Origin of the sequence: uncultured Paraglaciecola sp., assembly GCF_913020055.1 — a bacterium.
Classification (GTDB): domain Bacteria; phylum Pseudomonadota; class Gammaproteobacteria; order Enterobacterales; family Alteromonadaceae; genus Paraglaciecola.
Genome location: NZ_CAJWCF010000001.1, coordinates 57,672 through 115,342 on the forward strand (window position 1 = coordinate 57,672; position 57,671 = coordinate 115,342).

At 40.0% G+C, this 57,671-nt stretch carries 57 protein-coding genes and 1 pseudogene (1 of these 58 only partly in view); 33 read left to right on the top strand and 25 right to left on the bottom strand.

The features are described 5' to 3' along the window. The 4 genes from QZ488_RS00245 to QZ488_RS00260 all read left to right on the top strand — a co-directional run bounded on the left by QZ488_RS00245 (window position 1) and on the right by QZ488_RS00260 (window position 3,161). A complete protein-coding gene (locus tag QZ488_RS00245; protein ID WP_293745611.1) occupies window positions 1–387 on the top strand; it encodes a hypothetical protein in 387 nt (128 codons plus the stop codon). 383 nt (window positions 388–770) lie between these two features. Next, window positions 771–1,736: an ABC transporter ATP-binding protein gene (locus QZ488_RS00250; protein ID WP_293745613.1), complete on the top strand. Its 966-nt coding sequence runs from the start codon at window positions 771–773 to the stop codon at window positions 1,734–1,736. Continuing rightward, window positions 1,729–2,499: an ABC transporter permease gene (locus QZ488_RS00255; protein WP_293745615.1), complete on the top strand. Its 771-nt coding sequence runs from the start codon at window positions 1,729–1,731 to the stop codon at window positions 2,497–2,499. Before QZ488_RS00250 ends, QZ488_RS00255 begins: the two co-directional genes overlap by 8 nt. 5 nt (window positions 2,500–2,504) lie before the next feature. Then, entirely contained in the window at window positions 2,505–3,161 is a 657-nt protein-coding gene (locus QZ488_RS00260; RefSeq protein WP_293745618.1) for an SAM-dependent methyltransferase, read from the top strand. A gap of 19 nt (window positions 3,162–3,180) precedes the next feature. Here QZ488_RS00260 and QZ488_RS00265 read toward each other — a convergent pair whose 3' ends face one another. Next, the gene (locus tag QZ488_RS00265; protein ID WP_293745620.1) at window positions 3,181–3,894 is read right to left on the bottom strand and encodes an EAL domain-containing protein; all 714 of its coding nucleotides are present in this window, start codon (window positions 3,892–3,894) and stop codon (window positions 3,181–3,183) included. A gap of 166 nt (window positions 3,895–4,060) precedes the next feature. On the opposite strand from QZ488_RS00265, the gene panP reads away from it, so the two are divergent. Next, window positions 4,061–5,680 carry a pyridoxal-dependent aspartate 1-decarboxylase PanP gene (panP, locus tag QZ488_RS00270; RefSeq protein WP_293745623.1) on the top strand — a complete coding sequence of 540 codons (1,620 nt, stop codon included), beginning with the start codon at window positions 4,061–4,063 and terminating at the stop codon, window positions 5,678–5,680. A gap of 30 nt (window positions 5,681–5,710) precedes the next feature. Here the strand turns inward: panP and panC are convergent, their stop codons facing one another. The 7 genes from panC to sfsA all read right to left on the bottom strand — a co-directional run bounded on the left by panC (window position 5,711) and on the right by sfsA (window position 11,785). Then, on the bottom strand, window positions 5,711–6,559 hold the full coding sequence (gene panC / locus QZ488_RS00275) for a pantoate--beta-alanine ligase (protein WP_293745625.1): 849 nt from the start codon (window positions 6,557–6,559) through the stop codon (window positions 5,711–5,713). Window positions 6,560–6,609: 50 nt separating this feature from the next. Continuing rightward, window positions 6,610–7,404, bottom strand: coding sequence for a 3-methyl-2-oxobutanoate hydroxymethyltransferase (gene panB / locus QZ488_RS00280; RefSeq protein ID WP_293745627.1), 795 nt, complete (start codon window positions 7,402–7,404; stop codon window positions 6,610–6,612). A 97-nt stretch (window positions 7,405–7,501) separates the two neighbouring features. Next, window positions 7,502–7,999 carry a 2-amino-4-hydroxy-6-hydroxymethyldihydropteridine diphosphokinase gene (gene folK, locus QZ488_RS00285; protein ID WP_293745628.1) on the bottom strand — a complete coding sequence of 166 codons (498 nt, stop codon included), beginning with the start codon at window positions 7,997–7,999 and terminating at the stop codon, window positions 7,502–7,504. Next, a complete protein-coding gene (gene pcnB, locus QZ488_RS00290) occupies window positions 7,996–9,291 on the bottom strand; it encodes a polynucleotide adenylyltransferase PcnB (protein ID WP_293745679.1) in 1,296 nt (431 codons plus the stop codon). The genes folK and pcnB overlap by 4 nt, the downstream gene beginning before the upstream one ends. 166 nt (window positions 9,292–9,457) lie before the next feature. After that, a complete protein-coding gene (gene gluQRS, locus QZ488_RS00295) occupies window positions 9,458–10,399 on the bottom strand; it encodes a tRNA glutamyl-Q(34) synthetase GluQRS (RefSeq protein ID WP_293745629.1) in 942 nt (313 codons plus the stop codon). 66 nt (window positions 10,400–10,465) lie between these two features. Further along, on the bottom strand, window positions 10,466–10,915 hold the full coding sequence (gene dksA, locus QZ488_RS00300; protein ID WP_293745630.1) for an RNA polymerase-binding protein DksA: 450 nt from the start codon (window positions 10,913–10,915) through the stop codon (window positions 10,466–10,468). A gap of 165 nt (window positions 10,916–11,080) precedes the next feature. Beyond that, window positions 11,081–11,785 (bottom strand): DNA/RNA nuclease SfsA, encoded by a 705-nt coding sequence (gene sfsA, locus QZ488_RS00305; RefSeq protein WP_293745631.1) that lies wholly within the window; start codon window positions 11,783–11,785, stop codon window positions 11,081–11,083. Window positions 11,786–11,858: 73 nt separating this feature from the next. On the opposite strand from sfsA, the gene pepB reads away from it, so the two are divergent. Next, complete coding sequence (pepB, locus tag QZ488_RS00310) at window positions 11,859–13,142, top strand: aminopeptidase PepB (protein WP_293745632.1); 1,284 nt, start codon at window positions 11,859–11,861, stop codon at window positions 13,140–13,142. Between the two features lie 56 nt (window positions 13,143–13,198). On the opposite strand, the gene QZ488_RS00315 is transcribed toward pepB, so the two are convergent. After that, window positions 13,199–13,381 carry a helix-turn-helix domain-containing protein gene (locus QZ488_RS00315; RefSeq protein ID WP_293745633.1) on the bottom strand — a complete coding sequence of 61 codons (183 nt, stop codon included), beginning with the start codon at window positions 13,379–13,381 and terminating at the stop codon, window positions 13,199–13,201. A gap of 238 nt (window positions 13,382–13,619) precedes the next feature. Here QZ488_RS00315 and QZ488_RS00320 point away from each other — a divergent pair, with 238 nt between their 5' ends. Beyond that, the gene (locus tag QZ488_RS00320; protein ID WP_293745634.1) at window positions 13,620–14,210 is read left to right on the top strand and encodes a YhgN family NAAT transporter; all 591 of its coding nucleotides are present in this window, start codon (window positions 13,620–13,622) and stop codon (window positions 14,208–14,210) included. Between the two features lie 59 nt (window positions 14,211–14,269). Next, window positions 14,270–14,851, top strand: a complete 582-nt coding sequence (locus QZ488_RS00325; protein WP_293745635.1) for a YjaG family protein — start codon at window positions 14,270–14,272, stop codon at window positions 14,849–14,851. Between the two features lie 3 nt (window positions 14,852–14,854). On the opposite strand, the gene rsmD is transcribed toward QZ488_RS00325, so the two are convergent. Continuing rightward, window positions 14,855–15,469 (bottom strand): 16S rRNA (guanine(966)-N(2))-methyltransferase RsmD, encoded by a 615-nt coding sequence (gene rsmD, locus QZ488_RS00330; RefSeq protein WP_293745636.1) that lies wholly within the window; start codon window positions 15,467–15,469, stop codon window positions 14,855–14,857. Window positions 15,470–15,540: 71 nt separating this feature from the next. Between rsmD and ftsY the strand changes: the two genes are divergently transcribed. The 3 genes from ftsY to ftsX are packed head-to-tail and all read left to right on the top strand — an operon-like array spanning window position 15,541 to window position 18,674. After that, on the top strand, window positions 15,541–16,941 hold the full coding sequence (gene ftsY, locus QZ488_RS00335; protein ID WP_293745637.1) for a signal recognition particle-docking protein FtsY: 1,401 nt from the start codon (window positions 15,541–15,543) through the stop codon (window positions 16,939–16,941). An 8-nt stretch (window positions 16,942–16,949) separates the two neighbouring features. Then, on the top strand, window positions 16,950–17,645 hold the full coding sequence (ftsE, locus tag QZ488_RS00340; protein WP_293745638.1) for a cell division ATP-binding protein FtsE: 696 nt from the start codon (window positions 16,950–16,952) through the stop codon (window positions 17,643–17,645). A gap of 48 nt (window positions 17,646–17,693) precedes the next feature. After that, complete coding sequence (gene ftsX / locus QZ488_RS00345; RefSeq protein ID WP_293745639.1) at window positions 17,694–18,674, top strand: permease-like cell division protein FtsX; 981 nt, start codon at window positions 17,694–17,696, stop codon at window positions 18,672–18,674. 54 nt (window positions 18,675–18,728) lie between these two features. Here ftsX and QZ488_RS00350 read toward each other — a convergent pair whose 3' ends face one another. After that, window positions 18,729–20,009, bottom strand: a complete 1,281-nt coding sequence (locus QZ488_RS00350) for an ectonucleotide pyrophosphatase/phosphodiesterase (protein WP_293745640.1) — start codon at window positions 20,007–20,009, stop codon at window positions 18,729–18,731. A 107-nt stretch (window positions 20,010–20,116) separates the two neighbouring features. Beyond that, window positions 20,117–22,441 carry a DNA topoisomerase IV subunit A gene (parC, locus tag QZ488_RS00355; RefSeq protein ID WP_293745641.1) on the bottom strand — a complete coding sequence of 775 codons (2,325 nt, stop codon included), beginning with the start codon at window positions 22,439–22,441 and terminating at the stop codon, window positions 20,117–20,119. A gap of 216 nt (window positions 22,442–22,657) precedes the next feature. Between parC and QZ488_RS00360 the strand changes: the two genes are divergently transcribed. Beyond that, a complete protein-coding gene (locus tag QZ488_RS00360) occupies window positions 22,658–25,777 on the top strand; it encodes a hybrid sensor histidine kinase/response regulator (RefSeq protein WP_293745642.1) in 3,120 nt (1,039 codons plus the stop codon). Here QZ488_RS00360 and QZ488_RS00365 read toward each other — a convergent pair. The 3 genes from QZ488_RS00365 to QZ488_RS00375 all read right to left on the bottom strand — a co-directional run bounded on the left by QZ488_RS00365 (window position 25,774) and on the right by QZ488_RS00375 (window position 30,812). After that, window positions 25,774–26,457 (bottom strand): DUF2982 domain-containing protein, encoded by a 684-nt coding sequence (locus QZ488_RS00365; protein WP_293745643.1) that lies wholly within the window; start codon window positions 26,455–26,457, stop codon window positions 25,774–25,776. The genes QZ488_RS00360 and QZ488_RS00365 overlap by 4 nt on opposite strands. A 286-nt stretch (window positions 26,458–26,743) precedes the next feature. Then, window positions 26,744–29,872 carry an efflux RND transporter permease subunit gene (locus QZ488_RS00370; RefSeq protein WP_293745644.1) on the bottom strand — a complete coding sequence of 1,043 codons (3,129 nt, stop codon included), beginning with the start codon at window positions 29,870–29,872 and terminating at the stop codon, window positions 26,744–26,746. A 70-nt stretch (window positions 29,873–29,942) separates the two neighbouring features. Next, window positions 29,943–30,812 (bottom strand): efflux RND transporter periplasmic adaptor subunit, encoded by an 870-nt coding sequence (locus QZ488_RS00375; RefSeq protein ID WP_293745645.1) that lies wholly within the window; start codon window positions 30,810–30,812, stop codon window positions 29,943–29,945. Between the two features lie 27 nt (window positions 30,813–30,839). Here QZ488_RS00375 and QZ488_RS00380 point away from each other — a divergent pair, with 27 nt between their 5' ends. Next, window positions 30,840–31,820: an Ig-like domain-containing protein gene (locus tag QZ488_RS00380; protein ID WP_293745646.1), complete on the top strand. Its 981-nt coding sequence runs from the start codon at window positions 30,840–30,842 to the stop codon at window positions 31,818–31,820. Next, window positions 31,813–32,247 carry a hypothetical protein gene (locus QZ488_RS00385; protein ID WP_293745647.1) on the top strand — a complete coding sequence of 145 codons (435 nt, stop codon included), beginning with the start codon at window positions 31,813–31,815 and terminating at the stop codon, window positions 32,245–32,247. Before QZ488_RS00380 ends, QZ488_RS00385 begins: the two co-directional genes overlap by 8 nt. Before the next feature lie 62 nt (window positions 32,248–32,309). Here the strand turns inward: QZ488_RS00385 and QZ488_RS00390 are convergent, their stop codons facing one another. Continuing rightward, window positions 32,310–32,627, bottom strand: coding sequence for a hypothetical protein (locus QZ488_RS00390; protein ID WP_293745648.1), 318 nt, complete (start codon window positions 32,625–32,627; stop codon window positions 32,310–32,312). Window positions 32,628–33,206: 579 nt separating this feature from the next. On the opposite strand from QZ488_RS00390, the gene QZ488_RS00395 reads away from it, so the two are divergent. Then, window positions 33,207–34,262 carry an agmatine deiminase family protein gene (locus QZ488_RS00395; protein ID WP_293745649.1) on the top strand — a complete coding sequence of 352 codons (1,056 nt, stop codon included), beginning with the start codon at window positions 33,207–33,209 and terminating at the stop codon, window positions 34,260–34,262. Then, window positions 34,255–35,148, top strand: coding sequence for a carbon-nitrogen hydrolase (locus QZ488_RS00400; RefSeq protein WP_293745650.1), 894 nt, complete (start codon window positions 34,255–34,257; stop codon window positions 35,146–35,148). Before QZ488_RS00395 ends, QZ488_RS00400 begins: the two co-directional genes overlap by 8 nt. A 113-nt stretch (window positions 35,149–35,261) precedes the next feature. On the opposite strand, the gene QZ488_RS00405 is transcribed toward QZ488_RS00400, so the two are convergent. Together QZ488_RS00405 and QZ488_RS00410 are read right to left on the bottom strand one after the other, a co-directional pair. Next, a complete protein-coding gene (locus tag QZ488_RS00405) occupies window positions 35,262–35,870 on the bottom strand; it encodes a glutathione S-transferase family protein (protein WP_293745651.1) in 609 nt (202 codons plus the stop codon). A 51-nt stretch (window positions 35,871–35,921) separates the two neighbouring features. Next, window positions 35,922–37,814: an extracellular solute-binding protein gene (locus QZ488_RS00410; protein WP_293745652.1), complete on the bottom strand. Its 1,893-nt coding sequence runs from the start codon at window positions 37,812–37,814 to the stop codon at window positions 35,922–35,924. A gap of 105 nt (window positions 37,815–37,919) precedes the next feature. Between QZ488_RS00410 and QZ488_RS00415 the strand changes: the two genes are divergently transcribed. Then, on the top strand, window positions 37,920–38,282 hold the full coding sequence (locus QZ488_RS00415; RefSeq protein ID WP_293745653.1) for a DUF2237 domain-containing protein: 363 nt from the start codon (window positions 37,920–37,922) through the stop codon (window positions 38,280–38,282). 10 nt (window positions 38,283–38,292) lie between these two features. Here QZ488_RS00415 and QZ488_RS00420 read toward each other — a convergent pair whose 3' ends face one another. The 3 genes from QZ488_RS00420 to hemH all read right to left on the bottom strand — a co-directional run bounded on the left by QZ488_RS00420 (window position 38,293) and on the right by hemH (window position 41,276). Beyond that, window positions 38,293–38,709, bottom strand: a complete 417-nt coding sequence (locus QZ488_RS00420) for a DUF4112 domain-containing protein (protein WP_293745654.1) — start codon at window positions 38,707–38,709, stop codon at window positions 38,293–38,295. 21 nt (window positions 38,710–38,730) lie between these two features. Beyond that, window positions 38,731–40,005 carry a DUF819 family protein gene (locus QZ488_RS00425; protein ID WP_293745655.1) on the bottom strand — a complete coding sequence of 425 codons (1,275 nt, stop codon included), beginning with the start codon at window positions 40,003–40,005 and terminating at the stop codon, window positions 38,731–38,733. A gap of 188 nt (window positions 40,006–40,193) precedes the next feature. Continuing rightward, a complete protein-coding gene (gene hemH / locus QZ488_RS00430) occupies window positions 40,194–41,276 on the bottom strand; it encodes a ferrochelatase (protein WP_293745656.1) in 1,083 nt (360 codons plus the stop codon). 529 nt (window positions 41,277–41,805) lie between these two features. On the opposite strand from hemH, the gene QZ488_RS00435 reads away from it, so the two are divergent. The 7 genes and pseudogenes from QZ488_RS00435 (at window position 41,806) to QZ488_RS00465 (ending at window position 46,828) form a co-directional block, all read left to right on the top strand. Continuing rightward, window positions 41,806–42,048, top strand: a complete 243-nt coding sequence (locus tag QZ488_RS00435) for a hypothetical protein (protein ID WP_293745657.1) — start codon at window positions 41,806–41,808, stop codon at window positions 42,046–42,048. Continuing rightward, window positions 42,024–42,359: a hypothetical protein gene (locus QZ488_RS00440; protein WP_293745658.1), complete on the top strand. Its 336-nt coding sequence runs from the start codon at window positions 42,024–42,026 to the stop codon at window positions 42,357–42,359. Before QZ488_RS00435 ends, QZ488_RS00440 begins: the two co-directional genes overlap by 25 nt. Window positions 42,360–42,367: 8 nt before the next feature. Then, window positions 42,368–42,748: a hypothetical protein gene (locus QZ488_RS00445; RefSeq protein WP_293745659.1), complete on the top strand. Its 381-nt coding sequence runs from the start codon at window positions 42,368–42,370 to the stop codon at window positions 42,746–42,748. Between the two features lie 111 nt (window positions 42,749–42,859). Beyond that, window positions 42,860–44,131: an OmpA family protein gene (locus tag QZ488_RS00450; RefSeq protein ID WP_293745660.1), complete on the top strand. Its 1,272-nt coding sequence runs from the start codon at window positions 42,860–42,862 to the stop codon at window positions 44,129–44,131. Window positions 44,132–44,179: 48 nt separating this feature from the next. Continuing rightward, a complete protein-coding gene (locus QZ488_RS00455; RefSeq protein WP_293745661.1) occupies window positions 44,180–44,671 on the top strand; it encodes a Rab family GTPase in 492 nt (163 codons plus the stop codon). A gap of 386 nt (window positions 44,672–45,057) precedes the next feature. Next, window positions 45,058–45,952, top strand: a pseudogene (locus QZ488_RS00460) (GGDEF domain-containing protein); the annotation flags it as partial. Beyond that, window positions 45,953–46,828: an EAL domain-containing protein gene (locus QZ488_RS00465; protein ID WP_366508962.1), complete on the top strand. Its 876-nt coding sequence runs from the start codon at window positions 45,953–45,955 to the stop codon at window positions 46,826–46,828. 22 nt (window positions 46,829–46,850) lie between these two features. On the opposite strand, the gene QZ488_RS00470 is transcribed toward QZ488_RS00465, so the two are convergent. Continuing rightward, window positions 46,851–47,657 (bottom strand): ion transporter, encoded by an 807-nt coding sequence (locus tag QZ488_RS00470; protein WP_293745662.1) that lies wholly within the window; start codon window positions 47,655–47,657, stop codon window positions 46,851–46,853. 201 nt (window positions 47,658–47,858) lie between these two features. Continuing rightward, entirely contained in the window at window positions 47,859–49,241 is a 1,383-nt protein-coding gene (gene tolC / locus QZ488_RS00475) for an outer membrane channel protein TolC (protein ID WP_293745663.1), read from the bottom strand. A 260-nt stretch (window positions 49,242–49,501) separates the two neighbouring features. Between tolC and nudF the strand changes: the two genes are divergently transcribed. The 6 genes from nudF to QZ488_RS00505 all read left to right on the top strand — a co-directional run bounded on the left by nudF (window position 49,502) and on the right by QZ488_RS00505 (window position 55,242). Continuing rightward, window positions 49,502–50,137 carry an ADP-ribose diphosphatase gene (nudF, locus tag QZ488_RS00480; RefSeq protein WP_293745664.1) on the top strand — a complete coding sequence of 212 codons (636 nt, stop codon included), beginning with the start codon at window positions 49,502–49,504 and terminating at the stop codon, window positions 50,135–50,137. Next, complete coding sequence (locus QZ488_RS00485; RefSeq protein WP_293745665.1) at window positions 50,130–50,573, top strand: DUF1249 domain-containing protein; 444 nt, start codon at window positions 50,130–50,132, stop codon at window positions 50,571–50,573. The genes nudF and QZ488_RS00485 overlap by 8 nt, the downstream gene beginning before the upstream one ends. Window positions 50,574–50,586: 13 nt before the next feature. Beyond that, entirely contained in the window at window positions 50,587–51,333 is a 747-nt protein-coding gene (locus QZ488_RS00490; protein ID WP_293745666.1) for a metallophosphoesterase, read from the top strand. A gap of 9 nt (window positions 51,334–51,342) precedes the next feature. Further along, the gene (locus tag QZ488_RS00495) at window positions 51,343–51,921 is read left to right on the top strand and encodes a YqiA/YcfP family alpha/beta fold hydrolase (protein WP_293745667.1); all 579 of its coding nucleotides are present in this window, start codon (window positions 51,343–51,345) and stop codon (window positions 51,919–51,921) included. A gap of 100 nt (window positions 51,922–52,021) precedes the next feature. Further along, window positions 52,022–53,911: a DNA topoisomerase IV subunit B gene (gene parE / locus QZ488_RS00500; protein WP_293745668.1), complete on the top strand. Its 1,890-nt coding sequence runs from the start codon at window positions 52,022–52,024 to the stop codon at window positions 53,909–53,911. 44 nt (window positions 53,912–53,955) lie between these two features. Then, window positions 53,956–55,242, top strand: coding sequence for a hypothetical protein (locus QZ488_RS00505; RefSeq protein WP_293745669.1), 1,287 nt, complete (start codon window positions 53,956–53,958; stop codon window positions 55,240–55,242). Window positions 55,243–55,245: 3 nt separating this feature from the next. Here QZ488_RS00505 and QZ488_RS00510 read toward each other — a convergent pair whose 3' ends face one another. After that, a complete protein-coding gene (locus QZ488_RS00510) occupies window positions 55,246–55,554 on the bottom strand; it encodes a hypothetical protein (RefSeq protein WP_293745670.1) in 309 nt (102 codons plus the stop codon). Window positions 55,555–55,646: 92 nt separating this feature from the next. On the opposite strand from QZ488_RS00510, the gene QZ488_RS00515 reads away from it, so the two are divergent. Further along, a complete protein-coding gene (locus tag QZ488_RS00515) occupies window positions 55,647–55,832 on the top strand; it encodes a hypothetical protein (RefSeq protein ID WP_293745671.1) in 186 nt (61 codons plus the stop codon). A 28-nt stretch (window positions 55,833–55,860) separates the two neighbouring features. Here the strand turns inward: QZ488_RS00515 and epmB are convergent, their stop codons facing one another. Continuing rightward, complete coding sequence (gene epmB / locus QZ488_RS00520) at window positions 55,861–56,886, bottom strand: EF-P beta-lysylation protein EpmB (RefSeq protein WP_293745672.1); 1,026 nt, start codon at window positions 56,884–56,886, stop codon at window positions 55,861–55,863. Between the two features lie 34 nt (window positions 56,887–56,920). Between epmB and efp the strand changes: the two genes are divergently transcribed. Together efp and epmA are read left to right on the top strand one after the other, a co-directional pair. Continuing rightward, window positions 56,921–57,490, top strand: coding sequence for an elongation factor P (gene efp / locus QZ488_RS00525; protein ID WP_293745673.1), 570 nt, complete (start codon window positions 56,921–56,923; stop codon window positions 57,488–57,490). 75 nt (window positions 57,491–57,565) lie between these two features. Next, a protein-coding gene (gene epmA, locus QZ488_RS00530) for an elongation factor P--(R)-beta-lysine ligase (protein WP_293745674.1) crosses the window boundary here: on the top strand, window positions 57,566–57,671 show its start. The gene runs 869 nt beyond the window's last position; only the first 106 of its 975 coding nucleotides appear in the window; it begins with the start codon at window positions 57,566–57,568; its stop codon lies off the right edge, out of view.

Below are 57,671 nucleotides of genomic sequence, written 5' to 3' on the forward strand. Positions count from 1 at the left end.
ATGACTTTATCAAAAACAACCCTCGCAATGGCTTTGGCCGCTTTAAGTTTAGGGCTAAGTGCTTGTACTGATACTAAAAAAGAATCAGCCGAAGGAGCAGAAACAGAAGCCACAGAAATGGTCAGCCAAGCGAAAGAAAAGTCAGCGGACTTATATGACAAAACCAAGGCTGGCGCATCAGAACTTGCAGATGATGCAGCGGATATGGCAGATGAAGTGAAAGAAAAAGCGAGCGATGCTTACGATGCCACAGCCGAAAAAGCATCTGATGCGATGGATAGCACAAAAGACAAAGCAGCAGAGTTAAAAACGGATGCAGCTAAAAAATTAAAAGAAGCATGTATCGCTACTAAAGAAAAATTAGGTCAAGATCCGGAAGACTGTTAATTCAGTAGTCTGTAATTAGAGACAAAAGGGTATTCTGCTCTTTTGTCTCACTCCCCCTCACCCGCTTCAATCGTTTTGACAGTGTTTTGTTTTTAAAAGAAATGATTAAGTACCTGTTGATTCTGACAACATATGCGCTAATCCATCGACGTTTTTTATATCCTCTACCTGAAGTATTTTCACTCTCAACTTTGCCCTTATATAGACTTGAATTAAGCGTAATTGATACAATATTATAGGCCTCTAGAAATTCATTTCTCTTCTCAATTTAAAATACACTTTATAACAAACACGTTTCGTTTAAAGTGGGAATATGAACTCACGCATTTCAAAATACCTAGATATTTTGCAAATTCGAATTAACACTTTAGCCGGCAGCCACTATGAACGCACTGAGTATCAAAGGATTAACCAAGACCTATAAAGATGGCACACAAGCCCTTAAAGGGATTGATCTAGTGGTAAAACAAGGCGATTTTTTTGCTTTACTTGGACCAAATGGTGCCGGTAAATCGACCACAATAGGGATCATCAGTTCCCTTGTGAATAAAACCCAAGGGGATGTGGATATATTTGAGTATTCATTAGCGACTCAACCCACCGAGGCAAAATCTTGTATTGGCTTGGTGCCACAAGAGTTCAATTTTAATCAATTCGAACCCTTAATACAGATCATGCTAAATCAAGCAGGCTATTATGGTGTGCCCAAAAGTGTGGCTAAACCAAGAGCTGAGAAATACCTAAAACAACTTGATCTATGGGACAAACGTAATTCTCCAGCTAGGCAACTTTCTGGTGGCATGAAAAGGCGACTCATGATCGCTAGAGCCCTAATGCATGAACCTAGAATGCTTATTCTCGACGAGCCAACTGCTGGTGTAGACATCGAAATACGTCGTTCTATGTGGTCATTTTTACAAGAAATCAATCAACAAGGTGTGACAATTATTCTGACCACTCATTACCTTGAAGAAGCGGAAATGTTATGTCGTAATATTGCGATTATTGATAAAGGTATCATCGTCAGAAATACCAGTATGAAGGCTTTACTTGCCACCCTGAACATTGAAACCTTTGTCTTAGATTTGTCTAAGAATATAAGTTCTTTAACTTTAGAAGGCTTTGATAGTCGTTTAATCGAAGAGCATACTTTAGAAGTTGATGTGCCCAAAGAGGCTGGTCTCAACTCGGTGTTTGAACAGTTAACTCAAAAAGGCATACAAGTGTTGAGCATGCGTAATAAATCAAATCGATTAGAAGAGTTATTCGTTAGGATGGTGGAGTCTGGCAGAACCTCATCAAACGATGACTCAACAGCAAAACAAGCGGTAGGAGACACTCATGAATAGTCTCAATATGGTGGCTCTTACAACAATGTGGCGCAAAGAGTGTTTACGTTTCTTAAGAATTTGGATCCAAACCTTGCTTCCCCCCGCCATTACTATGACATTGTATTTTGTGATTTTTGGTAATTTAATCGGCAGTAGAATTGGCAACATGGGCGGCTTCAGTTATATGGAGTTTATTGTGCCAGGCTTGATCATGATGGCTGTTATCACTAATGCTTACGCCAATGTATCCTCCTCCTTTTACAGCGCTAAATACCAACGAAATATTGAAGAGTTATTGGTAGCGCCAGTTTCTAACTGGATTATTATCGCTGGTTACGTAGGTGGAGGAGTGGCTAGAGGCATGTTAGTTGGCATCATTGTTACCGTTGTCTCGTTATTTTTTGTGGATATACATATTCACAACGTGCTGATTATCCTCTTAACACTGTTTTTAACTGCAGTATTATTTTCCACTGCTGGGCTGATTAATGGCATCCTCGCCAATTCTTTTGATGATGTCAGCATAGTACCTACATTCATTTTGACTCCGCTAACCTACTTAGGTGGCGTTTTTTATTCTTTAAGTTTATTGCCTGAATTTTGGCAATGGGTGAGTAAAATCAACCCTATTGTTTACATGGTAAGTGGCTTTAGATTTGGCTTTTTGGGTGTGTCAGATATTAGTTTCTACCTGTCTTTGAGCATACTAGTAGGGTTTAACGCGGTATTATTCGGTTGGGCTTATTCTCTTATCAATCGTGGCGTAGGAATTCGTAGCTAAGTATTATGCAGCAACAATCTCGGACCATTAGTACTAACCAAACAGGTATCCACCAAAACTTACACAAGGTGGTTACTCGACAACTTGCGAGTGTAAGTCAAAAACCACTTTCTGAACATACCGAACAAGCTTACCAAGAAGCGATCAATTGGCTTGGAGATTGGAAGGGTGAACTAATACTAGACTCTTGTTGTGGTGTCGGTGAAAGTACTGTGAATATTGCCCAAGCTCATCCAAATGCGCGAGTAATTGGTATTGATAAGTCAGCGTTACGCACAGACAAACACCAAGCTTACGCAAGTACTTTACAAAACTATCTTGTGTTGCGTGCAGATCTCAATGATTTTTTAAGATTACTTGTTCTCAATAAAAGAAAACTGACTAAACATTATTTGTTATACCCCAACCCCTACCCTAAATCGGCGCATTTGCAGCGCCGTTGGTACGCTACATCTGCGTTAAAAGACATGGTTAATTTAGGTGGCATTCTGGAAGTAAGAAGTAATTGGCAGCTGTACATACAAGAATTTTCTGCTGCTTTGGCGATTGCTAACATTAATAGTCAATGTGCTATATATGAGAATGACCAACCAATCACCCCTTTCGAACGAAAATACTGGCAAAGCGGGCAAAGTAGCTGGCAGTTATTGGCTAATTTATAACGTTCTAAAAACAGAATCACTAAGCTGTATTAGCTTTGGGTTGACTAAAGTAAAATCCTTGAGCGTATTTAATGCCCAGCTTGTTAACAACGTCTAGAGTCTTTTGCTGCTCAATTCGTTCAGCTATTACCACGATGTCATTGCTTGCAGCAGAACTAATGAGGCCTTTGATAAAGGCTTCTGTTGCTGAATCTGCCGCCACTTTGTCAAATAATGCAGCGGATACCTTTATCGCAGAGATGGGCAATGTAAGGATTGCTTGTAGGTCACACTCTTGCTGGTCAAAATTATCTATGACTATATTGACGCCCAATGTATGACACATTTCACAAAACTGACCAAATTTAGCACTTTCTGTTAATGCATTTTGTGCGGTAATTTCTATAGAAATCCGCTTGGGATTGGGATAATCCGCTAGTTGAGACTGCAGAAATTGTAGAGTGTCGGTATTAGTCATATCTGACAAGCTCAGATTAATATTCCAAGCCATATTGATATCTCTAAAATAGCTGGCGCTACGACTAAACACAGTTTGAGTCAACTGGGCGACTGATTGCTGCCTTTCCACCAAAAACAAAAATTCTGTTGGTAAATAAGTATTTTGATCAATAGTTAATAGACGGGCTAAACATTCATAACTCCATACCTCGTTATTTTTCAAAAAAATGATGGGTTGGAAAAAAGGTACTACATTATCTAGGTTAAAACTGTCAGTTACTTCGGTAACTTGCATACAAAGGCATACCTATTATGTCTAGTATTCAGGACAATATAACAACAATTTAGCAATTGCTAGATAATCCCTATTTCCGTTCTAGTTTGGGGGTGTGAGCTATTGGTCTCAAGCTAGAATTAAGGTAAAGTGCGCGACTTGAAAGTTTTCGAATAGGGTTACAACAGTGGGCGGAGCTGAGGTCAGTTTAGAGCATTTGTATAAGGTATTTACCATGCCTGAGGGCAAAGACTCTAAACTTGCACAGATAGAACAACACCTGTCTGATAATCTTTCTGATTTTCTGTCGCAACATGTTGTGACTAAGGTCAATTCTCTAGAGCAAATTGAAAAAAGTTTTGCTGAGTATTCAGTACCTGAATCTCCAGAGTTTGTATCAAAACATGCAGAAGATCTTCTGGAGAAGTTGGTCGCTAACTCTGTTAATACGTATTCCCCCAGCTTTATTGGTCATATGACCTCTGCATTGCCGTATTTCCACCTACCTTTGGCAAAACTGTTAGTAGGGCTAAACCAAAATTTAGTCAAAATCGAAACATCTAAAGCCTTCACCCCACTTGAACGTCAAATTCTAGGCATGATGCACGAGATGGTCTATAAACAATCGGGTGATTTCTACCATACTTATTTACATAGTGCGAACCACGCTTTAGGGGCATTTTGCTCCGGTGGGACTATCGCCAACATAACAGCTTTATGGGTAGCAAGAAATAAAGCGCTACCTGCTACAACCCAGTTTAAAGGTTTGGCACAGGAAGGCTTAGCAGCTGGAATGATGCATTATGGTTATAAAAAAATGGGTATTATCTCATCTAAACGTGGTCACTATTCGTTATCCAAAGCCGTCGATTTATTAGGTTTAGGCAGACAACAGATGATTACGATAGACTGTCCGTCGCAACGCTTGTCAGCTGAAAAAGCCTTAGCGGTGGGCAAACAATATCAACAAGACGGCAACAAGATATTGTCTATAGTAGGTATTGCTGGCACCACTGAAACGGGCCATATTGACCCATTAGATGAACTCGCTGATGTAGCAAAAGAGTTAGGTTGTCATTTCCACGTAGATGCCGCTTGGGGCGGTGCAACACTGTTTTCACACGAACATAGCCGTTTACTTAAAGGTATTGAGAAAGCCGATTCTGTGACCTTAGACGCTCACAAACAGATGTATGTGCCAATGGGCGCAGGCATGGTGTTGTTTAAAAATCCCAGTGACAGTAATGCTGTGCGCCATCATGCTCAATACATCTTGCGTGCAGGGTCTAAAGACTTAGGTGCCACAACCTTAGAAGGTTCGCGCAATGGCATGGCGATGATGGTATATGCCTCTTTGCATATATTTGGTCGTCAAGGTTATGAATTGCTTATTAACCAGAGTATTGAAAAAGCCAAAACTTATGCCCGCATGATCCAGTCACACCCAGACTTTGAGCTTGTCACACCTCCGACTTTGTCTCTGTTAACTTACAGAGTGAATCCAGAAGAAGTACAAGCAAAAATGAAAACCCAGCCTAAAATTGGTCATGCATTAAATATGGAACTGGATAAATTGACCGTAATCGTGCAGAAACAACAAAGAGAGGCAGGTAAATCATTTGTTTCACGTACTCGATTACGAACTGAAAAATACCCCGAACAAGCCATTACAGTATTTAGAGTTGTACTGGCTAATCCTCTAACGTCTGAAACAGATTTGCAAAATATATTGGATGAGCAAATTGCCATAGCTAGCAATACTAAGACTTGGAAAAAACTTTGTCTTAAACATAAAAAAGCTAGCTAGCTTGGCTTAATTACACTCATACTCGATTTGTTATAATCTCATCTGCAAATTATCAATCAAGCGGGTTTTTCCCAAAAATGCTGCTGCTAACAACACTAAATGTTGGTCTTCATGACCTGGTTGTAACAAGTTCTCAATGTTACGGATTTCCAAATAATCAGGATTAAAACCAAGCTCGGATAATTGCAATTTATAATCTTGAGTGAGTTTAGAGAAATCTCTACGGCCTGCTTTTATTTCGCCAGCTAACGCATGCATTTTTTGATAGAGAGTGGGCGCTAACTTACGCTCTGAATCCTTTAAATACTGATTTCTTGAACTCATTGCCAACCCGTCTTCTTCTCGAGTAGTGGCCACACCAAAGACCTTAAGGTTCATTGACAAGTCTGTCACCATGGCCTTAATCACTTGCAATTGTTGAAAATCCTTTTCACCAAAAAAAGCTAAATTAGGTTGCACCATATTAAATAATTTACACACAATTGTTGCTACGCCTCGGAAATGCCCTGGGCGGCTAGCACCACAAATCATATAAGACAATCCTGGTACTTCTACAAAAGTCTGTTGTTCCAACCCTCTGGCGTAAATGTCATTTGCAGTGGGCATGAAGAGTACATCTACTCCCAACTCCTCCAGCAAACGTTTATCACTTTGTAAGGTCCTAGGATAAGCCTCTAAATCTTCGTCGGGACCAAATTGCATAGGATTAACAAAAATAGATACCACAACAATATCTGCTTGTTTTTTGGCTTCACGCACAAGGTTTAAATGTCCTTGATGTAAATTCCCCATGGTAGGTACAAAGGCAATCACCTTGGCGCTGCTTTGCCATGTCCGTCTGATTTCACGTAGTTCTGAAATTTCACTGATAAGTTGCATAATCGTCAATTACTTTGATATGAGTTGCTAGTGCACACCCCAAGGGTGCACTAATTAAAACTGTGCTCATCAGAGGGAAAACTTCCCTCTTGCACTTCTTGAATATACTGGCTCACAGCCTCACGCATATTATTGGTTTGTTGCAAATAGTTTTTAGAAAACTTAGGCATGTAGTTGGCACTAATACCAAACATATCGTGCATTACTAATATTTGGCCGTCGGTTTGCGCACCCGCGCCAATGCCAATAACTGGAATACTGAGACTTTCAGATACCTTGTTAGCTAAATCCGAAGGAATACATTCTAGTACCAACAGTTGTATGCCAGCTTGTTCTAACTGTTTGGCTTGTTCGAGAATGTTTTCGGCCTGCAGATCATCTCGCCCCTGTACTTTAAATCCACCAAATACATGCACAGATTGAGGTGTTAGACCTAAATGCCCACACACTGGAACACTGCGTTCATTCAACCCTTTAATTGTCTCTAGCAACCAACTACCGCCCTCTAACTTGACCATACTTGCCCCTGCTCGCATTAACTCAGCAGCACTTAAATAGGTTTGTTCGGCAGTTGAATAGGACATAAAAGGCATATCCGCTACAACGAAGGCTCTTTCAACGCCCTTTTTCACAGAACGAGTGTGATAGACAATGTCTTCAAGAGTAACGCTTAACGTGTCGTCATCACCTTTGAGCACCATGCCAAGTGAGTCTCCAATCAACAATACGTCGATACCTTGTTCGTCAAACAATTTAGCAAAACTTGCATCGTAAGCGGTTAAAGCAGTGATTTTAGTATTCTCTTGCTTCATTTTTAGCAAGGTTGAAGTCGTTACTTTTTTCATTAGATATACTCCAATTTGGATGCCATAAAAAAATACTATTTACTGCATAAGCACAGTACGCACGGTAAGCGCACTATACTGGAATTTTATTAAATTTCTAGATTAGTGCCGTTGAAGTCATTTTATGTAAACCATTTATAGGACATGCCTGTACAAGATCGGATAATTTTTCACCACAAGGCAAGGTTAATTCGGGGGTTATTTCAAACAATGGGTAGAGTACAAACTCTCTTTGCTTCATGCCACTGTGAGGCACCGTTAAATGTTTGCTATCAATTTGTTGTGAACCGTATAGCAACACATCTAAATCTAGTGTCCGAGGCCCCCATCTATTGGCTTTTCGTATACGACCTTGTTGATGTTCTATTAATTGAGTGTTCTGTAACAAGTTATCTGGCGAAAGTCTTGTTTCAATCAATACAACTGCATTCACATAATCGGGCTGATCTTGAGGACCCATAGGTTGGCTTCGATACAAACTTGAACCCTTGATCAAATTCGTATCAGGTAATGCAGCTAAACTGGCATAAGCGGCTTGTATTTGTTTTTCAGGCTGAGCTAAATTACTGCCCAAACCAATATAAACTTCAATCATACTTTGGGTTTAGGCTTCTTACGTTTACGTCTTGGACGCCTTGCCGGGGCTCCTTCTTCATCACGCAATTCTTGCAGCATTACTTTACGTTGCTCTTCATCTGCTTCTTGGAAATCAGTCCACCATTGAGCTAGTTCAAACAAATCACCGCCTTCAATCTGGCCGCGTAAAAGCAAGAAATCATACGCAGCTCTAAATTTTGGATGCTCTAATAATTGATAAGCTCTGCGGCCATAACGTTTAGGTAGACGATTTTGTAACTGCCAGATTTCCCGAATAGGCGCACTAAAACGTTTGGGGATCATGATGCGCTGAATCTGGCGATGCATCACATCGTTTAAAGCAAGATTAAAAGCATCAAAGTGATTCAATCCTCCTTCAACCATTAATTGCTGACAACGTTCCTCTAATGGATACCACATAAAAGCAGCGAAAATAAAGGCAGGAGTAACTCTTTGACCTGTATTTATACGATTATCGGTGTTAGTAAGCACTTGCTCTACAAATTTATTCTCTCGACTTTCAGGTTGCAAAAGTAAAGGAGCCAATTGTGGAAATAGGGGCTCAAACAAATGATACTCTGAGAGTAATTTATAAGTGAGTAAGCCCTGCCCTGACAACAATAGTTTAAGCACTTCTTCAAATAATCTAGCAGGTGGAATGTTCGCCATTAACGGAGCCATGCGTTTAATAGGCTCACCACTTTCTTCGCTGATATGCATATCAAGCTTGGCGGCAAATCTTACCGCTCTGAGCATTCTGACTGGATCTTCTCGGTAGCGGGTCTCAGGATCACCTATAAGTGTAATTGTTTTATCTTTAATCGCTTGCATGCCACCAGCAAAGTCGCTGATCGAATAATCGGCAATATTGTAGTACATGGCATTGATGGTGAAATCTCTACGTTGCGCGTCTTCTTCGATACTGCCAAATACGTTGTCACGCAGCAATTGACCGTGATCGCTTTGTTTACTGACTTTTGACTCTCCTTCATCATTGTTTTCATGATGTCCTCGGAATGTAGCCACTTCGATAATTTCTCGGCCAAACACAATATGCGCTAACCTAAATCTGCGTCCAATCAATCTGCAATTGCGAAACAAACCTTTAATTTGCTCGGGTGTGGCATCTGTAGTGACGTCAAAATCTTTTGGTTCTTTGCCTAATAATACATCTCTCACACAACCACCGACTAAATACGCCTGATAACCGCTGTTGTGCAGGCGATAAAGCACTTTAAGTGCATTTTCACTCATTGAATCACGAGAAACGGAATGCTCTGCACGGGGAATGACAGTCGCAACAAGTGTAGCGGCCTTGTTTATTGGTTTAGTGCGCAAAGCGCTCCTGACTTTGTCAATTACGCGAGAAATAATATGCTGTGCTCCTTGTATGGACCTTTAGGACCTGTAGTGTTTGTAATACTCCGCTGCTTAGAGCGGAAAAATTCGGCGCTAATCATATACTGTCTGCCTGCCCAATTCTATTGTCAATACACTCTGTTATTGCTGGTACTTTTCTCAAATCCCATTCATCTATCGCCCAATTCACTATATTTTGCGAAGATTCTTGTTTGAGTTCTTTTGGAAGTGAGAATCCGAGAAATCCAAGGGCGTTGATAAGATTAGTACTGACATCGTTACTGTTAACTTCAGTAGCATGATTTTGCTTGCTAAGTTTTTTACCGGGTTGCGTCACCACAACTGGAAAATGTAAGAACTTTGGCGCTGGTTTATCAAATGCTTGGTATAAGGCAAGCTGAAATAATGTTGCATCTAACAAATCAGCTCCTCTCGCCACTTCAGTAATCCCTTGCTCAAGATCATCAACCACCACAGCCAATTGATAGGCAAATAAACCATCCTTACGCTTAATAGTAAAGTGTGCTGGCATGTCATGTTTGGAGAAATCAACGTCACCTAATAACTCATCATAGAAGCTTTGATAGGAATGATTGTGCCTGAATCTAATCGCACTATTGCTAGGTCTTATATTTTGATTTGCACAATGGCAAAGTTTCGAAGGTTGGAGGTTTGCTAGTTGGGCCCGAGTACAGGTACAACAATAGGTTAAACCAAGGTCTGATAAGCGCTGAATGTAATAGTTGTATAAGTCGCTTCGATTGCTTTGGTAAACAACGTCCCCATCCCAGAACAAATGGTGCGCTTCAAGACAGCGCATAATCGAATCGCTCGCTCCGGCGACTTCTCTTGGCGGGTCAATATCTTCGATTCGGAGTAGCCATTGCCCATCTTGACTTTTAGCTCGTAAAAAACTAGCTAGTGCAGTAACTAAAGAGCCAAAATGTAGGTGACCAGATGGTGAGGGTGCAAAACGACCAACGTAGCCGTTGCAGGGTGTAACAATCTTCATATGAGGATATTTGAGTGCATTGGCCATAAAACCAAAGTATCACCCCAAGCAGCGAATAAAGAACTAAATCGCCGCTTGGGATAGAAGGCAAACTTAGCCTTGAAGTTGTTTTTCTTTGATTTCAGCCATGGTTTTGCAATCAATACACATGTCAGCTGTCGGCCTTGCTTCCAAACGACGCACGCCAATTTCAATACCGCAAGCATCACAAAAACCAAAATCGTCCTCATCGATACGCTTGAGGGTCTTTTCAATTTTTTTGATTAATTTACGTTCTCTGTCGCGCGTACGTAACTCAAGACTAAACTCTTCTTCTTGAGCTGCACGGTCAACAGGATCAGGGAAATTAGCCGCTTCATCTTGCATGTGATGCACAGTACGGTCTACTTCTTGACGAAGTTGGTCGCGCCAAGCTTTCAATAATAAACGAAAATGCTCCATTTGCTTTTCGTTCATGTACTCTTCGCCTTTCTTCTCCTCGTAAGGAGTCAAACCGGCAAGGGCTAATAATCCAAGTGTTTTATTCGGTTGTGCTGTTGGCATTTGCCAAATCTCCTAAACTACGGCATGAGCTGTTTGTGCCGGCGGCTATGTATATCAGAAAGCCGTAACACTGGCAATTACTTGCTCTTAACATCTTCCGTTACAGTGAAAACAATTTTGTAGCAAGGCAATATGGAGGCCTTAGCGAAAAAATCAATGTCTATTTTAAGAAAAAAATGGCAATGATTGATTTATATAGATTTTTTCTGAACTAATTTCGCAGCTGTAACACAAAATTTGTACTCCGTTTAGCATAGCTTGTTCCAGTTCATTGGCGTAATCAAGGTCAATATGTTTCGCCACTTGTACCGATTGAATTCCTGAGTGTTGTACACAAAAAAGCAACACCGCTCGTTTTCCTTGTCTGGCGATTAAGCTTAACTCTCGGAGATGTTTTTGCCCACGTACGGTTTTTGCATCTGGGAAATACCCTTTACTATCATGTAATAAAGTGACCGATTTGACTTCTACATAACAGTCTGCTTTTTCAGGGTCGGTGAGTAAAAAATCAATTCGGCTATTTTCTTCACCAAACTTTACTTCAGCCTGCAAATTTTGATAACCAATCAACTCAGCGATTTTATTTTTTTGAATCGCTTCTTTGACCAATTTATTGGCTTTATGAGTGTTTATCCCAATCCAATGACGTTGACCTGTTAACACTACTTCCCAGGTATATAACAACTTACGTTTTGGATTATCACTTGGTGACAACCACACCTGCCACCCGGGCTCAGCACAGCCTGTCATTGCACCAGTATTAGGGCAATGTGCAATGACTATTGAACCGTCTGCTAACTGTACATCGGCCAAAAATCGTTTATAACGCTTAATCAATGTGCCTTGAATAAGAGGAGAAGAGAAGTCCATGATTACTACTTAAAATGCTGGTCAGTTAAAGTCGTCATGTTATTCTAACTTTCTTTTATTCGATGGAGTAGTCATGTCTCGTTTATCTGTATCAATTACCACACAGGCACCTGCCGATTATTATTCAGTTGGCACGGTTTTAACTGTAAACGGTCAAACTGCGCTTATTCACCTACTAGAACCGCTAGATAATTTAAGTGTTATAAAAAAAGCTGCCCGTAGTCTTGATGCTTTAGGCATATTGCAAGTCGAGTTAATTGGAAACTGGCAAATAGAGCAGCAATGGGCTTTCGCTCAAAGCTTTACCACCACTAAAAAACAACATCATATCAAATGGTGTGCCGATGATAATGCAAATGAATTATCGCATCGCTATCAAGCCATGGTCTTTACCCGCAATATTACTAATGCTACGCCTGAAGATATGTCACCTGAAATATTAGCTAATACTTGTGAAGACTGGCTTATCTCCATAAGTGATAAATATATCAGCAGCGAAAGATGGGTCGGTGAAGCACTTAAAGAACAAGGTTGGATGGGAATTTATCATGTGGGCCGAGGAAGCACTCGACCGCCCGTGTTAATTGAAATCGACTATAACCCTAGCGGAGACATTAACGCTCCTATTTCTGCCTGCTTAGTAGGTAAAGGCATTACATTTGATAGCGGTGGATACAGCATTAAAAGCAGCGAAGGCATGCTGAGTATGAAATGCGATATGGGTGGAGCAGCCACCGTTACTGGTGCACTCGGTTTAGCTATTCTGCGAGGCTTGGATAAGAGGGTTAAATTATTTTTATGTTGTGCTGAAAATCTTATTAGTGGCCACGCTTATAAATTAGGTGACGTTATCACTTACAAAAATGGCACAACTGTTGAGGTAGTCAATACTGATGCTGAAGGGAGATTGGTATTGGCTGACGGCCTAATGGCAGCCACCGAAACAGGTGCAAAAATGATTATTGATGCAGCTACATTAACAGGTGCAGCAATGGTAGCCTTAGGTGAAGAGTACAATGCATTTTTTGCATTAGACAAAGCACTACAACAAAGAGTTTTGGATTATTCAGAACAAGAATTTGAACCTTCATGGTGTTTGCCTTTAGAAAAATGGCATCAAAATAAATGTCCTTCAGCTTTTGCTGATACGGCCAATAGCAAAGCACAAAAAGGTGGTGGAGGCGGTGGTGCTTCTAATGCAGCTGGTTTCTTATCAAGGTTTGTTAATGACGATGGAAAAGGTTGGTTGCATATTGACTTAGCAGCTGCATACAACGCAAGTGGCACAGTGTATATGCCTATAGGCGCAACCGCCCAAGGAATTAGAACAATAGCTAGAGCATTACTAGAAGAGTAGCATACCATCAAAAGGGCGGTGATAACTTAAACCGCCTTTTCGACCTTATAGGTGGCTTACAAGCCTCCTAAACGCTCAGCAAGTATCTTATATTTTTCAACAGCATCTTTTTCAAAAAGAGGGCTTCCATCAGCATCTTTTTCTGCCGAAGGTAGCAGACTCTCTCTTTCTAGTCTCTCAACTCTTACAATCTGAACACCCAGAAACTCGGCTACTTGCTCGACAGTCATCAGACTCATTACACAATCCTCTTATTTTCTAATTATATTTTGATGACTTAATAGTAAAGCGCAAAGCCTGAGTTTTGCTAGTACAAATTGCCATCTATTTAAATAAGTACAAATGAAATGAATCTTTTTGCACTGGGTTATTAAATCATCAAGCCATTGAAATTAAAACTATTTTTAGGGCATAAGGGTGAGATGTTATAAACTAAGGGAAAAGCAACATACTGTTACAGTCAATCAGAGAAACTCTATGGACACTTGGTCAGCTGCTATCACCTTATTTTTGATTATGGATCCATTGGGTAATTTGCCAGTGTTTATGTCTGTGTTGAAGACGATTGAGCCTAAACGAAGAAGGTTAGTGTTAGCTCGAGAACTATTATTCTCATTGATAATCATGTTTACATTTTTGTTCAGTGGGCAAGTTGTATTAGATTTTTTAAATGTCCGCCAAGAAAGTGTCAGCATAGCTGGCGGTATTATTTTATTCTTAATAGGACTAAAAATGATATTTCCACAACCCGGTGGCGTTGCTGGATTAGCGCCTGGGGAAGAACCCTTTATTGTACCATTAGCCATACCTATGATAGCTGGCCCATCGGTATTGGCAGCGCTTATACTATTAGCCAACCAAGACCATAATCGTATGTTAGATTGGTCAATGGCGCTGGGAGCCGCATGGTTAGCATCAGCTACCATTCTTATGCTTTCAAGTACCTTCCATAGATTGTTGGGTGAAAGAGGATTAACTGCAATAGAAAGATTGATGGGCATGATCCTGATAATGATTTCTATCCAAATGTTACTGGACGGCATTGGAAAATATTATTCCTTAGGGTAATTTCACCGTTAAGAATTTTCACTTAAATTACTTGCTCGCAAAACATTAATGAGAACACTTTGAACAAAAAATTAAATATATTTCAACAGGTTAGAGAACTAGAAGGTTGGCATGCAGTGGCATTTTCAGCCACACTTTTAGAACGGATGTTACCAAATTATGTGCTTTTTTGTGAAGCCACAGAATTTGCTGACCCTGCGCAATATCGCAATACCTTAAATGCAATTTGGGAATGGTTAGCCGTGCCTAAAGCTAAGATAAATTTTGCGGCTCAGTTAGAGAAAATTGAAGAACTAGTGCCTGATGCTAGCGACTTTGACAATTACGGCGTTTACCCAGCAATAGATGTCGCGATGTCTATGTCTGCCACCATTTTATTGATCCAAGGTGAAGACCCTCAAGGTGCAGTTGTGGTCAGTAAATTGTCCCAAGGTGGCGTAGAAGCCTTTATCGAAGCTAGCGCAGAACAAGACATTTCAGACTTAGATATTAAACAGCATCCGTTGATGTTATGGGAAATCGAAACTCAAAAAGAATTATTAGTCTTGTTAAATAATAGTCCTAAAAATGCCGACACTTGCAAACAACTTAAACAATTAGCTACCAGTGAAGGAATGAGCAATATTGGTTTAGAAATATAAACGTTAACTGTTGCGTTGGTAGACTCTAGCCAAAATCTGCGCACTGCGTTTTTCTTTAATGAGTTGCCAGCTTTCAGGTACTGAATAACCTATTCCGCCCCCTTCACATTCGATGTAGATAACTCCATCTATGGCTAGTAGGGATTTTTCAACAATACGTTCGATCGTTAAAGGAAGAAGATTTTGATTAAAAGGCGGATCTAAAAAGATTAACTCATAGGGCTGATTTAAGTTGTTTAGCATTTCTAGAGTATTGCCTTGAATGATTTTCGCCTGCTGCCCAGACAAACCCAATAATTGAATATTATCTGCTACTTTTTTTGCCACGTTTTTATCTAAATCAATAAACGTGCAATTTTTCGCATAACGCGACAACGCTTCAAATCCCAAACCTCCACTACCGGCAAATGCATCTAAACAACTGGCCCCAGAGGTATATGCCATCAACCAGCTAAATAACATTTCTCTATTTTTATCTGTAGTTGGGCGTAAGCCCTGAACATCGAGAACAGGTAATTTACGCCCACGAAAACGCCCACTGATAATCCGAACTGTGCCACTAGGTTTTGAGCCATCTACTTTTCGGCTCTTTAACGAATGTTTTTCGCCTCGCTTCATTTGGTATAGAAATGCTATTATTAAGAAATGATTTAAATAGTTTACCCAATTACCTAGGATTTCTCAGCGGAATGTCAAAGTTTTTCAAATGGCTCAAAAAAGATAAGCAACAAGAAGAGTCTCCTGTCGTCAATGATGCCCCTCTTCAAAAGACAGACGATCAAGTAGATTCAAAACCAGAATCATTAAAGAATGATAGTTCTGCCAATATTGATTCAACTCCACTCATCGATGAAATCACTCAGCCTGAACAAGTTAAAATAGAAAAAGATTTAGAGAACAATATCCAGGTAGATATTGAGATAGAGGAAGATCCAAAAGAGTTAGAAAATAATCATTCTTATAATGAAATAGTCTCTGAGGATTTTTCGGTTAAGACCAAAACAGATGTCGAACCAGAACCTGAAACACTTGTCACTGAATCAACCATCGAAAGTTCGTCTTCAATAGAAGTCACCTTATTAGCGGATGATCAAGCAGCAAAACAAACTATAGGTCCTCCCAAAATCGAACAACAAGATTCTGAAGATACTGGTTTTTTCAGTAAATTAAAGCGAGGGCTGTCTCGCACCAAAGAAAGTATCGGTAGCGGTATTGTTAGTTTATTTCGTGGTAAAGCGATTGATGATGAATTATTTGAAGAATTAGAAACCCAATTGTTAGTTGCTGACGTGGGTATGAACACCACAGTCAAAATAATAAAACAGTTAACAGAAAGTTCAGACCGTAAACAACTGAAAGACGGAGACGCTTTATACCAGTTATTAAAAGAGCAAATGGCCGACATATTGAAAAAAGTAGAGTCGCCATTAACGCTAAAAGCTGAGTCCGGCCCATTCGTCATTTTAATGGTAGGTGTAAATGGCGTAGGTAAAACGACTACTATTGGGAAAATGGCCAAACAATTTCAGCAGCAAGGCAAGAAAGTCATGTTAGCCGCAGGAGATACATTTAGAGCAGCGGCTGTTGAACAACTGCAGGTTTGGGGTGAGCGAAATAATATACCAGTAGTGGCACAACAAACTGGATCTGACAGCGCATCGGTTATTTTTGACGCATTTCAGTCGGCCAAGGCAAAAAATATTGATGTATTGATTGCAGATACAGCCGGTCGCTTACAAAACAAAGAACATTTAATGGAAGAACTTAAAAAAGTAGTTCGAGTTATAAAGAAAATTGCGCCTCAAGCTCCTCACGAAATTATGCTTACCTTAGATGCTGGTACTGGGCAAAATGCTGTTAGCCAAACCAAATTATTCAACGAAGCAGTTGGCTTAACTGGAATAAGCTTAACTAAATTGGACGGTACCGCAAAAGGCGGAGTGATTTTTGCGATTGCTGACCAATTTGACATTCCTATTCGTTATGTTGGGATTGGCGAAGGCATCGATGATTTAAGACCATTTAATAGCCAAGATTTTGTAAATGCATTATTTACCGAGTCTGAGAATTCGCAAGAACAAACGAACTAAGCCACGTTATGATTAAGTTTGAACAAGTCAGCAAAACCTATCCAGGCGGTCAACAAGCACTGAGAAAGGTCGATTTTCACATTGAGCCAGGCGAGATGGCATTTTTGACTGGCCACTCAGGTGCCGGCAAAAGTACCCTGCTGAAATTGATATCCATTATGGAAAGACCTTCTGTGGGCAAGGTTTTGATCAATGGTCACGATTTAAGCAAAATTCAAAGAAAACAAATTGCCTACATACGCCGCGATATAGGTATGATTTTTCAAAGTCACCAGTTGTTAATGGACAAAAGTGTGTTTGACAATGTGGCGCTGCCGTTAATTATTGAAGGTTATTCTCATAAAGAAACAGCGAAACGGGTTCATGCCGCACTAGAAATGGTGGGTCTAAGTGACAAAGTCAAAAATCTGCCCATTATGTTGTCAGGTGGTGAACAACAAAGGGTGGGTATTGCCAGAGCTGTAGTCAACAAACCTCCCTTATTATTAGCAGATGAACCAACTGGTAATCTAGACCCTAAATTATCAATGGAAATTATTCGGCTATTTGAAGATTTTAATCAAGCTGGTGTATCTGTGTTTATTGCCACCCATGACCTTGGACTGATTGCGCGAATGAAATATCGGACTCTGACACTTAAAAAAGGCCAGATGATAACCGATGGTTTAACTGACGAATTTCAAAGTGACGATCTGTATGTGTAACTTATTGATTGGTAGTGTTTTTATTTGCTCTCAAGTGAGGGTAAACAAATGAGCATATTGTTTAAAGGTAGGGTGCAAGGCGCACAAATATCTCAAATCTCTTCTTACCAACGTTTTATCATGTTTTTTGTCAGTCATTTCAGGCAAGCACTGGGTAGCTTAGGTGAGTTATGGCGCTCAAAGGCTGCATCACTGATGACAATTGGTGTATTAGGATTAAGTATAACTTTGCCCAGTACACTTTATGTCATGGTGAAAAACGCTGAGAATGTTAGTTCTGGATGGGAACAAGCATCACAAATTTCTTTATTTTTAAAAGAGAATTCCAGTCAGGGGGACATTGAACAACTATTAAAACGGATTCAACTTTGGCCTGAAATTGATTCAATTGACTATATTTCAGCAGACCAAGCACTTGAAGAATTTAAGCAGTTATCCGGCTTTGGTGATGCCATATCTTACTTAGATCAAAATCCATTACCAAATGTAATATTAGTCACTCCGACTAGCCGTTACGCCAGTCCTACAGCCGCTCGCTTACTATTAAACAAGTTGAGAGAAGAAAGAGAAGTTGATATTGGTAAACTAGATATTGAGTGGCTTGAACGCCTACATGCTTTGCTTAACGTAGTTAAAGACCTAGTGACAGTCATTGCCCTTTTACTGTTTCTTGCTGTTGTACTGATTATTGGAAACACGATTAGACTAAATATTCTTAGTAAAAAAGACGAAATATTAGTCATGAAACTGGTCGGTGCTACAGATGCATTTATTCAGCGACCGTTTATGTATACAGGTTTTTGGTACGGGTTTTTAGGCGGATTATTAGCTTGGGTAGCAGTTGTTTTACTTTTGTGGTGGATGAGTAGCAGTATTAGTGTTGTCAGTGAATTATATCAAAAGAGTTTCAATTTAACTGGGGCTGACGCTTCTACTTTTTTATTGATGTTAGGTTTATCAGTTTTCCTTGGCCTAACGGGTTCGTTACTTTCGGTTAGACGACATGTTCGAGAGATAGAACCTAAGTAACCTGAATGATGGATACCTAACCTCAATTACATATACAGAAACACATATTCTTTTTCAATGGTCAGCTGATGGTCGACAATCTTTTGCCATGAAATATTGCACCCTTTCAACATTTCCATCTGTCTTGGCAGGTTTAATATTCAGCGCGCAGGCCAATAAACCGTAGACTTCTATGTTATCAAAAGGTTTGGCCATCATTTCTTTCTCAAATGCTGGACCGTTGGCAATGAAGGTTGCATGCATCAACGGATCTTGATTGTCATAGCCATGAGTAGCGATAGAACGACCTAATTGAAGCATTGGTTGCGGCCGGCTTTTATCTCGACTGGCATAAATACTCCAGCCAGAATCAGCAAGCAACATCAGATCAGGTTCCCTTTGTGGGTGGTCAAAATGATAATTAGTCGGAAAATCACCACGACGCAGAACCCGCATATTGGGGTGTGCCTTATATAATTTTTGATATGCTGCATCCACTACTTGAGGTTGCGCATACAAATTTAGGAATGGCGCGTGTACTGAGTTTTTTTCATCTGACCAATCGGGTATGACAAAAGCAGATAAATCTAGCCATGAGTCAATATTGATCACTCGTTGGTCAGATAAGTTAGCCATTCCATGATCTGCCACAACGACTATATTTGTTTGTTCGCTAAGTCCTAATTTGTTTAGCCCTGCCAGCAAATCACCTATGTGTTTATCAACCTTAGCCACGGCTGCTCGTTCCTGGGATGAACCTACACCATATGTGTGCGATGCTGTGTCAACCGCCGAAAAATATAGAGTGACTAATCTTGGACTCTGCTTTTCGGGAAGAGCAAGCCAGCCTAAAACTTCTTCAACACGTGCAGAATAGTCTTTATCTTGTTGATATGGTTTCCAAAATGATGGACGGACACCATCAATTTCAACTTCTGAGCCGACCCAAAAATAGGTGGCCGTTTTTATTCCTTGTTTTTCAGCCGTTATCCAAATAGGTTCTCCTCCCCACCACTTTGGATCACTAACGTCTGTTTGCCGATTAAATTTTCTGCTTAGCTGGCGATCATACGGGTAGTTAGAAATAAAACCATGGTGTTTTGGATGTAAACCCGTTGCTAATGAATAGAAATTAACAAAGGTTTTCGTAGGCATCGCAGGGATCATATTAGCCCTAACACCAGTGTTTGCTAGAGCCTGTAAACTAGGTGCGGGCATGCGTTCAAGGGTGTCTGCGCGCAATCCATCAACACCAATCATAATAACAATAGCGTCTTCATTAGCTGCTGCAAAACGAATACCAAGGAAACCTATAAAAACAAATGTTAATAAATACTTAAATAAAACGTTCAACATTTATATTTGACCTTATCCACCAAAGTAAAAAGGAGGGAGAGAATAGAGAAATTTAGTAAGATAAAGAAGTGGATGAATTAATTCCATCCACTTTAAGGTTAAATCTGTTACATAAGCGGTGAGTCTGAATCATTCCCATCTGCAGGCTCGATTTCATCTGTTTGCGTAGGGGCTGTACCAGCGTTTTCGACTTCTACTCCATCTACTCGCTGTAATCCTCTAGGCAGTTTATTTCCTCTTCTTCCACGTTCTCCTTGATAGTGGGCAAGGTCCGCTGCAGTTAAGGTCATGCCTCGTTTACCGGCTAGAATTTTAACATTAGCCCCTTGCGGAACTACAGCCAATACTCTGACATACTCTTCTCTGGATTGTACTTTTGCTGACGGAATACTCAGTAACTTGTTACCTTTACCTTTACCTAAACTGGGCAAATCTCGTAACGGGAACATTAACATTCTGCCTTCGTTCGAAATAGCCAAACACCAATCAGTTTTGAGATCAGACACAGGTTGCGGACCAATAATTTTGGCTGCGGTGGAAAGCGATAAATAGGCTTTACCAGCCTTATTCTTACTAACCATATCGCTAAATTTACCGACAAAACCATAACCCGCATCAGACGCCATTAAATACTGCTGATCATCATTGCCCATGACTATATGTTCAACATTCTCGCCGCTGACGATATTAAATCGACCGGTTAATGGCTCTCCTTGGCTACGAGCTGAAGGCAATCCATGGGCATCACAGGAAAATGCTCTTCCTGAGGAATCAAGAAACGCAACTTGTTGATTACTTCGCCCTTTTGCACTGGCCTGATAGCCATCTCCAGCTTTGTAACTTAAACCTTCCACGTCCACATCGTGGCCCTTGGCACATCGAGCCCAACCTTTCTCAGACAACACTACTGTCACGGCTTCTGAAGGAATTAACTCTTTCTCAGACAAGGCTTTAGATTCACCTCTTTGCACTATTGGTGACCGTCTATCATCACCATAAATCTCTGCTGCTTCTAATATTTCTTTTTTGATCAGAGTTTTTAAACGTTTGTCAGAACCTAATAATAATTGCAGCGCATCACGTTCTTTGGCTAGTTCTTCTTGCTCTCCTTGAATTTTGACTTCTTCCAATTTAGCAAGATGACGTAGTTTCAAATCAAGAATGGCTTCAGCTTGAATATCCGATAAATTAAACTGAGTCATCAATTGCTGTTTAGGCTTTTCTTCATATCGAATAATGCGAATAACTTCGTCAATATTCAAAAAAGCAATCATTAAAGCTTCAAGAATATGCAGTCTGGCAAGTACTTTATCTAACCTGAACTGCAATCGACGTACAACGGTGTCTTTTCTAAATCTTAACCACTCAGTTAATATCATCCTCAAGTCTTTAACTTGAGGTCGGCCATCTAAGCCAATCATGTTGATATTAACTCTATAACTTTTTTCTAAATCTGTGGTGGCAAACAAATGTTGCATCAGTTGCTCTACATCTACACGATTAGAGCGTGGGGTAATTAGCAAGCGGGTTGGATTTTCATGATCTGACTCGTCACGTAAGTCACTGACCATAGGCAATTTTTTAGCCTGCATTTGCGCCGCGATTTGTTCAAGGATTTTGCCACCAGAGGCTTGATGAGGCAAAGCAGTGATAATAATGTCACCGCTATCTTCTGAATATACTGCGCGCATTCTGATTGAACCACGACCAGTTTCGTAAATTTTGGTTATATCTGCTTTTGGCGTGATTATTTCTGCATCGGTTGGATAATCAGGTCCCTGAACAAATTCTAATAACTCGTGTAATTCGGCTTTACTATTGTCTAGTAAATGGGCGCAAGCATTAGCCACTTCACGCACATTATGCGGAGGGATATCAGTTGCCATCCCAACTGCAATGCCAGTAATGCCATTTAATAAAATATGCGGTAAACGAGCTGGCAACACTTTTGGCTCATCTAAGGTACCATCAAAGTTTGGCTGCCAATCAACTGTTCCTTGACCCAACTCCGTTAACAGGACTTCACTAAATTTAGATAATCGAGACTCGGTATAACGCATGGCAGCGAAAGACTTAGGATCATCCGGTGCGCCCCAGTTACCTTGTCCGTCAACGAGTGGATAACGATAAGAGAATGGCTGTGCCATCAGTACCATAGCCTCATAACATGCTGAGTCGCCATGAGGATGAAATTTACCTAATACATCACCAACAGTACGTGCCGATTTTTTGTATTTAGCTGCGTTATTCAATCCCAGCTCAGACATGGCATAGACTATTCGTCTTTGCACTGGCTTCAAGCCATCACCAATATGCGGCAATGCTCTATCCATAATGACGTACATGGAATAGTTTAAGTAAGATTCTTCAGTGAATCGACGCATCGTTAATTGTTCGATACCGTCTTTATTGATAATGGTTTCTTGACTCATGTTGGACTTTTTTACCACTTATTCTTGTTTTAAATTGCATGTTGAAAGTGAACAACGCTACCTACGACATTATTCTACCGAATAGATTAACCTATAAATGGCAACGATTACATCATCTAAGTTTATCTTTCCTGATCAAAATTGAGCTAAGGTTTGCCATAAGTATTAGTCGGATGGTTTAATGTTGTGTAATGTCTCCCACACTGACTAAACTTGATGTTGTTCAACTTTTGCAGATTTATACTTTTAACTTTGTTGTCGCTTCCTCTATTGGCTATTGCGCAAGGAGAAGTACAGCTAATATCCACCGATGAAGTTGTTAGGTTATCTCCCCAACTAAAGCTATTTCGAGAAACAGATAATCCACTAGGACTTTTCGACGTTAAACAAAAATTGGATGAATTTGTTTGGCAACCCGGTGACAACCCAAACTATGGTTTCTCCGACAAAGGAGTGTGGCTGCATACCACTATTAGCAATGTTACCGATAACAAACAATGGGTAATCGATGTGGCATTCACTCAGTTAGAAAAAGTGGATATCTACGTATTGTTAGGAGATGAAGTTTTAGGTCATGCTAGTCAAGGTAAAATCCGTTCCAATCCAAGATTTCGTTTTCCAACTTTAAAGCTAGAACTGCCCTATGCACAAACAATTGACTTGTATGTGCGCATCGAAAGTCAACGTTCAGCATTAGTAGCGCCCGTTAATATTCAAGCGAATGATTACCACGAACAAATAAATTTCTATGACAACCTTATATGGGGGCTGTTCTACGGTGGACTTATTATGCTAGCCCTCTACAACTTAATTCTCTACGTTGAATTAAGGGAAGAAAGTTTGCTAGCATACGTAGGTTATATTTTTTCTGTTTTACTATGGCAGTTTGTCTGGGGCGGGCATTTACACTTATTACTCCCCCCCTCAATTACCACATGGGTTAGCTCCCACCCAGATTTGATCTTTGTAATTATTGGGATTTTTTCTGGATTGTTTACAATTTCGTTTTTAGAAATGGCTAAATCGGCTCCTAATTCATTCATTTATATCAAATATTGCATCGGCCTTTTAGTCACCTTGGGCCTATTATCAATACTAAATATATTGCCTCCTGCCTGGCAAACTGGATTAGTATATTTTGCTATTGTAGTAGCGATTGTTTGCTTCACTTATGCTGGGTTTGAAAGTTATGGCAATAACTTTTTTGCCGCTCGATATTTTATTTTCGCATGGAGTATTTTGGCTGGTTTTGCACTTATTGGTATGACGAGTCTTACGACCGTTCTGCCTTCAAATTTTTTCACGGCTTATTGTTTTCAAGTAGGGGTTTTCATTGAAGCTTGTTTATTCTCACTAGCCTTAATGGATAAAAGCCGCCATCGGTTGGAACAAGAGGTAGAACAAACTACAGAAGACTTAAGAAACAACATAGAACTAGTAGAAGAACAAAACGTGCGTTTAGATATTGCTCGTAAAGATGCCATTGCAGCAAGTAACGTAAAGTCACAGTTCTTAGCCAACATGAGTCATGAAATACGCACGCCTTTGAATGCCATTTTAGGCTTTAGTAAAGAGTTACATTCGGATTCATTACCGCCAGAAAAACAAGAACAAGTTAGTATTATTAATGCTGCGGCAGATAACCTACTCACCATTGTGAATGATGTGCTGGATTTTTCCAAAATCGAAGCTGGCAAATTAAAAATCAACAACCACCCATTTTCACCTAATGAAATGTTAGAAGATATGGTCAGTGTTATGGCTAAATCCGCTCATCTGAAAAATTTGGAATTTGTATACAACTTAGAGCCATTGCCGGAAAAACTGATTGGTGACAGCTACCGAATCAAGCAAGTGTTGAACAATCTTCTGGGTAATGCTCTTAAATTTACCGATCAAGGTTTTGTGAGTCTTTCAGCTTTTGGAAAGGAGCGAGAGCATGGCATATACGAACTAGTACTCAAAATTGAAGATTCTGGAATAGGTATAAGCCGTGAAGACCAAAGAAAACTATTTGCCGCTTTCTCACAAGTAGATGATGCTTTGAGCCGGTCATATCAAGGCACGGGGTTAGGTCTGGTAATCTGTCAAGAATTAGTCAAACTAATGCGCGGTGAACTCAGCCTACAAAGCTCACCAAGCTCAGGCAGTATTTTTACCGTCACAATTCGAGCCAACCTGCTAAATACCAATCTTTCACTTAGTCACGATAGCGAATGGCTAAACAAAAAAATCATCTATTTTGACCCATTTCCACTGTCTCGCCAGTGTGGTGTGAAAATACTGACATATTTGGGCGCAAGTGTGACTGGAGCCGAGTCATTAACTTACCTAAGAACATTGAAAGAGCATTATGATTTAGTTTTTATATGTGTACCAAACAACAAAGGAAACCTCTTACCTAGTATTATGGAAGCTACACGACACTTAAATACAGACAGTACTGTATTGTTGTATTCTGGCATCGAGTCTTTATCAAACCGCAGCGATTTATCGCAATATTTTTCTCACAAAATGCGTTTGCCGTTGACTCTAGGTAAGTTAAACAGCTTATTACGTGCGCCAGAAGAAAGTCCAACTGACAAATTACAGCAACGCTTAGCAGCATTACCGAATGCAAAAGTGTTAGCAGTAGATGATATGGAAATCAATTTACGCCTACTGACTACATGGCTTAAGAACACTAATTTACAGCTAACCTTAGCTTATAGTGGGGCAGATGCAGTTGCACATTGCAAAGAACATGAGTTTGATTTGATCCTGATGGATGTACAAATGCCAAACATGGATGGGTTAGAAGCAACAAAACAAATCCGCCAAACAGCTCTCAATTTAGGCACACCTATTATTGCAGTCACAGCACATGCATTTAAAGAAGAGCAAGATAGATTGCTCGCTTCAGGGATGGATGATTATCTACCTAAACCTATTAATTTGTCAGATCTAATCGACTTGATAAAACGCTGGTGTCAGATATCGGATCCGATTAATAAAGAACAACCTAGCTTTGACTGGTCACTTGCACTTAAACGCGCGAACCAAAATGAAGATGCAGCTAAGGACATATTGCAACAATTTTTGCAGCAGTTACCAGGATTAGTCGAGTCTATTGAGAAAACCAATCTAGCCGAAAACCATGCGGAAATGCAGGCAAAAGTACATCAGTTGCATGGAGCATGCTGCTATACAGGCGTGCCAAAAATGCTGGCTATATGTAGTGATATGGAAGGTGCATTAAAAAGACAACAAATTGAAGTCGCGAAATTAAGGGTTAGCAAACTAAAGAGTGAATCGATAAAGCTATTATTCGCAGTTGAACAAGCGAAAATTATTTAAGCAGTGGTTAATACTCGTTGTTGGCATTGACGTAATAAATCAACAAATTCCTGCTCTGGTCGATCCAACTCTGAACCAGCTACGAAAATATCATAACCTAAACGCGCTCTTAATTTAGTCATGCGATTAGCAAACATCGCTTGAATTCCTTTGTACTCAAGGCCATTGCTATCCTTAAAATAATCATGTTCTAACATATCGTCACTATGACAGGCGCCGGAGGCACATTCTTTTGATGAGGGCATGTCATGAAATAATAATGGCCGTTGTTCCATTAGGATATTTGTCATTAGCCTTGGTGACACTTCTTTTAAAAAGACTGAATAGTCTTTAATTTTAATGGCCACCATATCGAGTGGTGTAGACTCTAATCCATGACTGACTTTAGGCACATCAACACGCTGAATATTTTCCCAATCTAGCTGCCAATGACCATGTCGGTGCTTGTAAAAAATAGATGTTCTAGAAAGAAGAAAGCTGAACTGCGGTTCCCTATATTTGAACCAACCTATCAACAATGCCACCAGAGATACACTGGTTAAAAATATTCCAATTAAATACAAAGACTTAGGTAGCGCTGAAAAGCTAATACTAGCCAAACATAAACCAACAAGCCCAAGCAAAACACTAACAATCACATTACGTTTAGCTTGGCTCTTTATCTCAATGACATCTTGCATAGTAGGGCCTAATTACCTGTTGAGTTGAGTTAGGTTCAATTAAATTCACCCCAAAAACCAGAGGTAAAGAATACAAGTGAGTATTGCCCAAATGACCAAGGCTCTGATCCGTTTGCATCTTAAACAGTTAATATGCCACCAGCTCATCAGCGTTTTTCTAGCAGGTTTCATCCAATATCCAACAGCTGCATTTGAAGTTTTATCCTAACCCGCTAGAGAGATATCAAGCAACAACAAGTGTATCTATTTTATTGGTAGATTCCTGTTACTTCCCATCGAACTCAATCTAAACACTGTGTGCTGATTTACTTAATCTCGACACAACTAAAGGTGTAAACACTAATGATAAAATAACTGAAAAGCCCACTCCTCCAGCTAAAACCACTGCAAGGGGCGGCCAGAAAGTCCCTTCGCTAAATAACAACATTGGAATAAATCCGCCTACAGTCGTAAAGGTAGTAGATAAAATGTGTCGACTACAGCCCATTGTTTCTTCAACTATTTGCTGAATATTGCCTGCCTTTGCTTGTGGATTTGCATTAATCGCTGCGATCACCACAATTGAACCATTGATAGCAACACCAATGAGTCCCGCACATCCCAGCAAGGGATTAAAACCAATAGGTAGTCCAGAAAGCCAAAGACTAAACATACCTAAACCAACGGACAAAACAGCCACAGACCCAATAACTAAAGCCAAGCGTAAACTTCGAAAAGACAATATCAAAGTGGTAATCATCAACACCAGTAAAACAGGGGCGTATGTCACTAATTGACCAAGGGCCTCTTGCTGTTCGTCAGCGTCGCCTGCCAATTTAAAGCGATACCCTTTGGGCATAGTAAAATTCATATTTTCTAGTTTTACTAATACCTGCTTACTCACATCTATAGCAGTGGCACCAGGCAGTAAAAATGCCTCAACGTTATTCACTCGTTCACCGTTTTCCCGAGTTATACCAGCGACCGTAGGTTTTAGTAGGAAATCTCCTAAAGCTGAAACGGGTATCCAAACACCTTGGCTAACCAGTTTTTCACTCAACAAGGGCAAATTTTGGATCTGTGCAAGCTCTCCCCTGAGGTCATCCCCCACTCTAATTCTGATAGGAATTTCTTCGGTTCCTTCCAATATGGAGCCTCCTACTTTACCGTCCAACGCGTGTTGTAACTGTTGTGCTATGACAACTAACGACATTCCTGCCATTTGACTTACATCTTGTGTAGCGTCAAGTACCCACTCGGGTTCACCAAAAGTAACAGAAGCAATAGAATGAGAGATGCCTGGAACTTGTGACATTGCTAGCCTAACTTGCTGGCCCAAGGAATTTAGAATATTAATATCTGGCCCAAGTATCTTCAATCCGACAGGAGCCGAGATTGGAGGACCTTGGCCAAATGCTCGCACTATAATTTTAGTTTGAGGGTAAGCCCGATCAAGCTCTATTTGTAATTGACCAATGAGTGCTTTGGCGGCAGAAATACTGTTTGCTTTAACGACAGCGTTTGCATAATGGGATGAATTATCTTTATTCATGACTTGGTTATAATACACAGATGGAAATGAACCACCCACTAACCAACTTAGTTGCTCCACTTGTGGCTTGTTGCGGATATGTTCATCCACACTTTTAACCACTAATTGCGTCTCTTTAATTGCAGTCCCCTCGGGCATCCACAAGTAAATTTCAAATTGATCTCTATCCGCATTTGGGAAAAACACATTACCTAACTGCCCTGCCAAAATAAAGCCAGAAGCTGAAATAGCAATACATGCAACGATCCCTAATAAAGGTTTTTTAAGTGCCTTTTCAAGGGCGGCTCGGTACCCCAAACTGATAGAAGGCGCTTGTATACCAATAAAATACCAAGCGGACGACGACTCTAACTTTCTGGGTAAAAATCGGGCGGCAAGTGCCGCTATTATTGTGAGTGAAATAAATAACGAGCCAATCAGCGCCATCACCACACTAATAGCGATAGGTCCGATAAAATCACCAATGTTACCTGGCAATAGAAAAATCGGCATAAAACCTAAAATAGTGGTCAAAGTAGATGCTAATAAAGGTACAAATAGATGTTGAATACTTTGGGTTAACGCATCGATACGGCTGATAGCAGGATTAACTAGTTTACTTCTAATTTCATCAGTAATAACGATAGCATTATCAATCAGCAAACCAATGGCGATGATGATGCCAAAAATTGACATTTGATGAATTTGTTCATCAAAAAAGCTCAGTGAGAAAATAGCAAACGCGGCACACAAAGGTAGCGACAAACCGACTATCCAAGATGCTCTTATGCCCATAAAAATGAACACCATAGCCATTACCACTAAGCAACCTAACATTAGGTTTATTGTTAAGTCAGATAAACGTGACTCTGTATAAATATTCTGTTCAAACACTATATCTGCTTGTACAGTTCCACCATATTGACGAGTAAATTTATCAACAATATCTTTTGCATTGTTTGTCCAAGTATCCACTCGTAGGGTGGTTTGCATCCTTGATGCTACAAAAATCACCTGCTGTCCATCGACCATACCAATGTCATTAACCGGCAGCCTGGCCCCTCTTTTTACTGTGGCTATGTCGCCTAAACGCAAATACCCACCTTGTTCAGATGTACGTAATGGCAAGTCTCTAATTGTAGATACACTGTCTAACTCCTGAGCCACCTGCATTCGCATATTTTGTTCATTCGAGTACATCATTCCAGCTGGAATTTTGGGGTCAGCACTTGTAATAAGATCACTCGCTTGGCTGATACTTAAACCCGAACTTGTCAGTTGCTGAGGGTCAATAGTGACTTGAATTTCCTCGTTCAATTCTCCGTAAACTCTGACTAACTCAGTCCCGGGTACATTTCGCAGTTGGTCTGATAAATGCTCTGCCATGCGACTAATCATCGACATAGGTGTCGCATACCCTGGTGCAGATTTAAGACCCACAATTAGGGTGAAAGCGGTCGCCCCTCTGCGCTCATCAAGAAAAGGGTCACCTGCACCTTGAGGAAACTTAAGTTTTGCGTTATTCAGTCCATCACGGATTTTCGAAAAAATTTGTTCGTTGCTGCTATTGTCGACCCAAGCTTGTAATTCAAGAGAAACAATAGACGTACCTGAACGTGACGTAGAGTTTATTTCCTTCACTTCGTGTAATTGTCTTATTTCATCTTCAATTACATCTGTGACCAATGCTTCAACTCGTTCGGAAGATGCACCTGGATAGGGTGTAATGACCAACACGTTTCGATTGTCGATTCTAGGATCTTCTAACCGTGGGATATTGTTAATTGCCGACACACCCGCCACCACCAGTACCATGATACTTAACACTAACAAGTGTCCATTCCGGAAAAATAGACTATACCAAGGGTATTGAGGTTGATTGTTTGGCTGTAGTGACTGTGACATTACAAAACACCTAACTGAATACTAGCCAGTGAGTTATCACCTACTATCACTTTTTCCCAGGTACTATGCGCTAAACACCTTCAACCACTACTGTTTCGCCATCATTTAGTGCTCCTCGTACAAAGGCTTTTTTATCATCTGCATGTACCATTTCTACGAGTTTGGCCACCAATCGGTGTTCACCATCTTTGAACTCAACTACAAACAGACTCCATAATCCTCTGACACCACTGACTAAGGCTTTTCTAGGCACCCAAAATCCCTGAGCCTGTATTTCGCTGCTGATATCTATATGTAATATGTCACCGGGAATAATTGCAAGGTTTTGCTCATTCAATCCAATGATGACATCAACGGTGCGCGTATCTAACCTTCGCTGCTGAGCGATTGATTTAACCTGTCCTAACACCTGATCTGAATGAGCCGCCAGAGAGAGTGTTTGGCCGACAACAAATTTATTCGCATGGTCTGCAAAAACAGCAAACCTAACCTCCAACTTTCCATTCTTCTGCAAACTAAATAAGGTTTGTCCCGCACCAACCACAGTGCCCTCATCAACTAAACGGCTAACGATATTGCCATCAAAAGGGGCCAATAATTTAGTTTTATCAATCTCAACTTGTAAACTTTTTTTACGGGCTAAAACCTCATTTACAAAAGCGTTAGCTGCATTAACCGATTCTGTTGATTCATCCAAAAGTTGCACGGACTCTAATTTTTTATCGACTAAATCAGTGACTCGTTTTAATGACAGTTCAGCCAAATTCTGTTCTGATTTGGCTCGATTCAAAATGGCTGACAATTCACTCATTTTAGCCACAAGTCTTTGGTCATCTACTTCAGCCAGTAATTGGCCTTGCTCCACCATTTGACCTTCATTAACCAAAATACTAACCACACTACCCGCTAAATCAAAACCTATAGCGGCGTAGCTAAACAAGACGTTACCGTTAATGTGGTAACGGGTTTGCAAAGTTTTAGTATTGACACGCCTACTCAGTGGCAGGGTTTGGCCAATCAAAACGTCACTTGGCAAGTAGCAGATAGTAACGATACACCTCTAAATTGTTCACATGTGGATATTCTTTTAGATAGCGATGGCCAACAACAATTTGATATAACCTTGGCATCACAAACCGTCAACGATGGTTCACATCAAATTATTGCGCCTAATGTGAATAGTGATAAAGCCCGCCTAATGCTTAAATGCAGCGACAATGTATTTTACAGTGTCACCAACCAAGCTTATTCCATCACTAAATCCGTTCCAATCAGTCCGGTAATAAACGGACAGAATATACTGAACATAGACGAAGACACCAATAAGACAATTGAGTTTACCGACTTGCAGGTAACTGACCCCGACTCTTCGTACCCTGAGGATTTTACTTTAAGCATACAAAATGGTGATAATTACAGTTTCGATAACCAGACATTAATACCTGATGCTAATTATCATGGCCTGGTAAACGTCAATGTAATAGTGAATGATGGTCAATTAGACAGTGATGTGTTTACCCTTGAAGTATCTGTCAATCCCATAAACGATGCGCCAATCGCAAATGATGACAGAGTGTCAATAATACAAGGCAGTGCAACACTCATCATAGATGTTTTGGCAAATGACACAGATCTAGATAATGACCAATTAGACATTGTGTCAATTAATTATAATGGACAAGGTGTCGTTAATTTATCTAGTGGACAGCTTACCTATACCCCTACTTCTAGTTTTACTGGCACTGAATCAGCTACTTATGTAATAACAGATGGTAACTTGTCTGCCCAAGGGATGATCAGTATACAGGTTAATGCCAGTTCAATAGTGCCACCGAATAACACCGGTGGTTCTGGTGGCGGTAGCATTTGGTTGTTATCTGTTTTGTCTTTTTTATGTTTTTCTGTAAAGCTTATAGTTCGTCAAAGAGTCAAGGGAACTTATGAATAAGCCTCTATCTAAGTGCATACTGTGGATTTTCAGCGTTACATTGGTGTTAGGTTGTAGTCAAACTAAATCTATTACTCAGCAAGAAACCAGTGACAACATGCAAAACAACTCTACAGATGAGTCACAAAACATGGTCAATTTGGATCCTAAATGGTTGGATTACTCCGATCCTAAAGCCGACGCTAACTTAGCCATTCAAAATAATCAGCTACAGCTGTTAATCTTTTCAGGTAGAGGTACTTCGTTTCCGGGACTTGAGAATCAACAAACTCAAACCCTTAAACAAACATGTGGCCAGCAATTTTTACCTGGCAGCTCAGATGTAGTAACCTCCGAAAATGAATTAGATCACAGAAAAAAACTGTATAAGTATGCCGCTACCTACAACCTGATAGTCGCAAAAGCTTGCAAGAAGGTTAGTGAGTAAATTGAGCCCATAATCTGCGATGCAAATTATGCACTCTCATTTTTTCTTACCGCGACTTCATTTCATTTTGCATCAGAAAGATATTCAGATACTTCCGATGCTTTTCGCTTCTCTGAAAATGAGACTAAATCGCTACCATTACAAGTCATCCCATCGGCTGCAATAAGTTTTTTCAAAACACCTTGAGGACTGTTGGCCACTTGACCAACTTTACTTCGCACACTGCGTTTAAGCAGATTGACATCGTCTTTAACTACCGCTTCGCAAAAATTACTGAATGCCAAATCCCCAGCATATTTCACCTTGCTATCGGACGTACCGAGCTTTGCACTGGCATGAAGTGCACAAAAAGCCATTGATAGTGCTATTAGTTTTTTCATAAGTGTTCTCCAGTTAATTCACAAATACGGCTACAAACCGTGATTAATTTATGACTTATCCGGCAAGAATGTTCTGTGGTTTTATTGTTGATAACTAGTAAAAGTGATGTAAAACAAATAGTTAACTTTATGTGACAACCATAACTAATTGAAAAACAGTGGCTTTTCGAAACCACTTATATTGAAAACAACTACAAAAATATATTTCCGATAAAATTCAGTCTAAAAAAATAATAAATAAGCACTTAAAAATCCTAGCAAATCTAGGGTTGTTACTCTCCGTTAACAAATTTCACGCCATCACATAAATTTTTAGGCCAATATCCATCATCAAGTTGAAGAACTGAGCCATTAGACGCTACCAGCTTTGTACTCGTTTCCTTTCACATGCAAAGATGACTGTTTCAAAATCAGTTGAAATAAATGTTGAAGCTTAGGGGCTGTTGATCTTTCATATGTACATATGAAAGATCAACAGCCCCTAATTAAGTTAATTTTTATCTACATACATAAAAGCAAAACAAGACGGCAAGTAATGTTGCTATTATAATCCTCAAAAATTTACAACGAACAAACTGCATGACTGAAAACTACCAACTGTTACCCGAATGGGCGCAACAAGACGCCGTGATGCTGGCATGGCCTGATAAAAGCACCGATTGGCAACCTTGGCTGAGCGAAGTAAAAAGCGTTTACCTGAAAATAATTGAAGCGCTCAATCAAGCAAATACTAATGTTGTGTTGTTGGTTCGTAGTAGCGAAATTAGTGATTGTTTGGATAGGCTTAAAAAATCTCAAAAAGTATTGATAGTAAGCGCTGACTATAATGATACTTGGATCAGAGATTACGGCTTTTTAAGCTGTGCCAATGAATCTGGTCTTCAACCTGTCGAGTTTATCTTTAATGGTTGGGGGCAAAAATTTGATGCCAGTAAAGACAATAAAATAAATCAGAATGTACTGAGTCGGCTTTGTCAGCAACCCATCAAATCCTTTGATTTAGTGGCTGAAGGAGGCGCCCTTGAAATTGACCAAAACGGTTTGCTGCTGTCTACCGAGCTTTGCCTAACTAACCCTAAACGAAATGGTGGAAAATCCATTGATTCATACCAGAAAGATTTTCAGCAATTTCTTGGGGCTAAGCAAAGTATTATTTTACAAAATGGTCATTTAGAAGGTGATGATACAGATGGGCATATTGATACCTTAGTTCGTTTTACCCCTAATAGCGGTCTAGTTATCCAGTCAGCCTTTAATCGTCCAGACGACAGTCATTTTCAAGGTTTAGCCGCCTTAGTTAAAGAATGTCAGCAACATATGCCCTCGCATGAAATCTTTGAGTTGCCTTTGCCGTACATTGTCAATCCACAAGGCGAAAGACTGCCCGCTTCTTACGCCAACTTCTTAATTTCCAACCAACATATTTTGTGCCCTATTTATCAACAACCAGAAGATAAATTGGCAATACAAATTATGCAAAATGCCTACCCAGAGTTTTCAATTGTGCCAATAAATTGTCTGCCTTTAGTCCAACAATTTGGTAGTTTGCATTGTATAAGCATGCAAATACCTTGTGGCATACTTAAACCAGAAGTATTACAGTCCTTTAACAATGGAGTCAGCGTATATGAATAAAAGCAGCTTAAAGGTTGGTGTGGTTCAACAAGCCGTTTCCAGTAATGACAAAGATGTGAACTGGGCGCGAAGTGCTAAGCAAGTTAGCACCTTAGCTGAACAAGGTTGCGAATTAGTGATGTTGCAAGAATTGCACAGTACATTGTATTTTTGTCAGCAAGAAAACACCGACTTATTCGATTTAGCAGAACCTATTCCTGGCGCTGCCACTGACTACTTTTCTGATCTTGCTGCCAAATTAGACATCGTTCTTATCACGTCATTATTTGAAAAACGTGGATCAGGCCTGTATCACAATACTGCTGTGGTATTTGATCGCCAACTCGGTTTAGTTGGCAAATATCGCAAAATGCATATCCCCGATGACCCCGGCTTTTACGAGAAATTTTATTTTGCGCCTGGTGATCTGGGGTTTGAACCTATTCAAACTAGTGTGGGCAAGCTTGGTGTATTGGTATGTTGGGATCAATGGTATCCAGAAGCCGCTAGATTAATGGCAATGGCAGGGGCAGATATGTTGTTTTACCCCACTGCGATAGGCTGGGATAAAAACGATACACCAGAAGAACAGACTCGCCAACATGATGCTTGGCAAACCATTCAACGTTCTCATGCAGTAGCCAATTCATTGCCCGTAGTAGTGGCAAACCGAACAGGATTTGAAGCCTCACCAGTTGCAGGCGATCCCGGTATTCAGTTTTGGGGACAAAGCTTTATTGCTGGCCCACAAGGTGAAATATTAGCACAAGCGAGTAGTGACAAAGAACAAAACTTACTAGTTGAAATCGATCTTAAGCGTACAGAACAAATCAAACGCATTTGGCCGTATTTTAGAGATCGCCGAATAGATGCTTATGCTGACTTAAGCAAAAGATGGCGCGATTAAGAGCCGATCTACTAATACAATCAAGCAGTTTTAGCATTGGCTAAAACTGCTTGATTCGGTGAAAAACAGGACAGAGTCTTGCTAAGAAAACTCAACAACAGTTTTGTCTAAACTTATGCTTTAGCACTTGGACGACTACTCACGGCAGCGTACCATCGTTGCAGATTGGGTTGGTTGTCAGCAATTTTAATATTCACTACTCGTGCAAAATCCACAGCACACATAGCAGTAATATCAGCTATGGTGAATCGGTCAGCTGCTATAAATTTTGATTCAGCTAAACGCTTTTCTAGGACCTTAAGAAAACCTGCAGCGTTTTTACCTGCCACTTCACCGTATTCTTTAACGGGTGTCATACGGTCTTTGAAGTAACCGGTTGTATGTTGGAAGCACATTCCCACTTGACCAAAAAAGTACAACTCAACTTGTCTATGCCACATGTCTATAGTTGCTTTTTCTAGAGCATCTTGTCCCAACAGATTGATTTCAGGGTGCAACTGTTCAAAGTACAAACATATCGATGCACCTTCACTAATACAAGTGCCATCATCAAGTTCAAGAATCGGTATTTTACCCACGGGATTTTTTGCGCGCATCTCGGGTGATATATTTTCACCACTTTGTAAATCCACTTGTACGTATTCCATTGGAATATTTTTTTCAGCTAAAAAAATTCGCACTCGTCTTGGTGATGGCGCAGTTTTGGTATCGTATATTTTCATATGTTTTATTCTTCGTTGTTGGACTCACAAAGGTTAAATCCAAAGTGAGTATTAATTTAACCAATAGCGTTTTCGAAAATTTTCATAGGCAGGTGTAAGTTTAAAATCTTTTAGCCCTTGGTTAACTTTATCAAGCAAACTTTTATGTTTTTTATGTATAAAGTGGTAAAACGGCATAGTTAAAATGCTCTGATAATGACTAGTACCCAACTGCTCCTTATAGTAGGAAGCATCTATCGCCGATAAGATCATATAGTCTAATTGTTCTGACGTGTATTCCTTCAGCATAGAGGTGGTTGTTAAGTAAACCTGCTTGGAAACCTTTTGTTCTTTCCACCAATCTTTAAGAACCAACGCGTCAATACTTATTCCAACCTTAGCATTAGGCTGCATTGAGCTTAAACAGCTCTCTTTCGAACGACACACCAAATAAAGCGATGTTTCGACTAATGGTTCGGGCACCTGTATCAAGTATTCAGACGTGCTATCAAAAACACCAGCTCGTACTAGCTCACCATCAGCCCCAAATCGAAAAGAGTTCAAGTTTTCTGCTAGATTTTTATAACGTGTAATTGAAACGTTGTAACCTAACTCATGATAAATTGCAGCCAGCACATTTGATGCGAAAAAAGTGCCACGAGAGCCAGTAAATGATGAAAATTCAAGTAACTTCTCTGGTACTCCGTAAACTACTTTTTGATTAGTCGAATGAACAAATTCTTGGCCTAACATCGCTCCTTCAAATGCTGATGACTCCCCATTCAAAATAGACTGTGCGATGCTGTTAGCTAGATTATCCGCATATTGTGATTCCGTATCACGGTCGAAAAACTGCACCAACTGAGAGCTTTTACGTAAACTTTGTAATCCGATTGAAGCTCGTTCACTCAAGCCTTGACCATCAAATTCAGGGTACACAGGTAAAAAACCTAAACCAGTGGCCAAAAATTTGTTTGTTACAGGTTGAACTAAAAAATTTAGCAGAGCAGGCAAATAGGTATGGTTCTTCGACGCCAAAGGAACAACAAACAAATCAATTGGGGCAACAGCTGGGTATTGAGTTTCAATTTGAGTATGAGGAAAAGGAAAGTACCCAATCTGAGAAGAGTGCTCAGGTTTAATTTCAGTCTCGGCAAATTGCCCCATCAAAGTCATAGCTACTTGTTGGCGTAATAACAATGTTATGGTTTGCTCCCATCGCCAACTATGGTCAGGCGCAAAAAAATAACCATAATCCAATAACGTTGAAAACTGATCAACAACACTTGCAACACTCTTGCGACTCACACTAGCGTATTCAGTTATTTCTTGACGGGTATTAATACCACCATTATCTAAAGCTAAAAAATCAATCCACGCTAAAAGCGGCCATCCTTCTTGATTTGCTTGAACCAGTGGTGCAACGCCTTGCTTTTTTAGTTTGCTACATATGGCTAAGAATTCAGCCCAGGACTTAGGTGGTAAAATTGCATGATTGGCAAAAACCTCTTTACTGTAATAAAACCCCCAAGGATAATAACCAAAAGGGATAGCTTGGTAGGAGCCGTTTATATTGACTGCTTCAAGCAATTGAGAGTTTATATTTTTTGTTAGCGTTTTTTTGTCAATTAATGAGTCAATAGGTAACAGCAACTCTTGTTCAACAATGTCGTCCAAGCGCTTCCCAGCTTGCCAATGAATTAGGTCGTATTCACCACTTTCCAACCAGCTTGAAAGCTTACTTTTAAGACCTTGGTCACTATAAAAATCCACATTGACTGTTAATTGTGATTGAGAGCGGTTAAAACGGCCAAATAGCTCATCATAAAGCGCAATTTGTTGTTTGTTTATCGCTAGCACAGCAACCGAAATTTGTTTCGATTTGGCATAAGATACTGAATGAGTTAACGTAATAAACCCTAACAATAAGCTAAGTGCAGATAGTGAAAATAATCTTTTATTCATATTCGATAATATAGCCTAATTAATTTAGCGAAATCAGTTATTAAGGAATATGGTTAAGACCAATTTAGCTAGTCATAATAAATAAAGTTTGAAATTAGGAAAATAATGCCAAATGAAAAAAATGTATTAGGGAAACCACTGAAACTTTGCTGTGGAAATACCGGTTTTACACGAGAAGGATTCTGTTACGTACCTTCCAGCGATCATGGCAACCACAGTGTGTGCGCTATTGTCACTCAAGATTTTCTAGAATTCTCAAAATCAAGGGGCAATGATTTGTCCACACCCATGCCACAATATCAGTTTGCAGGATTGAAAGTAGGAGATAAATGGTGTTTGTGCGCTGCCCGTTGGCAAGAAGCATTTAATGCCAACTGCGCACCACAAATAGTGCTCAGTGCCACCAATCAAGCTTGTTTACGCATTATCAAGTTAGAAGATTTAAAGTCGCATAGCATTCCTGAATAGACATGCCGTTTTAATTGTCTTGGGGAGGTTCCCACTCTTCCACTGCTTGTTGGCTTCTAGCTAGAATTTCTTGATGATTCTGGCTTACCCACCATCTTTCCATAATACGCACATTTTTTTGGTTTGATTTATAAAATAAATCAACCAAATCGCCAACAAAAGGAATTAACCCTAGCAAAAAATCAATCGCAATATTTTTTAGCATAGCTACACGCAACGCAGTAGGCACATCCATCTGTTTAGCCATACCAACAATAACAAGTGACACCCCCACCATTATAAGGTCTCCCACGACAGGGATAAGCCCCACCAAAAAGTCTAATCCCAGACGAATACCCAAAAAAGGTATACGGATCTTAGAGTCGGTTAAATCTGCCAACTTCTGAGCCTGCAAAAGGGTGTCTGGGGCTTGAAACGCGTCGTTCATTTTCGCTCTAACCTTAATAATCTAATTGATCACTTGTAAAATTTGACCACAGAACCAAGCCATATAAGTGCCCACTGTATATCCCAAGACAGCTAACATGACCGCAACAGGTGCCAATGAGGGATGAAATGCTGAAGCCACTACAGGTGCCGAAGCAGCGCCACCGACGTTAGCTTGGCTACCCACTGCCATATAAAATAATGGGGCTTTGATTAGTTTTGCCACTCCAAGCATAAGTGAAGCATGGATTAACATCCAAATAGCACCGATCACAAAAAATAATGGTTGGTCAGCAATCATAGTGACATCCATTTTCATGCCTATGGTCGCAATCAATATATACAAAAAAGCCGAACCTATTTTTGAAGCACCGGCACCTTCTAACTGACGCACTTTGGTGAAAGACAATGCCACACCCACAGAGCTAGCAAAAATAATCATCCAGAAAAATTTGCTGTGAAAACTGAATTTTCGTGACTCTGGGAAATTTTCTACAAAATACGGTTGAATGGTATCGGCAAACAAATGAGCAAAACCTGTCACGCCTAAGCCCACAGCCACAATTAACATAATGTCAGTTAGGCTTGGAATGCGTGAATGCTTAGCTTCAAAACTTTTAACTTTTTCTTTAAGTTCATCAATTGCGGAGGTATCGGCACCTGTTTTTGCATCAATGGATCTTGCATTCGCCGCCATGATTAGCAGCACAGCCATCCATAAGTTTGCGACTATAATATCAACCGTGACCATTGCGGAAAACATCTGGCCACCAGCTCCGTATATTTCTTTCATCGCAACTTGATTGGCACTGCCGCCAATCCAACTTCCTGCAACAGTTGTCATGCCTCGCCAAACTGCGTTTGGCCCATCAACGCCTAACAACTCAGGGAAAAAGGTAGCAACTACAAGGAGTGCAATCGGCCCGCCTATCACAATACCTAAAGTACCAGTGAAAAATAGAATAACGGCTTTACTGCCTAGCTTAGCAATCGCTTTTAAATCAACACTAATGGTCAATAACACTAAACATGCTGGCAGCAGGTAACGCGATGCTACGAAATAAAGCTGTGAGTTTTCACCATCGATTAAACCAAAAGTATTCAATAAAGAGGGCAAGAAATAACAAAGTAATACTGACGGAACAAACATATAAAATTTGCGCCAAAAAGAAACTTGGCTGTTAGCAGTGTAAAACACTAAACCCAGTAGAATCGCCAAAATACCCATAACAGTGGCATCATTGGTAAAAAGAGGAGTATGGACCAAAGCTTGATCAGTGAGATTTTGTGTCGACATGGAAGTTCCCGTTCTGAATCCGTCTTATTCACCCATAAAGGGATGTGAGCGGCATTTCTGATTATTATTTAATAGAATCTGATGATTTTTGTTTGCAGTGGCATTAGCAACATCACTATGTAAAATTTATGTTAACACATACTGACTATTTGGTCTTGTTAGGTATTGAAGGTCACTTCAATCAATATTCACTCTTGCGCGCCTATAGCTTTTGCCAGTTTACTTCGCTGCTCAGTACTTTCTGGCTTCATTACCCATCCTTGTAAGTGAGAATCGAGTAAATTTGTAAGCGCCATAATGTGCGATTCATCGGCATTGAGTGCTTCTATATATTCATAACGTTCACCACCGGCTTCCAGAAAGTAGTCTCGATTTTCTTCACCAATCTCTTCAATCGTTTCTAAACAATCTGCAGAAAAGCCCGGGCATACAACTTGTACAGACTTAACACCTTGCTCTGGAAACGCCTTAAGCGAATGATCAGTATAGGGTTTTAACCATTCTTCTCGACCAAACCGTGATTGGAAGCTGGTGAAGTGTTCTCTCTCACTTAAACCTAATTTCTCCGCGATTAGTCTCGACGTTTTGTGGCATTCGCAGTGATAGGGATCACCATTTAATAAGTAACGTTTTGGAATACCGTGATAACTAAATATTAATTTATCCGCTCGACCATGCTGTTCCCAGTGAGATTGAATTTTGTCTGCCACTGCGTTTATATATTCAATATTGTCATGATAATGGGTGACAAAACGCAGTTCGGGGATCCAGCGTCTCTTACTAAAACTTTGGGCTACTGCATCAAAAGTAGAACCAGTAGTTGAGGCGCAATATTGTGGATACAAAGGCAGTACTACGAGTTTTCGCACGCCCTGTTGTAACATTTTGTCTATTACCGAATCCACGGAAGGCGAGCCATAACGCATGGCAAAATCCACCTCTACAGAATCACCATATTGATCCTGCAACGTCTTTCGCAGCGCATTAGCTTGGTCTTGGGTATGATACATAAGTGGCGAGCCACGCTCAGTCCACACAGTTTCGTAGGCTTTGGCAGAACGCTTTGGGCGAATATTCAAAATGACGAAATTCAAAATCATCCACCACAGTATTCGTGGTACTTCCACAACTCTTGGGTCTGATAAAAATTCTTTTAAGTACCGTTTTAACTCGGCCTTCTTTGGCGCATCGGGTGTGCCCAAATTTGTAATTAACACACCCACTTTATCGGATTGGCTATGGGTAAAAGTAGGACTACCTTGGTATTTCATGAACAACTCTTGATGATATTAAATAAAAAAGACAAGCACTTAGTCGTAATGACAATTGATTACGACAAAAAAGCTATTTTGGACTAGTTTCTTTAAAAATCAATGAATTAGTCAGTTTACCTCAAGCGGCCGTTCTACCGTGCATATGGCAATCAATCTCTCAACCACAATGTGTGGGTTTTCCACTCTCCTTGGTCTGAGTCTTGGTCACAATTAAAATCACAAATAAACATTGTCTACCTTAGCGTCCACAGGGCTAAGTGAACTCATTCCGAAGTATTGTGGATTACCAAACACACACATATTTTCCATTTAGTTTTTAAAGCTAAATACTATGTTCAGATATTTACCAACAAAATCGCCTCAAGATTTATAACACTCTACCTACTAAGTTAAGTTATGAAAAGTGCATTTTTTATGCTAAACACTTGAAAACAGTTTAATTACCAAAAAAATCTGTGCATGATGATCCGATATCTAATGTCAAATTAATTTGTTGATCGAATTATTCGAGCAGAGGATTTGTAACATGGCTGATAAAAAAAGTGCCTACAACACTAAAAATCAAACCCCAACCGCCACCGAGACTGTCGAGATAAGCGAACTAGATAATTTAAGAAATATAGTTTTTGGAGCGGCCAAAAATGATATCGAACAACGTATTAACGCATTAGAGCAGCAAACCCAAGACAACTTCAAATCGATGCAGCTAACAATCGAAAAAACACTCAAAGTATACAAGCTGCCATGCGCGAGGGATTCAATCAACTAGATGATAAACTTGCCCTTGCCGATCAAGGTCAAGACGAAAAAGCGGCTGAGTTACATACTTATGCTGACAAAATATCTTCTGAACTTGAAATGGCTGAAGCAAACAGTAAACAAGAAAATGACGAATTACACGATCGTTTAGATAAAGAAATTAAATCATTAACAGTGAAATTCACAGATCAGCTTAACCAAGCCTTAGAAAAACTTACACAAATGTCCAGCGACCTCAATTCCACTAAAACTGATCGTAAAACCCTAGCTAAATTGCTGGCCACAGTGGCAAGTAACCTTGAAACAGACGAAGGTGAGTAGCCTGAAAAATGGCCAACCCTAACGAGCAGCAACCCAGCAAACCTGATGCCGAACAAATGCGCCAAATCCGTGAGTTGGTGCTAGGCAAAGACGGTCAACATATCAAACAAACGTTACAGGAAAACGCCCGAGAATTGGTCGGTGAAGTGTTTTCTGAAGCATTACATGGACGAGAAAAACATGACGGGTCGGTGAACAAAGTACTGTTACCACTGGTTGAAAAATCAATTGAACGATCAATAGATACTAATAGTGAAAAATTTATTGGTTATTTGTTTCCGCTGATAGGTAGTCTTGTTAGAAAATCTGTGACTGCATTTATTACAGAACTTTTAGAAAAAACCAACACCCTAATCGAAAACAGTCTTACCATTAAAGGTCTCAGTTGACGATTTAAAGCCTGGCAGTCTGGGGTAAGTTTTTCCCAATATGCGGCTAGCCAAACATTTGCTTTTCGAGTTGAACAGGTTTTTTTGATCCATCGTGAAACAGGACTTTTGTTGAATTCAGTTTCCTTGGGTTTAGAACTTGAAGCAGATGCAGACATGGTATCGTCTATGCTGACTGCCATTAATGACTTTGTGACTGACTCGTTCACCACCAATGCTGGGAAAGCCGAGCAAAACCTTGATGTTGTGCGTACGGATGATTTTACTTTATTATTAAAAAAAGGACCTAAAGCCTCAGTCGTGGCTGCGATAACTGGCAATATGCCACAAGACGTGGCAAATCAACTGCAAAAAACATTAGAAGAAATTCATAGTCTTTACGATAAAGAGCTAGATGATTTTGATGGTGATTCAATCCAATTTGAGAACAGTGAGCATCAGCTAAGAGACTGCCTGATGACGGTATTGAAACCAGACAAAGTCAGTAGAAATCGACCTTGGATGGCATGGACATTAGTTTTAATAGTACTAATAGGTAGCGGTTTTTTACTGTTTAAACGCTGGCAGTCACAAGAGCTAATAGAACATGTGAGTTTAATTGATAAAACCCCCGTTATTCTACTCACTAATATAGATACCCTAGGTTTAGAAAAAATACAGCTCGAAGTGATGCGTGACCCTGCGGCCCAATCAGTAATTGAGTGGCTTGAACAACAATCAATTAATTCCAGCCGAGTAATAGTCAAAGAAAGAGCTTATTTATCCCTTGACCCTTTACTCATAAAGCATAAAGTTGAGCAAGTTGTAGCACGTCATCCAAGTGTCACTGCCAACTGGATTGATAATCGACCAGAATTTAACGGTACGTCAACCAACCTTAACAAGCTGCTTTTACAAAACGAATTAGCAAACCTGATCGGATTAAATTTTCAACCTACGTGGTTAGACAATTTAGTGATTGAAGGTACAGAAAATAAAGCCGCGAATGATCCTGAGTTGATTAGAGCTATTTTAGATTTGAACATTGCTAAGATCGATCGTGTGTCTATTGCTTTTGAACCCGGACAAAGTGAACTATCTGAACAAGCGATTGAAAAATTAATTGAAATTGAGCAACAATTTAGTAATTTGGTTGAAGTAGCTGAACAGCAAGAGTTGTCAATGGGCTTAATTATTATGGGTGCAAGCGACACGGTTGGCACTGCATCTTTCAATAAAATATTGAGTCAGAAACGAGCTGATAATGTGAAATTAAAAATGCAAGAGCTAGGCATTGCGGCTAGCCGATTGAATGCCATAGGGTTGGGTGTTATAGAATTAAAAACAACTAAAGAGGGTGCGCGGAAAGTGTTGTTTAACGTGATATATTTTGACGGTGTTTAGGGCAAAGGATCTAAAAGAGCATAGAATAATGAAAAAAGTAGAAAAATCATGATCCAAAAGAAAATATGCCTGTTAGGTGCTAGTGCAGTCGGTAAAACAAGCTTAATTAGACAATATGTTGAAGGTATCTTTTCGAAAAAATATTTGACCTCGATTGGCGTAAAGATTGACAAGAAACAAGTTAAAACTGACAAACAAATTGTACAATTGATGATTTGGGATATTGAGGGCATTGACCGTTATTGCGGATTTCAGGCCAAATATTTGCGAGGCGCTTCCGCATTTATCATTGTAACTGATCAAACACGTTCACAGTCATTAGTAGAAGGGTTCGATATATTAAAAATGGTTCAAGAAGTCGCTGATATTCCCGGATTTTTGGCTATCAACAAATCAGATCTCCCCGCTAGTTGGCACTGGAGTGAAACTGAACTCGAAGAACTAAAACAAAGCTTTAATCAATTTTTTGACACTAGTGCAAAAACTGGTGATGGTGTCGAAAACATGTTCTCACATATTGCCAAAGTGCAAACTGAGTAACTAATTCTATGGATGCTTCACTTCTAACAGCTTTAGGTTTATTAGACTGCGTAGTTTTTAAACGCGTAGCAGCTGTAAAGTTTTAAGTGATCTATAAATCTGGGAATTGGCTCGATGAATTACTGTCTGAAACGGTAGGTAAAAAAGTCTGTGTTATTGAACAAAACTCAGCCTACCTAGAAGATTTTTTAATTGACGCCGAACACCTTTGGCAAACCAACAAAGATGGAAGAATTGAATCTGGTATATGGACAGAACAATTATCCACTCAGTTGATTCGGTTGGAGGCATCAGCAGTTCAAGCTGACCACCAAAGTTATTTAGTCGTCAATAAACTAGAAGATAAATATAACCAAAAACAGCAAACTCTGCAGATTGCCCGTGAGATGTTATTGTCGACTGACAAAATATCTGAGCAACATGACTATCTACATGCTCGTTTGGAAGAGTTACTTAGTGAGCCCAATGGTTCACTTGCAGCACAACAACCCGTTGCCCAAGCTTTGTCGCAAACTGATTTGGGTGTGGCTATCCTAGATGCTGAATTACGCTTATTGAATTGTAATCCAGCCTTGCGCGCGCTATTTGATGATTCACAAGTAGAATTGGATCTCCCTCCAGACAAACTGATACTAGAGCTTTTCAGAGCACAATATCCTGAGTGTGAACGTATATTTTCCACAGCAAGTTCGTGGACAGGTGAGATTTATTGGTTAAACCCACCACAACAAGGTAAGTGGCTTAAGTTATCTATACATCCTATAAAAAGCGAAACACAAAGAGTACAGAACTGGTTATTTAGTGTGAGCGATGTCACTCAAATAAAATACTTACTTAGACGCAATGAGAAGTTAACTCACTTCGATGCACTCACAGACTTACCCAACAGACAGTATTTTTGGCAAAATTTAGAAAACAAAATAAAACAAAATCGCCCATTTTATCTATTGTACATCGACATTAAACAGTTCAAACGAATTACATGGTCATTTGGTAGGCGATGAAGTCATAAAAGATTTGTCAAAACGACTCAATTCCATTACCCATGCTGATGACATGATAGCTAAGATTGGCGGGACAGAGTTTGCCATAATCATGGGACTCAACCATTTACATACTCAAATTTCGTCACAAGACCAAACTCAGTGTGTGAAATTTGCCAAAGAATTGATTAGTGCTAGTTGTTTACCATTCTATTTAAGCTCTGGGCAGAAATGCGAAATTGGTTTAAATGTTGGCGCAGCAGCATTCCCACAAGATGCTAATAGTGCAGAAGAATTAATGAAGTATGCCGATTTGGCCGTTTATTCTGCCAAGAAAAAAACAAAGAGTAGTATTGAGTTTTACTCAAAAAAACTAGTCGACGCATCACTTAAGCGTATTGAGATGGAAGATGCTCTTCGTAACGCCATAGAAAAACAAAAATTTGAGTTATATTTACAACCTATGTTGGACTTGGACTGTGGCAAAATAGTTAAAGCAGAAGCCTTAATCAGATGGAATCATCCAAATGGTCATGTGGTTTCACCAGACGAGTTTATTCCATTGGCTGAACAAACAGGGTTAATCATTCCTATGGGTAAATGGGTGATAAAGGAAGCCTGTTCAATCCTGCAACAATTAAGTGCAAAAGGCGAAGAGATTAAACTCTCGATCAATCTATCTCCTCGTCAGGTAAGCGATCGCCAATTATTCGAATTTATTAAAAATAGTGTAGAAAAGGCTCAAATTGATCCACAACGATTAGAGTTAGAACTTACCGAAGGTGTGTTAATAGACAATTATGACAAAGTAAATTATCTACTTGATGAAGTACGAAAATTAGGCATAACAGTCTCAATCGATGACTTTGGCACTGGTTATAGTTCACTGGCTTATTTGCAAAAACTACCCATTGACCGGCTCAAAATAGACAAGTCATTTGTCAAAGAACTCATCGAAAATAGCAATGACAGTCATGGTGCAATCATACTTGCGGTAATCGCCATAGCCCGCAGCCTAAGATTAGAAGTCATAGCAGAGGGTGTGGAAACTACCTTACAAAAAGATTTCCTCAAACTAAATAATTGCAACATAGTTCAAGGTTACTTGTTTAGCCGACCTGTACCTTACGACGATTTTTGTATTTTACTCGAAGAACAAAAAAATACGCATTAAGCCAAAATAGCACTCATACCCTTTATTTTTTATTCATCGACAATATCTGTATCTGCAATTTTGCTATTTGCTCAGAGATGTCTTTTAGACTTGGCTCTCCCTCTTCTTCCAAAGCTTCAGCGCGAGCATTAGCATTTTCCTGCTCCATGACATTTACCACAATACCAATCACCATATTTAAAAATGCAAAAGCAGTAAAGAAAATAAAGCTTAGATAAAATAGCCAACTCATTGGATACACTTCCATTGTTTCATACATCACGTCTGTCCAATCTTCAAAAGTCATCACCCTAAATAGGGTCAGCAATGAAATAGTGATGTCACCCCATAAAACAGGGTTAATTGTTTCGAACAAGGTGCTTCCAACGGCGGCATAAATATAGAAGATGATAAACATCAGCAACATCACATAACCAAGCTGCGGGAGTGCCTTGATTAAAGAAACCAATAAAATTCTAAGTTCAGGAATGATTGAAATCATTCTGAGCACTCTAAATACCCGAACTAGTCTTGCAACCAACGCCAACTCGGTATCGTCTGCTGGTATCAAGCTAACGATAACGATCAAGGTATCGAAGATATTCCAGAAGCTTTTAAAAAAGTCCCGCTTTCGATGCTCTGCCAAAAATCTGATTGTGATTTCTGTCAGAAAAAAAGCACTGATAAACCAATCTAGGAACTTAGCAATACTGTGCATAGTAGCCGACATTTCATAGGTTTTGGCACCAACCAAAAGGGCAGAAAATACGATAACCGTCACTACGAAAATTTCGAATAATTTGTTTGAACGAATTTGAATGAATTTGGCTTTTAGAGTAGAAACTTGCATCTTGGGAAATGGTTCTCAGAAAATAGTAAAATCGGCGTTAGAGTATTCATTTGATCTAGACTGTCAATCAATTATCGACAACCCCAGAAGATTTTATTCATTGGGCGGAAACATTCTCTTATAGTTTTTGGCTGACGTACCTTCCCATTCTAACCATAAAAAAGGGCAGCTAAAGCCACCCTAAATATTAACTTGCTTTTGTTAGCTGGCTTTAGCAGACATCAATCCACGGTTGATATCGACCAAGTCTTGCTCGGTTAAGTTCCCCGACGCACGCTTCAAATCCAATATCGCACTAATGAAATCATAACGAGCACTGGCTAGTCTTTGCCTAGCATCAAACTGATTTCTGGTACTGTTAAGCACATCAACAATAGTCCTAGTACCTACATCAAAACCAGCTTCAGTGGCTTTTAATGCACTATCAGCCGAAACCACTGCTTGTTGTAAAGCACGGATTGTCGAAGTCGCCGCAATGACATCATTGTAGGCTGAACGCACGGAACGCACTGTCGAACGGTAAGCCAACTCTAAATCTTCACTGGCTGCCACAAAGCGATATCTAGCTTGTGCTGTTTGTGCGTTTACTGCACCACCTGAGTAAATCGGTACATTTAATGTAATACCGATAGAATTCGAGTCTGTAGCTGGAAAATTAATACCATTGGTATCTGAATCATTTCTTCCATAGCTACCTGATAACGACAAGGTTGGGAGGTGTCCAGCCCTTGCTGATGAGATGTCTTCCTTTGCAATTTCCTTTGCAATGTTACGTACCATTAGATCGAGATTCATTTCTTCGGCTATTTTGAGCCAGTTATCAACACCAACAGGTGATGGACGTGTTGCACTAAAACTTTCGGTATTCAATACCGAAATATTGCCGTGATATTTACCCGTGATTTCACGCATCTGCTCTAAACGCAATTCAACCACATTTTCAGTAATAATTTCTTGAGCAACGGTATTATCAAAATTAGCCTGAGCTTCATGTACGTCTGTAATTGCCGTTAAACCCACATTAAAGCGCTGCTTGGTTTGTTCTAGCTGTCGCTCAATGGCTCGTTTTTCCGCCTGAACAAAAGTTAAACTATCTTTTGCCCGAAGAATTGCCAAGTATGCACCGGTTGTTCTAACAATCAGGTCTTGCTTGGACAAAGCGTAATTGGTATCACTTTGTTGAGCCACCTTTTCAGCCCTATCCAATGCAATCCAGTTTTGATAGTCGTACAATGACATTCTTAACTCTAGACCCATATTGAGAGTTTTAGAGTCCTGTTGGGTAACGTTACCAAACTCCAGTGGGGCATCTGGATTATCTTCACTTGGACCCGACAATAGTGGAATAGATTCTCTACTTCCATCGGTATAACCGATAGAACCAGATATTTGAGGTAATAAACTTGCTCGACTTAATGATATACCTTCAAAGGCAGCGTCTCTGTCAGCTTTAGCACGGTTGACAGTAGGGTCTTTCTCAATAGCCATTTGATAGACTTGATAGAGATCATCTGCAAACACAGACGTAGAGAGCCCCATGCTGATCCCTATGCAGATAAACGACGACAAAAATGTTTTTTTCATTGGAAGTCCTATGTGGTTCCTAATCCGACCCTAGTTTTGTATGCCACACGGCTACGTCTAGTCGAATACTTTTTATGTGATAGTAAAGTCTAAGCAAAACAAGTGTTAAGTAACAATGCTTTGTGGTAACACCAAGGGCTCAAGTGTAACAGAATATTATAAATTAATAGACCCTAGGCACGCCAGCATATGAAACTTCCTTATGCTAGGCTTAAGTTTCTAGGGTCAGTTGGTACAAAGTTAATCGTTACGGAGACAATTTGAAAGAAAATCAACAAAAGCCTCAACAATTTTCAAGTGAAGATGTACAAATATTGAGCAAGAAAACCCTATATCAAGGTTTTTTTAAGATGAGTAAATACGCGTTTAAACATAAATTGTTTGAAGGTGGATGGAGTGACGTGGTCGAACGAGAGGTTTTTGAACGAGGCCACGCCATAGCTGTTTTGCCATACGACCCTGTACTAGATGAATTTGTGATGATTGAACAAGTTCGAATTGGGGCACTCCCAACCTCCACTTCCCCTTGGTTACTAGAAGTAGTGGCTGGAATTATTGATGAAGGCGAAACACCTGAAGATGTATGCTGCAGAGAAGCCAAGGAAGAAGCCGGCTTAGAGATTAAAAAATTACACAAAGCGCTTAGTTATTTATCTAGCCCAGGTGGCACAACAGAACGCTTACATATCTATGTGGGTTTGGTAGATGCCAGTAACGCTAAAGGTGTACACGGGTTAGAATATGAAAGTGAAGACATTTTGGTACATAGAGTCTCCACTTCTGAGGCACTCGACTGGATTAACCAAGGAAAAATCGATAATGCTGCCACGCTTATTGCCTTACAATGGTTTGCTATGAATAAACAACAAATTTTGGAAAAATGGTCACATGACTAAAGAAATGGGTCGTAAATATGTGCCAAAATTAGCCAACATGCATAAGGTGTGTGAGGTCAACTATGGACGTTTGTTAAGGCTTCTTCCAGATTGTGATACACAAGATTTACAGTATCAATTTGAAGTAAATGTGAGTTTGATTTACACCATTAAAATTATCGACTGTAGCCGCTACACCAGTACCTTAGAAATGTCACAAAAAAGCCAGATGGGATTTGAGTTTCTGCGTCCTGTGGTGCAAGTAAGATTGTACCATGATGCCAAAATGGCAGAGGTGATCAGCGCACAGAACATAGGCTCATTAAAGCCAAGCTATCAATACCCTAATATTAAAATGTATCAAAAAAACGAAAAAGAAATGGTAAATCTATTTTTGGCTGAGTGGGTACAGTTTTGTTTAACTCAAAGTGATCAACTACATTCATCTGAAGCCTAAGCTATTCCAAAATATGAAAATTGTACAAATATCAGATTGTCATTTGTTTGCTGATAGCAGCAAAATCGGATACAACAACATTAATCCTTTTCTAAGCCTAGAACGAGTTTTAGCGGAAGTAAAAATACAAAGTCCAGATGTGTTACTAGTCACGGGTGATATTAGTGGTGATGGTTCTGGGCAAAGTTATCAACATTTTTCTCATTTAATCCAAGGGGCACAAATAGGCTGCCGAATTGGCATTATCCCAGGTAATCATGACAATCAACAACAACTAGCAGCAAATATTGTAGAACAATACCTGTGGTTACATCATCCAAGAATGGTTTTGCCTAACCAATGGCATATTCATTTATTAGACACCCAGTATCACCAAACAATTGGCCAAATATCAGAAAATCACCTCACGTCTTTAACTGAATACGTACAACAACATTCAAATGAATATCACCTGCTAGCCGCCCATCACCACCCAATTCCTTGTGGAGGTTGGATGGATAAACACGAATGGACAAACCGGCAAAAATTTAATGCTGTTGTAGCTAATCATCAATCAATCAAAGGCGTGATCTATGGGCATATACACACCGCAATCGACCAGCAAGTAGACCAATGTTTATATATGGCATGCCCGGCTACTTGTTGGCAGTTTGCAAACCAAGAGTCTTTTGCTACAACCGATATAAAGCCGGGATTTAGAGTGATTAATCTTCTAGAAAATGGTCAAATAACAACATCTATTCATCGGCTTATCGAGTAACCCTTCACAGTGCAATATGTTGTTATTTATTTACATGGATTTCTTAGTTCTCCAGAGTCACAAAAAGCCACTCAAACACTTAATTTTGTAAAAACTTACTTTCCAAATTTAACAATAGAAATACCGCAGCTTTCTAATTATCCAAATGACGCGGTGACAATTATCGAACAATGTATTACTAAACATAAAGATAAAAAATTACGTTTTATTGGTAGCTCGTTAGGTGGTTTTTTATCCACATTCATGGTGGAAAAATATTCTGGGAAAGCGGTGTTAATTAACCCTGCGGTGCGCCCTTTTGAATTGTTAGGTGATTTTTTGGGTGAACATATTAATCCGTATACCCAACAAAAATTTTTACTGGAAAATAAACATATTGATGAACTTCGTGAATTGGATACGCCTACTTTAAAGCCAACATCTGATTATTGGGTGTTATTACAAACGGCAGACGAAACCCTAGACTACCGTCAAGCAGAATCCAAATATCAAGAATATAAGTTGAGCATAGAACAAGGTGGCGATCATAGTTTTCAAGATTTCCAGAGATTCTTACCAGATATTTTTAGGTTTCTACTGCAAGACTAATTGAAGCTTGGTATAACATGTTTCTTGATAATAGATTTAGCACCTTGTGGGTATTCCCACACAACCACCAATCGAATAATAAGAGCTCTGATTAAGAACTATGTCAAACGAATATAACGCAGATGCCATTGAAGTATTGAACGGCCTTGAGCCTGTTCAACGTCGCCCAGGTATGTATACCGATACCACCCGCCCCAACCACCTGAGTCAAGAAGTGATTGATAACAGTGTGGATGAAGCCTTAGGTGGGTTTGCCACCTCAATTCGAGTGGTGTTACACCCAGATCAATCACTTGAAGTGACAGATGACGGTCGTGGTATGCCAGTGGACATTCATCCTGAAGAAAAAATATCAGGTGTCGAGTTGATCATGACCAAGCTCCATGCTGGCGGCAAGTTCTCAAATAAAAACTACCAGTTTTCAGGTGGTTTGCATGGCGTAGGCATTTCAGTGGTTAATGCCTTATCCAAAAGAGTAGAAGTGAATATTCGCCGTGATGGCAACGTGCATCAAATTGCCTTTGAAAACGGCGACAAAGTGCAAGAGTTAGAAATTGTAGATACTTGCGGCAAACGCAACACCGGCACCAAAGTGCATTTTTGGCCTGATCCAAAATATTTTGATTCTTCTAAATTTTCAGTCTCTAAACTTTTACATGTATTACGCGCCAAGGCTGTGTTGTGTCCGGGTTTACGCATTCGATTTGATGATAAAATCAGCAACGAAACCACAGAGTGGTACTTCGAAGATGGCTTACGTGACTACTTGTACCAATCGGTAAAAGAATATGTGACCTTGCCAGCCGACAGCCCCTTTGTAGGTGCTATTTCAGGTAACACCGAAGCCGCTGATTGGGCAGTGATGTGGTTACCCGAAGGTGGTGAAATGATCACCGAAAGTTATGTCAACCTTATCCCAACAGCGCAAGGCGGGACACACGTTAATGGTTTACGTCAGGGCTTGTTAGAGTCGATGCGTGAATTTTGTGAATTTAGAAACTTATTGCCGCGAGGTGTAAAACTCACTCCTGAAGATATCTGGGATCGTTGTAGCTATGTTTTGTCTACCAAAATGCAAGATCCACAATTTGCTGGGCAAATAAAAGAACGTTTATCCTCACGCCAAGCGGCCGCTTTTGTATCAGGAGTAGTCAAAGATGCCTTTAGCTTATGGCTTAATCAACATACCGATGTGGCAGAGTTATTGGCTGATATGTGTATTAACAATGCACAAACCCGTTTACGCCAAAGTAAAAAAGTGGCCCGTAAAAAGGTCACTCAAGGTCCTGCATTGCCCGGTAAACTCACTGATTGTTCGACTCAAGATACCAGCCGTTCAGAATTATTTTTAGTAGAAGGAGATTCAGCTGGCGGCTCGGCAAAACAGGCCAGAGATCGTGAATTTCAAGCAATTATGCCGCTACGTGGGAAGATCCTAAATAGCTGGGAAGTCGACTCATCTCAAGTATTAGCCTCACAAGAAATTCATGATATTTCTGTGGCCCTAGGTATCGATCCAGATTCCGAGGATTTGAGTGGATTACGTTATGACAAAATCTGTATTTTGGCCGATGCTGACTCAGATGGTCTTCATATTGCCACCTTGTTATGTGCCCTATTCGTTAAACATTTTAGAACCCTAGTCAATACTGGGCATGTGTATGTGGCTATGCCTCCGCTGTTTAGAATTGATATAGGCAAAGACGTGTATTACGCCTTAGATGAGGGTGAAAAAGAAGGCATTTTGGACCGTATAGTCGCCGAGAAAAAACGCGGCAAAGTCAACGTGCAACGTTTCAAAGGACTGGGTGAAATGAACCCATTACAATTGCGCGAAACCACCATGGACCCTAATACTCGTAGGTTGGTTCAGCTTATGGTAGACGACTCAGAACAAATGTTAGAAATGATGGATATGCTGCTCGCCAAAAAACGCGCGCCAGATCGCAAAGAATGGCTTGAATCGAAAGGAAATATGGCGATTGTTTAGTTGTAACTACCCACATCAACGACCAAGCTTAGAGGGAACCTATCTTGGTTAAATTATTTAAATATATTAGTATTTTTCTACTATTAGTCATTCTTGCGGTTATAGGCCTTTTCATCACGGCAATCGAGTCCTATCCCATTGTTGTCACCCGTAGTGGCGAACAAATCAACCAAGCAGAATCAGTTAAAAAACTGATGCAGCAACTTAGTGCGAGTGTGAAAAATAGAACCAACAAACAGAATATGAATATTAGCCAAGATCAGTTGAATAGCTTAGTAGGCTTTGCGCAGCGCGCCAACGGAAATATTAATGGTCAAGTGCATATAACTCAGCATTCAACCAGTGTTTTGGCTAGCTACCAATTACCCAAAAACCCTATTGGGCAATATCTGAATTTTGATATCTTATTATTACCTGGCCCCGGAATTAACGTAAGTCATGTGAAACTTGGCCCCGTTAATGTGCCCGGTAGTTTCGCTTTAGATTCCCTTATTTACTTAGCTAATTGGTATACCAACAGCGATATCGCTAGTCAATTTGTGCAGCAAGTAGAGTCGGTATCTATGACTGAGCGTCAAATGCAATTGTCTGTACTGCCGCTGGATCAATTTCTTAGGGAATTAAATGAGGTTAAACAAGGCCTAGGCGGCGGTAGTGATGAAGAAATGCGACTTAGAACAGCGTATTACCTGAAACAACTGTCTTTATTAGATGCGGGGAAAAGTGCAACAGCACAATCTTTGGCTGAGTATATTGGGCCTGTATTTAGCTTGGCAGTAAATCGCTCAACTTATGAAACAGCTGCTAAAGAAAACGAAGCAGCAATCATGGCTCTAGCAATATTTGCTGGGCATCATAGATTTGCTAATTTAGTGGGTGATGTGCAGCCAATGAGAGGCAAGGTCGCACTGCCCAGAACGAAGCCAATGTTAAAATCTAGAATCGATCTTAATCAACACTTCATTTTCTCTGCAGCCATCAAAATATTATCCGAACAAGGTTTGAGTATCGCCATTGGTGAATTCAAAGAGTTAATGGATAGAAGTGACGATGGCAGTGGTTATAGTTTTGTAGACTTGGCAGCGGATATTGCGGGAGTAGAATTTGCTGTGGCTGCGACAACCCCTTCTAGCGCTACTTCGATACAAAATATACTTGCTGGCAACACTGATGAAAGCCTATTTTTTCCTAGCATCAAGGGCTTACCTGAAGGCTTAAGCAAAAGTGAATTTAGCCGTGATTTTACTGAAGTAGACAGCCCTGAGTATCTTAAAATGGTAGGCAGCATCAATAATAGAATCGCTGAATTACCTATACATAAAGCTCGTTAGAAACTAACGGGCTGTTTTTTGAAATTGATTCAGGGTTTTAAGCATCAATTCAATTTTTTTGACTATGCTAGGCAGTTGTTCTTTTAGCTCATCTTGAGCTATTTTTTCTAACGCTAACACTTCATTCGCTAATTCTTCTACATAAGGTTTAAACAAACGACTATTAGTGGTAAATCCTGCGTCTTTGGCAAAAATAGCACTAAACTTGCCTTTTCCATCATGCTGCAAACGGCTAATGACTTGATCGGCATCAATAGATTTTCTATAAATAAGTTGTACGTTTTCGCTGAGGCTTTGAATGATTGTTTGCATAACTAAAGTTTTACTTAAGGTTGTCGATATAGATTTGATGCGGGCGATTTTGCCCGTTTTTGTACTCTGCTACAAGTAATAAGGAGCACTGTATGGATATTTCAGGAGCGAGTCACTCGTCGGTTAGTTCGACGCTTGAAATAAAGTCTCTACAACTTGCTAAATCACAGCAAAAAGTAGAGGGTCAAGCGACATTAGATCTAATCGAAGCTGCTGCAGCACCTAAAACTTCATCTGCTAACTCAGCAATTGGGTCCAATATCGACACCTTTGCCTGATAATAATGGGGTTCCTTTAATAGTTACCCTATGGATGAAGCTGTAAATCAAGCGGCGTTTTGCCGGGCTGGCCACCTATTTCTCTCACGAGCTTAGGCACCAGATAACCCGGCTGACGCTTTATCAATTCCCGCATCAACTGTTTTGCTTTGCTGTCAGGTGAATCAAAATGTTCAGCGCCTTGTACTTTATCTAAAACATGTAAGTAATAAGGCATCACGCCTATCTCGAACAAACCTTCGTTTAATGCAATTTGTTCATCCGCGGTATCGTTTATGCCCTTCAACAACACTGCCTGATTGAGTAATGTTACACCCGCCTGTTTTAACTTTTGCATTGACTTAGCAAGCGCAGTATCAATTTCATTGGCATGATTAACGTGCAACACCATCACAGGTTTCAAACGGGATTGGGTAAACCAAGCAATTAACTCAGTTGTAATCCTAGAAGGAATAACCACCGGCAAACGCGTGTGAATACGCAATCGTTTGATATGTGGAATAGCCTCTATCTGGTTGGTTAGCCATGCTAGAAAATCATCATTAGCCATCAATGGGTCGCCACCGGAATAAATCACTTCGTCGAGCTGTGGGTTAGCTGCAATATAATCTAATGCCTGTTTCCATTGTTGTTTATTTAAATGGTTATCGGTGTAAGGGAAGTGTCTTCTAAAACAATAACGGCAGTTCACAGCACAGCCGCCCCTTACCAACAGCAAAAGTCGATTTTGATACTTATGCAGAATCCCAGGTTGCTTATTGTTTTGTTCTTGTAGTGGGTCGGTCGAAAAGTTTTCTGAGGTAACAAACTCACTACGACTGGTAAACACTTGTCTAAACAAAGGATCGAGGGGATCGCCTTTTTTCATTCTTTTGGCAAAAGGACGAGGCACTCGCATTGGGAAAAGTTGTCTTGCCTTAATATCATCTTCGAAGTTTTCTAAAGGTAATTCTAAGTATTCAAGCAACGAAAGTGGGTTTGAAAAGGACATAGCCATTTCTTTTTGCCAGTTGTTCTCTACAGCCAGCAGTTTTTTAGGTATTATTTGTGACAATTACAGACTCAGCATAGTTACATTACGGGGACACATGGCTAATTTCAGCACAAATGAGTTTAAAGCGGGCTTAAAGATAATGCTCGACGGCGAACCTTGCAACATTCTTGAAAATGAATTAGTAAAACCAGGTAAAGGCCAAGCCTTTAGTCGGGTTAAAATTCGCAAACTTATTTCAGGAAAAGTAATAGAAAAAACCTTCAAATCAGGTGATTCAGTAGAAGGTGCCGATGTGTTGGATACCGAACTGGCCTATTTGTATACCGATGGTGAATTCTGGCATTTCATGAATAATGAAACATTCGAACAAATTGCCGCAGATGAAAAAGCAGTAGGTGAAAACGTTAAGTGGTTAGTAGAAAACGACACTTGCACCATTACTCTTTGGAACGGCGCACCTATTGTTGTGCAACCGGCTAATTTTGTTGAACTTGAAATCACTGAAACAGATCCTGGTCTTAAGGGCGATACTGCTGGTACCGGTGGTAAACCTGCTACTTTATCTTCAGGTGCCGTTATCCGAGTGCCTTTATTTGTGCAAACTGGCGAAGTCGTTAAAGTCGATACTCGTAGTGGCGAATACGTATCTAGAGCGCAAAAATAGGTTATACCTATACCGCTTCAAAATATATTAAGCCCACGTTAGTGGGCTTTTTTATTGTTTAAAAATGGGAAAACAATGCAAGCAGATAAATGGCGACCTAGTGCTTCAATCGAAGCATTAAAACAGCGGGCCTTAGTGTTGCAAAAAATCAGACAGTTTTTTGCAATTCGTGATGTGCTTG

What these genes read in the sequence shown, in the direction of transcription:
- panB (WP_293745627.1), bottom strand. Translation starts at nt 7,404, where the DNA reads ATGAAAAAAGTAACGACTTCAACCTTGCTAAAAATGAAGCAAGAGAAT.
- QZ488_RS00485 (WP_293745665.1), top strand. Translation starts at nt 50,130, where the DNA reads ATGACTAAAGAAATGGGTCGTAAATATGTGCCAAAATTAGCCAACATG.
- tolC (WP_293745663.1), bottom strand. Translation starts at nt 49,241, where the DNA reads ATGAAAAAAACATTTTTGTCGTCGTTTATCTGCATAGGGATCAGCATG.
- QZ488_RS00440 (WP_293745658.1), top strand. Translation starts at nt 42,024, where the DNA reads ATGCGCGAGGGATTCAATCAACTAGATGATAAACTTGCCCTTGCCGAT.
- QZ488_RS00255 (WP_293745615.1), top strand. Translation starts at nt 1,729, where the DNA reads ATGAATAGTCTCAATATGGTGGCTCTTACAACAATGTGGCGCAAAGAG.
- QZ488_RS00510 (WP_293745670.1), bottom strand. Translation starts at nt 55,554, where the DNA reads ATGCAAACAATCATTCAAAGCCTCAGCGAAAACGTACAACTTATTTAT.
- pepB (WP_293745632.1), top strand. Translation starts at nt 11,859, where the DNA reads ATGTCTCGTTTATCTGTATCAATTACCACACAGGCACCTGCCGATTAT.
- QZ488_RS00465 (WP_366508962.1), top strand. Translation starts at nt 45,953, where the DNA reads ATGAAGTATGCCGATTTGGCCGTTTATTCTGCCAAGAAAAAAACAAAG.
- QZ488_RS00250 (WP_293745613.1), top strand. Translation starts at nt 771, where the DNA reads ATGAACGCACTGAGTATCAAAGGATTAACCAAGACCTATAAAGATGGC.
- QZ488_RS00435 (WP_293745657.1), top strand. Translation starts at nt 41,806, where the DNA reads ATGGCTGATAAAAAAAGTGCCTACAACACTAAAAATCAAACCCCAACC.
- QZ488_RS00470 (WP_293745662.1), bottom strand. Translation starts at nt 47,657, where the DNA reads ATGCAAGTTTCTACTCTAAAAGCCAAATTCATTCAAATTCGTTCAAAC.
- QZ488_RS00425 (WP_293745655.1), bottom strand. Translation starts at nt 40,005, where the DNA reads ATGTCGACACAAAATCTCACTGATCAAGCTTTGGTCCATACTCCTCTT.
- rsmD (WP_293745636.1), bottom strand. Translation starts at nt 15,469, where the DNA reads ATGAAGCGAGGCGAAAAACATTCGTTAAAGAGCCGAAAAGTAGATGGC.
- QZ488_RS00405 (WP_293745651.1), bottom strand. Translation starts at nt 35,870, where the DNA reads ATGAAAATATACGATACCAAAACTGCGCCATCACCAAGACGAGTGCGA.
- QZ488_RS00365 (WP_293745643.1), bottom strand. Translation starts at nt 26,457, where the DNA reads ATGCAAGATGTCATTGAGATAAAGAGCCAAGCTAAACGTAATGTGATT.
- ftsY (WP_293745637.1), top strand. Translation starts at nt 15,541, where the DNA reads ATGTCAAAGTTTTTCAAATGGCTCAAAAAAGATAAGCAACAAGAAGAG.
- QZ488_RS00350 (WP_293745640.1), bottom strand. Translation starts at nt 20,009, where the DNA reads ATGTTGAACGTTTTATTTAAGTATTTATTAACATTTGTTTTTATAGGT.
- QZ488_RS00370 (WP_293745644.1), bottom strand. Translation starts at nt 29,872, where the DNA reads ATGTCACAGTCACTACAGCCAAACAATCAACCTCAATACCCTTGGTAT.
- QZ488_RS00455 (WP_293745661.1), top strand. Translation starts at nt 44,180, where the DNA reads ATGATCCAAAAGAAAATATGCCTGTTAGGTGCTAGTGCAGTCGGTAAA.
- QZ488_RS00265 (WP_293745620.1), bottom strand. Translation starts at nt 3,894, where the DNA reads ATGCAAGTTACCGAAGTAACTGACAGTTTTAACCTAGATAATGTAGTA.
- QZ488_RS00315 (WP_293745633.1), bottom strand. Translation starts at nt 13,381, where the DNA reads ATGAGTCTGATGACTGTCGAGCAAGTAGCCGAGTTTCTGGGTGTTCAG.
- QZ488_RS00260 (WP_293745618.1), top strand. Translation starts at nt 2,505, where the DNA reads ATGCAGCAACAATCTCGGACCATTAGTACTAACCAAACAGGTATCCAC.
- QZ488_RS00420 (WP_293745654.1), bottom strand. Translation starts at nt 38,709, where the DNA reads ATGAACGACGCGTTTCAAGCCCCAGACACCCTTTTGCAGGCTCAGAAG.
- QZ488_RS00410 (WP_293745652.1), bottom strand. Translation starts at nt 37,814, where the DNA reads ATGAATAAAAGATTATTTTCACTATCTGCACTTAGCTTATTGTTAGGG.
- QZ488_RS00515 (WP_293745671.1), top strand. Translation starts at nt 55,647, where the DNA reads ATGGATATTTCAGGAGCGAGTCACTCGTCGGTTAGTTCGACGCTTGAA.
- dksA (WP_293745630.1), bottom strand. Translation starts at nt 10,915, where the DNA reads ATGCCAACAGCACAACCGAATAAAACACTTGGATTATTAGCCCTTGCC.
- QZ488_RS00490 (WP_293745666.1), top strand. Translation starts at nt 50,587, where the DNA reads ATGAAAATTGTACAAATATCAGATTGTCATTTGTTTGCTGATAGCAGC.
- QZ488_RS00415 (WP_293745653.1), top strand. Translation starts at nt 37,920, where the DNA reads ATGCCAAATGAAAAAAATGTATTAGGGAAACCACTGAAACTTTGCTGT.
- sfsA (WP_293745631.1), bottom strand. Translation starts at nt 11,785, where the DNA reads ATGGACTTCTCTTCTCCTCTTATTCAAGGCACATTGATTAAGCGTTAT.
- QZ488_RS00385 (WP_293745647.1), top strand. Translation starts at nt 31,813, where the DNA reads ATGAATAAGCCTCTATCTAAGTGCATACTGTGGATTTTCAGCGTTACA.
- QZ488_RS00390 (WP_293745648.1), bottom strand. Translation starts at nt 32,627, where the DNA reads ATGAAAAAACTAATAGCACTATCAATGGCTTTTTGTGCACTTCATGCC.
- QZ488_RS00245 (WP_293745611.1), top strand. Translation starts at nt 1, where the DNA reads ATGACTTTATCAAAAACAACCCTCGCAATGGCTTTGGCCGCTTTAAGT.
- QZ488_RS00320 (WP_293745634.1), top strand. Translation starts at nt 13,620, where the DNA reads ATGGACACTTGGTCAGCTGCTATCACCTTATTTTTGATTATGGATCCA.
- panC (WP_293745625.1), bottom strand. Translation starts at nt 6,559, where the DNA reads ATGCAACTTATCAGTGAAATTTCAGAACTACGTGAAATCAGACGGACA.
- efp (WP_293745673.1), top strand. Translation starts at nt 56,921, where the DNA reads ATGGCTAATTTCAGCACAAATGAGTTTAAAGCGGGCTTAAAGATAATG.
- ftsE (WP_293745638.1), top strand. Translation starts at nt 16,950, where the DNA reads ATGATTAAGTTTGAACAAGTCAGCAAAACCTATCCAGGCGGTCAACAA.
- hemH (WP_293745656.1), bottom strand. Translation starts at nt 41,276, where the DNA reads ATGAAATACCAAGGTAGTCCTACTTTTACCCATAGCCAATCCGATAAA.
- ftsX (WP_293745639.1), top strand. Translation starts at nt 17,694, where the DNA reads ATGAGCATATTGTTTAAAGGTAGGGTGCAAGGCGCACAAATATCTCAA.
- QZ488_RS00360 (WP_293745642.1), top strand. Translation starts at nt 22,658, where the DNA reads ATGTTGTTCAACTTTTGCAGATTTATACTTTTAACTTTGTTGTCGCTT.
- gluQRS (WP_293745629.1), bottom strand. Translation starts at nt 10,399, where the DNA reads ATGGCCAATGCACTCAAATATCCTCATATGAAGATTGTTACACCCTGC.
- parE (WP_293745668.1), top strand. Translation starts at nt 52,022, where the DNA reads ATGTCAAACGAATATAACGCAGATGCCATTGAAGTATTGAACGGCCTT.
- parC (WP_293745641.1), bottom strand. Translation starts at nt 22,441, where the DNA reads ATGAGTCAAGAAACCATTATCAATAAAGACGGTATCGAACAATTAACG.
- QZ488_RS00445 (WP_293745659.1), top strand. Translation starts at nt 42,368, where the DNA reads ATGGCCAACCCTAACGAGCAGCAACCCAGCAAACCTGATGCCGAACAA.
- QZ488_RS00400 (WP_293745650.1), top strand. Translation starts at nt 34,255, where the DNA reads ATGAATAAAAGCAGCTTAAAGGTTGGTGTGGTTCAACAAGCCGTTTCC.
- QZ488_RS00395 (WP_293745649.1), top strand. Translation starts at nt 33,207, where the DNA reads ATGACTGAAAACTACCAACTGTTACCCGAATGGGCGCAACAAGACGCC.
- folK (WP_293745628.1), bottom strand. Translation starts at nt 7,999, where the DNA reads ATGATTGAAGTTTATATTGGTTTGGGCAGTAATTTAGCTCAGCCTGAA.